This window comes from Streptomyces sp. NPDC015131, assembly GCF_043079975.1.
Lineage (GTDB): Bacteria > Actinomycetota > Actinomycetes > Streptomycetales > Streptomycetaceae > Streptomyces.
This window is the reverse complement of record NZ_JBIBVB010000004.1, coordinates 471833-528964: the sequence shown is the minus strand read 5'-3', so window position 1 is coordinate 528964 and position 57132 is coordinate 471833. Positions and strand designations below refer to the sequence as shown.

Here is a 57132-nt window from a genome sequence, read left to right as displayed (position 1 = left end):
GCCGGCCACCGGCACCGAGGCGCACTCGCAGCCGGGCAGCACCACCCCGGCGGCCCCGGCGACGGGCACCGCGAGCACCGGACGGCGCGGCAGCACCCGGCGGAACAGGGACGCCGGCACGAAGGTGCTGATGGCCGCCGAGACCAGCGTCCCGAACACCAGGAAGGGCAGCGCCTGCACCGTGACGGCCACGAACACCGTCCGCCAGGCGCGGAAGGCCGGGCTGTCGGCCCGGAACAGCAGGTCAGGCCCCACCACCATGGCGACCACGCCCAGCGGCACCAGCAGCAGCCCGCCGACGACCAGCACGGTCGCGCCGCGCAGCACCGCACGCACCAGCCCGGCCGGTTCCCTCTCCCCGGTCACCGTGTCCCTCACCGCACACCCCGTCCCACCCCTGCGAAGAGGCAAGGCTAGAGGAGGCGGTCCCGGCGCCCGCACGGACCCCGGCGGTACGCCCCCGGAGCCCCTCGCCCCCGGGGCCCCTCGCCCCCGGGGCCCCTCGCCCCCGGGGCCCCTCGCCCCCGGGGCCCCTCTCGCCGCGCGCGTGTACAGGCCCCGGCGGTACGCCCCCCGGGCCGCTCTCCACGCGCGCGTGCACAGGACTCCGGCGGTACGCCCCCCGGGCCGCTGCACCGCGCTACTCGCCGCCCCTGCCCAGGGCCCGTAGCGCCTTCTGCCGGTGGCTCAGTGCCAGGTCCGCCGACTCGGGGCGGCCGGTCCGGCGGAGGTGGTCGGCCGCCCGCTCGTTGACCGTGACCGCCTCCCCGTACCGGCCCATGTCGACGAGGAGCCCGCCGAGGACGAGCAGCGCCGAGCCCTCGCCCTCGGTGTCCCCGGTCTCCCGGCAGACGTCCAGGTAGCGCCGGAACGCCGGAAGGGCCTCCTCGTTCTGGCGGAGCTTCGAGGTGAGGAAGCCCAGCCGGAACAGCGCCTGGCCCTCGTACGTGAGGTTCCGGCGGGCGCGGAACAGGTCGGCCGCGCGGCGGTAGGCCGGGACGGCCTCGGCGGGACGGTCCAGCCGCTCCAGCAGAGCACCCAGGTGGAAGTGGAGCTGGGACTCCCGCTCCCGGTCGTCGGTGCGGGGGAAGACGGTGGCGGCCCGCCGGTAGACGGAGACTGCCTCCTCGTCCCGGCCCAGGGAGCGCAGGGCGCGGGCCAGGTTGAGGAGCGCCGACCCCTCCAGGTCGGGGTTGTCCACTTCCTTGAAGAGGGCGGCGGCGCGCCGACACGTGTCGACGGCCTCCGCGAACCGCTCCTCCTGCAGCAGCGTTTCGCCCTGCCGGTACAGGGCGAGGCCCTCGCCCAGGGCGTCACCCGCCTCGCGCGAGCGGCCGGCGGCCCGCCGCAGCACGGTGGCGGCCTCCGCCTCCCGGCCCGAGTCGGAGAGCGCGGCGGACAGGTGGCGCAGTGCCTCGGCCTCGCCCGGCCCGTCACCGACCGCGCGGAACAGCCCGGCGGCCTCCGTGCACGGGCCGACGGCCTCCCCCGGCTTCCCCTGACCGGTCAGGCCCCGGCCGACAAGGATGAGGGCGTACGCCTCCCGGGGGCGGTCGCCGGCCCGCCGGAACAGCTCCACCGCGTACCGGCCGGCCGCGACCGCCTCTCCGTACCGTTTCAACCGCAGCAGCACGGCGCTCAGTTCGCCGGACGCCGTCCCCTCACCGGCCGCGTCACCGGCCGCCCGGTACGCGGCGACGGCCCCCTCACGGGCGGCGGCCGACTGTTCGACGCGGCCCAGCTCCAGCAGAACGGAACCGAGACGGTTGAGCAGCTCCCCCTCGCCACCCCGGTCGCCGGCCTCCCGGCAGAGGGCGGCGCCCTGCTCGCAGACCGGCACGGCGTCCGCGTACCGGCCCTCGTACTCCAGCAGCAGCGACAGGGCGCGCAGGGGCGCCAGTTCACCGTCGCGGGCGCCGGTCTCCCGGCAGACCCGCAGCTCCCGCCGGTACGCGGCGATCGACTCCTCCGTGCGGTGCAGCTGGCACAGGGTGATGCCGAGGGTGTGCAGCACCGCGCGCTCACGCTCGTGGTTGCCCGCCTCGCGGTAGCGCGCGACGGCCTGCTCGCAGGCGGTGACCGCCTCCTCGTGCCGGCCCGCCCGGGTCAGGGCCGTGCCGCGAATGGCCAGCGCGTGGGCCTCGCGCTCCGGTTCACCGCTCTCGCGCAGCAGGGCGGCGGCCTTGCCGCCGGCGGTGGCGGCCTCCGCGTACCGTTCGGTCTCGGTGCACGCGCCGCCCAGGTGGATCAGCGCCCGGGCCTCCTCCGCCCGGTCGCCCAGCTCGCGGGAGACGGCGGCGGCCCCCCGGGTGGTGGTGACGGCCTCCTCGAAGCGCCCGGCGCGCAGCAGGGTGGCGCCGAGCCGGCCGAGCACCCGGGCCTCCTTGGCCCGGTCGCCGGTCTCCGAGAAGAGCGCCGCCGAGCGTTCGTACGCGCTGATCGCCTCGTCGAACCGGTCCGTCCGGGACAGGGCGTCGCCGAGGTTGCAGAGGGAGTCCGCCTCGCGGTGCGGCTTGCCCGCCTCCCGGTAGGCGGCCGCCGCCTCCCGGCTGGGGGCGATGGACTCCTCGTACCGCCCCTGACCGAGGAGCGCGTTGCCGAGGTTGTGGAGGGAGGCACCGTCCTGGCGGCCTCCCGGGGCAGGGGCGTCACCGTCGTCCTGTACGGCGCCGCCGGGATCGCCGCAGAGGGCGGCGGCCCGCCGGCTGATCTCCGCGGCCTCGTCGAACCGCTCCGCGGCCGTCAGCGCGTGGGCGAGGTTGTTGAGCGAGGCGATCGCGAACAGCCGCTCCCTGGCGTGCTGGAACAGCTCCACCGCCCGCTCGCAGGCGGCGACGGCCTCGTCGGCGCGGCCCGAGTCCGCCAGGGCGGGGCCGAGATTGACCAGTGCGGCACTCTCCAGATGCCGGTCCCCGGTACGGCGGAACTCCTCGGCCGACCGGCCGAACAGGACGGCGGCCTCCTCGGTGCGCCCGATGCCGAACAGGGCGTGTCCCGCGTCGAGGAGCAACTCGGCCGCACGGCGCCGGTCACTGTTCCCGATGTGGGCGTCCGCCGCCCGCACGGCTGCGGTGACCGCCTCCTCGTAGCGGCCGAGGCCGGCGAGGTCCTGCGCGACCCTGCCCAGCGACAGGGCCAGGTCGGTCAGTTCGGCGGGCGAGGACGCCTCGTCCAGCCGCCGGTACAGCCCGTTCGCCTCCCGGGTGGCGGCCAGCGCCTTCTCCCGGACCGCGCCCGGCGGTCGTGCCAGCCGGTCGCGGGCCTCGGCCTGCCCGGGAAACTCGACGGTGGGGTGAGCGGCCGACAGCCGCCGGTACAGCTCGTCGGCCTCCCGGGTGACCGCGAGGGCGCGCTCCTCGTGGCCCAGCGCGAGAAGCTGGGTGCCCAGGTCGTTGAGGACCTTGGCCAGATCGAGGCAGTGGGCGGCGAAGTCCTGCTCGGCCAGCTGCCGCTGGATCGCCACCGCCTCCTCCATCGGGGCGAGAGCCTCCTGCCGGCGGCCCAGGTCCGCGAGGAAGATCCCGAGGTTGACGAGCGCCGCCGTCAGATCGGGCTGGTGGGCGGCGGGGGTGGCGGCGGCCAGCTGCCGGTAGAGGTCGGTGGCCACCTCGGTCATCTCCAGGCCCTCCTCGGCGCGGCCCACCGCGCGCAGGGCGCCCCCCAGATTGGCGAGCGCCATCGCGAAGTGGTGCCGCTCGGCGTCGGGGTCGGCCTCGGCCAGCCGCCGGTAGAGGCCCACCGCCTCCTCGGCGGCGGCCAGGCCCTCCTCGGCGCGGCCCGCGTCGGCCAGCCGCAGCGCCAGGTTGTTGAGCAGCCCGGCGAGTTCGGGCAGGTGCACCGGGTTGGAGCCGGCCAGCCGCCGGCAGAGCCCGACGGCCTCGCTCGTGACGGCGAGGGCCTCCTCGGTCCGCCCGTGGCGCGACAGCCGGTTGCCGAGGCCGGTCAGTGACTCCGCGAGCCGGTCCTCGTGGGCGGCGGGGTCGGCCTCGGCCAGCCGGCGGCTGATCGCCACCGACTCCTCGGCCACGAACAGGGCCTCCTCCCAGCGGCCGGCCGCCGACAGCCGGTCCCCCAGCGCGCTCAGGGAGTTCGCCAGGTGCGGCAGGTTCCGGGGGTCCTTTCCGGCCAGCTCGCGATGCAGGCGTACGGCCTCCTCGGCGGGCGCGACCGCCTGGTCCCGGCGGCCCGCGCCGGCCCGGCGCCACGCCAGCGTCCCGTACAGCCAGGCGCGTCGGCCCAGATCGGTCGTCGAGGCCAGCCGGTGGGCGGTGAGCACCTCCACGACGGCGAGGATGCCGCCGTCGAGGTCCATGTGGCGGCCGGTGGGGAGCCGCGCCTCGACGGCTTCGAGCGCCGCGAGCAGCGACGGAGGGATGCCCCCTTTCGCGGCGGTCCCACCGCCACCGGCGCCACCGGCGCCCCCACCGCCACCGCCGCTTTCGCCGCCCCGGCCGGCCAGGGCGGCGAGCGCGGTCAGTGCCGGGCTGCCGGCGGCGAGCGCCACCTCGGGCGCGGCGCACAGCAGGGGGTGGAGCACCCGTTCCCCGACGTGCGGCCAGCGCTGGGCGGCCGACGCCAGGAACGTCACCGTCCGCGCGGCCAGCTCGGCCCCCCGCTCGCCGCCCAGCAGGACGGCCGGGACACCGCCCGCCCACGGGTCGGGGTCGTACGAGCTGACGGCGTGCCCCGGCGTGAGCAGCCCCAGGAAGTCCTCGGCCAGCCGGTCCGGGCCGAGCGGCTCCAGCACCAGCGCCCGGTCGGCGGGCGGGTAGCAGAACCGGTGGTCGAGGAGCAGCTCCTGCGGGTGGCCCGGCAGGTCCAGCGAGCGCAGCACCCGCGTGCCGGTGTCCTGGCTGACGGCGCCGGTGAGGACGGCCGTGAAGACCGTCCTGGCCATCACCGAGGGCCGGGTCCGGTAGTCGAGGCCCTGCCCGCCGGCGTCGAACAGTCGCTGCCATGCCCGGTATTCGCGGTCCAGGAGGTACGCCGACAGGTCGTGCGGCTCCATCGGGGACGGCCGCTCGCCGCGCGCGTGGGCGTCCACGGACACCAGGGCGGCCATGTGCAGGGTCAGCGTCAGCCCGAAGTCGTCCCGGCCGAGCGACCCGGGCGGGGCGACGGCCCCGGGGTCCGGCAGGGCGTACAGGTCGCTCGCCGCGAAGCGGTCCCGGGCGGCGGTGAACATGCGGACCCGGTCGGCGGCCAGGGACGGCAGGAGCAGGTCCCCGGCGGCGGCGCCCCGCTCGGCGAGGTCGGCGCGCAGGGACGCGAACCAGCGGACGGTGCGGCCGATCAGGAGGACCCGGGTGGGCCGCCGCTGGTGCAGGACCGGTTCGGACAGCAGGCGTTCCAGCTCGCTGTACGCCCAGCGGTCGGCGTAGTCGACGACCAGCAGCACACCGGCCTCACCGGCCTCCCCGGCCGGCGGGCCCCCTTCCACGGCACCCCCGTCGTCCGCGCCGGCCGGCGGCCCCGGGGCTCCGAGGTTCGCGTGCAGGACCTGCCAGCGCTCGGCCGCCGGCAGGTCCGGGTCCCGGGACCGCTCCGCGAACTCCAGGGCCAGCCGGGTCTTGCCCTGGCCGCCCGGGGCGTGCAGCAGCAGGACCGACAGGCGTGCGTCCCGCGCGTCCCGCCACCGCCGCAGCCGCTCCAGCTCGGCCTCCCGGCCGACGAAGGGCACGACCTGGCTGCGCGCGTCGAGGAGGCGGCTGGGCTGGGCCAGCAGCCACGCGGTGTCCGGGGCCGCCGGGTGCGGTAACGCGCCGATCGTGGGCAGCCGCGTCCCGTAGTAATGGTTGACGGTCGCGGAGGCGTACGGCCCCTGGGCCGCCACCGCGCCGGCCGAGACGCGCTGCTCGTAACGCGGCTCGCTCAAGACTCGGGGAGCGGCGGCCGGGCGGGCGAACCACCGGGCGCGTAGTGGTGGTTGGTCACGGTCACACTGGCTCCGGGCCCCTGGGCGCCCGCGCCGCCGTTCTGATTTATCTGGGTGTAGAAGCCGCCGGTGCCCGCGCCGCGCAGCGCCGCCCCGAGGGCCCGGATCTCGCCCTCGGCCCCGGGACGGCCGGCCATCAGCTCGCGCAGCAGGCCCTCGCACTCGGCCGACCGGCCGGCGCTCGCCTCCAGAGCCGCTCCCAGCCGGGCCGCCCAGTCGTCGTGCGCCGCGCCCAGGGCGGCCTCGTCACCCCGCTCGTAGGCGGCGAGGACCGTCTCCCGTGCCTGCTCCAGCTCCGCCTCGGCCGCGCTCGTACCGTCGTCGCCCGTACCGTCGCCGGCCCGGCCGAGCCCGATCAGGCGCGCGAACCCCCGCTTGCTGTGTGCCCACGCGTCCGTCGTCATCGCGCCGACGAGCGTGGTGGCGGCGGTGGCGGCGACAGCCGCGACGGCAGGATCCACGACGATCTCCCCCTCACGAGGCACAGCCTCACTCCGACAGCACAAGTGTGCCATCGCACCGCCCCGGACGGTCGCGTTCCCCACAAGTACGCACGCGCACCACCTCCGTGAGGGCCCGTCACCACAGCCGGGAGCGGGGAGCCGGGCCGCCGACGCCGCGACCCGGTGCGCACCGCTGCGCGGCGTCGGCGCCACCGAGCCGGGCCTGTCGGACCACCGGCTGCTGCGCGGGACGGCGTACACCGAGTAGGCCCGGGGGCGAGGAGTCAGGGGGCGTCCGCGGGGGCCGGGCGCTGGTAGATGTCGGGGATGCCGTCGTGGTCGTCGTCGCGGTTCTCCTCCTCGTACAGGCGCCGGTACACGTCGTTGCGGCGCTTGACGAGGAGGGCGGCCAGGGCGGCGGCGATCAGGGAGCCGACGAGGACGGCGGCCTTGACCCGCTCCGCCGCGGCCGGGTCGGGGAAGGCCAGTTCGCCGATGAGCAGCGCGACCGTGAAGCCGATCCCGGCCAGGACCGAGAGGGCGAGGACGTCGGCCCACGCCAGGTCGGGGTTGAGCTTCGCGCGGGTGAAGCGGGCGGCGAGGTACGTGCCGAGGAAGACGCCGAGGGTCTTGCCGGCGACCAGGCCGAGGACCACCCCGAGCGGTTCGGGCCGGGTGAACACCTGCCCCAGGGAGGCGGCGTCGACGGCTACACCGGAGGCGAACAGCGCGAAGAGGGGCACCGCGACACCGGCGGAGAACGGGTGCAGCAGGTGCGAGGTCCGCTCGCCGGGGGAGGCGGCCTCGTCCTTGTCGCGGGTGGTGCGCAGGATCAGGCCCATGGCCACACCGGCGACGGTGGCGTGGACGCCCCCGTGGTACATCAGCGCCCAGATGGTGACGCCCAGCGGGACGTACCACCACCAGCCGCGCACCCGGCGGCGCTGGAGCACGTAGAACAGCACCAGGCCGGCGAACGCGCCGCCCAGGGCGGCGAAGTCGAGGTTGTTGGTGAAGAAGACGGCGATGACGAGGATGCCGCCGAGGTCGTCGACCACTGCGAGGGTGAGCAGGAACGCCCGCAGGGCGGCGGGCAGATGGCTGCTGAGGACCGCGAGGACGGCGAGGGCGAACGCGATGTCGGTGGCCATCGGCACGGCCCAGCCGTGGAGGCTGCCCCCGCCCGCTCCGGCGGTGACGGCGTAGAAGGCGGCCGGTACGGCCATGCCGCAGACGGCGGCGATCACCGGCAGGGCGGCGGTGGCGGGGGTGCGCAGCTCGCCCACGACCAGCTCGCGCTTCAGCTCGATGCCCGCGACGAGGAAGAAGACGGTCAGCAGGCCGTCGGCGGTCCAGTGGCCGATCGAGAGGTCCAGCCCGAGGGCGGGTATACCGAAATGGAGGTCGCGGATGCGCTCGTAGGTGTCGCCCCAGGGGCTGTTGACCCACACCAGCGCCACCACCGCCGCCGCGAGGAGGACCAGTCCGCCGACCGTCTCCGTGCGGAGTGCCTGGACGACGGCGTTGCGCTCGGGGAGCGGGAGGAGCCCGAGGAACGGGGCACGACGGCGCGGGGAGACAGCCATGGGGAGGGACCTTCCGGGAACGGAGGAGGCTACGAGAGCTCCGAGAGACCCGGGGGCGCACGAGCCCCCAGGACGCCGACCAGACTTCCCGGCACACCGGCGCGCCCGGCACAGCCGCCACCGGCGGGTCCTTGACGCGTTGTTGACACCCTAACCCGTGGCCCGGGAGCGCACCAGACCCTGCCTGAACTGGGAAAACGCATTCTCGGGTGAGGAGTTGGGACACGGCGGGCAGGCCCGTCCACACCACGGCGCGAGGTGTGTACGGGCCTGCTCAGGAGCCGGGCCGCAGGGGCGGGTCAGACGGTGGTCTTCACCGGCTCCTGGTCGGTGTCACCGTCCTCGGTGACCTCACCGGCGTCACGGGCGCGGACGTACTCCAGGAAGGAGTTCAGCTCGCGCTTGACGACCGGGGCGAGGAGGTAGAGGCCGATGATGTTGATGACGGCGAGCATGAACAGCACCGCGTCGGCCATGTCGATCAGGGTCTGGAGCGTGAGCAGCGAACCGGCGACCACGAAGAGCGTGTAGAGGACCTTGAAGGTCAGCTCGCTGGCCCGGCTGCGGCCGAACAGGTGCGTCCACGCCTTGAGGCAGTAGTAGCCCCAGGTGAGCACCGTGGAGATGGCGAACAGCATCACCGCGACGGTGAGGATGTACGGGAACCAGGGCAGCACCGTGGCGAAGGCGTCCGAGGTGATGGTGACGCCGCCGATGGACTCGCCGGCGCGGGCCTCGCCCCAGCTCGCCGGGTTGGCGATGACGATGGTCAGCGCGGTCATCGTGCAGATGATGACGGTGTCGATGAACGGCTCCAGCAGGGCGACCAGGCCCTCGCTGGCGGGGTGCTTGGTCTTGACCGCGGAGTGGGCGATCGGGGCGGAGCCCAGACCGGCCTCGTTGGAGAACGCGGCCCGCTTGAAGCCGATGATCAGCGCGCCCAGGACACCGCCGGCGACACCCTCCGGGTTGAACGCGCCCTCGATGATGGTGACGAAGGCGGCCGGGACGGCGGAGATGTGGACCAGGATGACGATGAGGCAGGCCACGATGTAGATGCCGGCCATGGCCGGGACGAGCTTGCTGGTGACGTTGGCGATCGAGCGGATGCCGCCGAGCAGCACGATGCCGACCAGCGCGGCGATCAGCAGGCCGAAGAACACCGCGCCCGCGGAGGAGCCCATCAGGCCGTCCTCGCCGCCGGTGACGGAGACCAGCTGCGCGTAGGACTGGTTGACCTGGAAGAGGTTGCCGCCGAAGAGGCCGAAGAACAGCACGAAGAAGGAGGCGAGGACCGCGAGGATCTTGCCGAAGGTCTTGCCGTTCTTGCCGAAGCGCTCGGCCAGGCCCTTGGGCAGGTAGTGCATCGGGCCGCCGGAGACGGTGCCGTCGGCGTGCACCTCGCGGTACTTCACACCGAGGGTGACCTCGACGAACTTGGTGGCCATGCCCAGCAGGCCGCACAGGATCATCCAGAACGTGGCGCCGGGGCCACCGATGGAGACGGCGACGGCCACACCGGCGATGTTGCCGAGGCCGACGGTGCCGGAGACGGCCGCCGTCAGGGCCTGGAAGTGGTTGACCTCGCCGGTCGACCCCTTCTCGTCGTACTTGCCGCGCACCACGGCGAGGGCGAGCTTGAACTTCCGTATCTGGACCAGCCCGAACCAGGCGGTGAACACGAGGCCGGCGACGACGAGCCAGGCGACGATGAGCGGCAGTTCCGTACCCGCGACGGGGACGGAGTAGAAGACGACGTCGACGAGCCAGCTGGCTATGGGCTCGAAGAATCCGCTGACGGCTTCGTCGACGGACTTCGTGATGGAGTCGAGTGACACGGTGGCTACCTCGATGGCGCAGGACCGGCGCACGGGAGGTGGCGCCGGGAAGATGTGCGGTCTTTGAGCGAACGCCGTTGTCCGATCGGCGACCCGGGGCGGGCGCTCCGCGGACTCGGAACGTGATCACCCTGGTCGTGCGGTCGACACGTGTGCCGACACTCCGCCGGGTGGCGAGGGGTGGTGCCACCTGCGGAGTTGCGTAGTTCTACCACGACCTTTACGCCTTCTTTAGTGACGCACATCACAATGCGGTGCGTGACTTTCCAAAGTGCCAGTCACCGATGCACGACCGTTATTCGGCCACAGGGGCCCGATCACCGGACGCTCCTTACATCCCGGCCGCCGGCCCCCGATGCCGGGCGCCGACGGGCTGGGGTGGGCCGGGTGCCCCCGTCCGGCCGGGTGGGCCGCCGCCGGGCTGGGGTGGGCCGGGTGGGCCGCTCAGAACTCCCGCAGATGGTCCCGGAGCCGCCGGGCCGCCCGGGACATGAGCATGTCCGCGCCCGGCTGGGTGCCCGCCGGGACCAGCGACTCGGTCAGCACCGCGACGGCGAAGGCACGGCCGTCGTGGTGCTCGACGACCCCGATCTCGTGGCGGAGGTTGAGCAGGCTGCCTGTCTTGGACGCCCACCGGGTCGCGTCGGAGCTGAAATCGGGCGCCAGGCGGTGCCGGAGCACATTGTCGGCCATCAGGCCGCGCACCAGGGCGGCCGCGTCCGGATGCACCGCCGACGGGGTCCACAGGGCCTGGAGCAGGTCGACCCAGGCACGCGCGCTGCCGGTGTTGGCGCGGGTCGTGTCCAGCTGGGGCACCCGGTGGCCGCGTCCGCTGGTGCCGCCCTCGATGGCCAGGGCGTGCGCGAGATGGGCCTGGTCCGCCGGGAAGCGCTCCACCGGCGTCTCGGTCAGCTCCCGCATGCCGTGCCGGACCGTGATGCCGTGCAGCCCCAGCCGGTGCAGCGCCGCCGCCACCTCGGCGGGCGGCGTCAGACCGAACAGCGCGTCGGCGGCCGTACCGTCACTGACGCTGGTGCTCAGATAGAGCAGGTCGTCGATCGCCACCCGCGCCGGGTGCCGGAACCGGCTCAGGCCGGTGGGGCCGGGCGTCGTGACGCGCCCCGGACGCACCTCCAGCGGTGTCGCCCCGTCCAGCTCGCCCCGCTGGATGCGCTCCGCCGTCACCAGCGCCAGGGGCACCTTCACCAGCGACGCGGCGGGCAGCTGGTCGTCCGGCTCAATGCCCAGCTCCTCGCCCGTACGCAGGTCGCGCACCAGCAGGCAGCCGCGCAGCCCGCCCTCGCGCAGCTCCCGGCGTACGTCGAGCAGCAGCGCCGCGCCGTTCACCCCGCACCGCCCGGTGCCGGGGCGTGCAGGCCGGCCCCGAGACAGCGGGTGAGGGCGTCGCCCAGCCGCTCCTCGGCGACGTGCCGGGGCGTGTCCGCTGCGGTGGCGAGGGCGAAGCCCCGGCTGAGCGCCACGTCCCCCAACGGCCGCCACACCAGGCCCAGTTCCCCTGCCTGCGCCTCCGAGCAGACCAGCAGGTCCGCCGTGCCGAGCACCTCCGCCGCGGCGGACGTCAGATCGGCCGCCACGACCAGCTGGGCCGGCCGCAGTCCCGTCGCGTCCCGCAGCCGGGTCAGCGGGTCGCGGATGTGCGGCACGTCGTCCTCCGGCTGGAGCCAGATCCGCCGGAGCGGCCCGGCGTCACCCCGCCCGGCCCGCAGGGTGTCCAGGTGGACGCGCCGGCTCGCCGGAGCCGCCGCCCCGGCGAGGCCCAGCGGCACCGACCACCTCGCCCCGTCGCCCGCCACCGCGACCAGCGCGGCACGCACCTGCTGGGCGTGGACGAGCGACTCGCGCCGGGCCGGAGCGGCGACCCGGAGGTCCAGCGCCACCCCGCACGCCCGCACCTCGGCCACCAGACGGGCCAGCGCGGCGGTGGGGAAGATCCCGGGCACCGCCAGCCGCCAGGGCTTGCGCCTGGCCGCCTCCGCCTCGTGCAGCAGTGTGTCGGCCGCCTCCACGAGCCGCCGGGCCGCCGGCAGCACGTCCCTGCCGAACGGCGTCAGCACCACCTGCCGCGACGCCCGCGTCAGCAGCCGCTCGCCGAAGTGCTCCTCCAGCGCCGCCACCCGGCGGCTCGCCACCGGCTGGGACATCCGCGCCGCGGCGGCCCCGTCCGTGAAGCTGCCGCGCTCGGTGACGCTGACGAAGGCGCGGCACGCTGCCGTCAGATCCATACCCGCAGCCTATGCGCACACGGCATGGAACAGCACAGGAGCGTATTGGACCGCATACCGCCCCGGCGCAAGAGTGGGCTCATCCCCACCGCACCCGACTCGCGCGTCCGCGCGACCCCGGAGGTCCTCAGCATGCGGCACAACCGCACCCGGCGCGCCCTCCTCGGCGCCCTGGCCCTGCTCATCACCGTCCCCCTCGCGGCCTGCGGCCACGACACCCCCGCGGCGGCCCCCGCCACGACCGGGGCCACCGGCGCCGCCACCACCCCGGCCGCCGGCTCCGCCCCGTACACCGCCGAACTGAAACGGCTGGAGCGCACCTACGGCGCCCGGCTCGGGGTGTACGCCATCGACACCGGCACCGGACGGGAGATGACCCACAACGACGGCGAACGCTTCGCCTACGCCTCGACGATCAAGGCGTTCGCCGCCGCCGCGGTGCTCCGGAAGTACTCCCTGAGCGGCCTGGACCGAGTGGTCACCTACGCGAAGAGCGACCTGATCGACCATTCGCCGATCACCGGGAAGCACGTCACCACCGGGATGACCCTCCGGGCACTGTGCGACGCCGCCGTCCGGTACAGCGACAACACCGCCGCCAACCTCCTCTTCGACGCGCTCGGCGGCCCCCGGGGCCTGACCGCCGCCCTCCGCGAGGCCGGGGACGACACCACCCGGGTCGAACACATCGAACCGGAACTCAACCAGTGGGCACCCGGCGCCACCCGGGACACCACCACCCCCCGCGCCTTCGCCGCCGCCCTGCGGACGTACGTGCTCGGCGACACCCTCGGCAAGGACGAGCGCGCCCTGCTCACCCAGTGGCTCCGCACCAACACCACCGGAGCCGAACTCATCCGGGCCGGCCTGCCCAAGGACTGGGTCGTCGGCGACAAGACCGGCGGAGGCGGCGTCTACGCCGTGCGCAACGACATCGCCGTCGCCTGGCCCCCCGGGCGCGCGCCGATCGTCATGGCGATCATGTCGAACCGCGGCAGCGAGGACGCCGACTACGACAACAAGCTCATCGCGGATGCGGCATCCGTCGTCGCGAAGACACTCGGTCGGTAAAGCCGCGGACGACAACCCGTCCATGCACCAACGGGCATGGCCCACTGCCCATTTGCCTCTGGTGCCCGCCATTCTCCTCCACAGAATGAGAACAGGCAGAAAAAGCGTGCCGATGTCACACGGAGGGCTTTCCGAAACGATGGTGAGTACGATGACGGGCGAAGAGGCGCAATACCTCAGGGAACTGCTGGAGAATCCGGAACCGGACCTGGAGTACGCGGCCGGAATCCTCGACGAGTTCTTCGAGGACGAAAGGTGGCGCGAGCCCGGTGACGACCGCCTGGAGAAGATCGCCGGGCCGGCCGCGTACGAGTCCCGGGACGTCCTCGAATGGGCCGAGACACTGCGGGACCAGCGGTTCTCGTCGTACGTCCCGCTGACGGTCGAGGTCCACGGCGTCGACGGCTACGCCGGAATGTGGCAGTGCGCGGTCGGCGGCGAGACGTACTTCGCCTTCACCGGTTCGGACGAGCAGCCCGAGTACGCCGGTGCGCCCTGGACGAGTTGGGACCACGCGTACGCCGAGTGGGAGGCGAGCGACGCCGGCGACCCGGACGCCTGCCCTGAGCACCGGGCGGAGCACGAGGTGCACCCCGTCGACGGGTACGCCGGCCTGTGGCAGTGCACGGTCGACGGGGCGCAGTACTACGCGTTCACCGGCTCCGAGGACCGCCCCGACTACGCGGCCGCACCCTGGGCGGCGTGGGAGGAGGCGTACGGGGCCTGGGAGGCGGGCGGCGCGCGGCCGGCCACGCAGGAGGAACTGGCAGCCGCCGCCCAGGAGATCGCCGACGTCCTGGCGGGCTTCGACCACGGCGACTACGCCCAGGTGGCCCAGGCCGCCGGGCTGTCGGTCGACGAGGTGATGGAACTGCTCGCCGACGAGGAATTCGATGTGCACGAGCTGGCCGACGAGCTGGTGAACCAGCTTCAGAACGCGTAGGGGACTGAATCCGTTGTCACACGGCAAGGACAAGATCAAGAAGGTTGGCCAGGGCATCGCCAAGGTCTTCCGGCACCACCATCACGACAAGGTGGGCGTTCTGGCGAACGCCGATCCGGACGAGGTGAAGAAGGTGGTGGCGGAGGCGCTCTCGGGAAAGGTCTTCCTCCCGCAGGGCGGCAGTGTGGCCCGTGTCAGCGGCGGCAAGGTGGTCATGAACAGCGCGACCGCGACCAACACCGGCCAGAAGGGCAAGGACACGGACACCACCGTCATCACGAAACCCACGCTGAGGGAGATACCCCCCAGCGCGGAGACGTTCGACGTCACCGCCACCGAGATCTGGCTGGCCTTCACCCCCGGGCACGAGGAGGAGGCACTGGACCAGCACCTCACCAAGCTGGTGGTGAACAGGAGTCAGAAGTTCAACATCGAGGCGCGTCGGCTGGACTTCCAGACGACGGACCTCACCCTGGACGACATCCCCCGACCCGAGATCCATGTGCGGTGCGAGGTGGAGAAGGTCGGCGACGGAGAAGACCGGTACGAGACCATCACTCCCATCTTCGGGTACGCCAACATCGTCGTGTCCGGCCTCTCGCAGCTGGCGACCGCCGGTGTCGACGCGGCGGTGAACCTGAACCCCGTGCAGGATGCCGCCAAGACCATTACCGGGGCCATCGGGGACGCGGTCGACAAGGGCACCGCTCTGCGGCAGATGATCGGTAAGAAGTCCGCGGTCAAGCTGCACGTGCTGAAGTTCAGCTCCGTCGAGGGCGATCTGGTCGAGGGCGACTGGTGGAAGCCGATCGAGGACGACGCCAACAACGGGCACGAGGGCGGGTTCCTGATCAAGGACCGCCGCGGCGAGCTGCTCCGGATCATGAAGAGCCCCCAGGGCTGACGAGGGCGGCCCGGCGGTCGGGCGGTCGCGGGGCAACGGCCCGCCGGAGTCATCCGGCGGGCCGTTTCGGCGTGACCCCGGGGCCGAAGCGGGGGCCCCGGGGCCGATTCGGGGGCGCCGGAGCCGAATCGGTGGGTGCCGGGGCCGAGTCGGTGGGTGCCGGGGCCGATCCGGGGGCCCCCGGACCGATTCGGGGAGCGCCGGGCCGAGTCGGCGCGGGCCGGGGGGTCAGCCGATCAGGACCGTCGACTCCGCGACCACGCGTGCGGTGTCCGGCACGGCCGGGTCGTTGCAGGTGGTGGCGGCGTCGCCGTTGCGGGCGGCCGGGCGGCCACCGATGAACACCGACGTACTGCCCCGGGACACCGTGCCCCGGTTGTCGGGCGGCGTGCGGAAGACACCGGACGGCGGGACGTGCGGCGGGACGTTGACCGCCACGCTGCCCACGGTCGCGGCCGGCCGGCCGGCGACGAGCACACCGGCGCAGCAGCCTTCGGCCAGGGTGCCGGTGAAGGGCAGCGGGACGGGCGTCGGCACCGGGCCGGTGGCCGACGGCACCAGCACGATGTGCGTGTCGGTGCCGGCGACCCGGTCCCCGAGCGCGGCGGCGGGCTGATGCGGCACGGTCGTGTCTCCTGTCCCGTACGGAAGCGAGGGTGTTGTGTTCAGTGGCCGGCGACGAGCCGGCCGGAGAAGTAGGCGCCGGGCGTGCAGGTCCCCGCACCCGTGTCGCCCGTCTGGCCGGCGGGCTTGGCGCAGTGGACGGCCAGGACCACCTGCTCGCCGGGGCCGAACTCCAGCGGCTCGGTGAAGTGTTCGTCATGGTTGCGGTACGTGTCGAGAGCCAGCCGGCGCAGCACCGAGCCCCCGCGCTGCAGCCGGACCACACCGGTGTCGCCGGCCACGTTCTCGTAGACCACGTCGCTGACCAGCAGCGTCGCGTCCTTTGGTACCTCGTACACGGCGGTGGAGTCGAAGCCTGCCGAGGGCGCCGCGTCCGTGTCGATACGGAAGTCGACGGGCCGCCCGCCGTCCGCGTCGCCGTCCCCTCCGGCGTTCGCGCCGCCGGTCCCGCCTCCGGCCCCGGCGGGCGGCGGCGTGCCGGTGCCACCGCCCGCCGGCGGCGGGACCGGAACGCCCGGCACGGGAGCGCCCGCACCGCCCGGACCCGCGCCGCCCGGACCCGCGCCGCCCGGGCCGGGGCCACCCGCCGCCGCGCCGGAGGGGGACGGCCCCGGCCCCGGCGCCGTACCCGGGGGCGGCGGCGGGGGCGGCGCACCGCCACCGGGAGAGCCCGCGGGCGGGCCGCCCGCCGCACCGGGCGGCTGCTCCCGCGCCTCGGAACCGGCGTCGGGGCGCAGCACGAACAGCCACAGGGCGGCCAGCGCCGCGACGGCGGCGGCCACGGCGGCCACGAACTTCGCGGCGGCGGCCGAGACCACCGGGGCCTGCACCACCGCCCCGTCGGCCGTGCGTTCCTCCTCCTCACCGTCCCCGGACCGCCGCACCACCACGACCTGGAACGCCAGCGTCGTCGCGGCGCCGCGCCACCGCCGGGCGGCCGGGCGCACCCGGACCGGGACGACGGCACCCTTGCCGGGCGGCACCTCGACCCCGGGGTGGGCGAAACGGAAGGTGAGCGCGGCGTCGGCCTGGGCCGCGTACAGCTCGGCCTTCAGCGGGGCGTTGCCCCGGTTGTCCACCACCGCGTGGAAGCGGGTGCCGAGCCGGGTGCGCCGGGTCCTCGGGGTGAGCCCGACGCCGAAGTCGGTGTAGGGGCCGACGGTGACCGCCGCCTCCTCGACCACCGACCCCTCGATGTCCTCCTGGCACATCACCCGCAGCGCGAAGGGCACCTCCCCGGCGGGCACCGACGGCGACCGGGGCGGTGTGAACACCAGCTCGACGCCCGCCGACTGGTCGGGGAACACATTGATCCCGGCCGGTTCGACCCGGATCCACTCCTTGGCATCGCCGAGGACGTCCAGCTCGAACCGGTCCACCACGGAACCGGAGTTGCAGATCTGCGCGGTCCGCCGGGTCTCCTCCCCGGGCACGGCCGGGGCGTCGTCCTCCAGCAGCAATACGATGGCTCCCACCCGGCCATGATCACCACGCGCGCGGCGACGCCCCAGCGGCGCGAGGGCGACGGACCGGGCACCACCCACTGCCCCCGCCCCCGGCCCCCACGCCCGTTCGGGCACCCGTGCGGTCCGCTCAATTGCCCTGCCGGTAGCGCCCGTTCGGGCGACAGGTCATGCCCTCCGGCCCTCCCCGCCGGGCCCTGACCCGGCCGGACGCCCCTGCCACCATCACCCCCGACGGGGCGGTGCGCACGAGCCGCCCCGCGTGCCACCACACGACCCGGGGAGGGGCAGACACCATGGCGCCGGCGCTGCAGCGGGCCACACAGGGGTTCACGGCCGTCGCGGTGGCGGCCACGCTGGTGACGGTGGGAACGGCCGCGTACGAGCGCCGCAACCCGCCGCCACCACCCGCGTACACCGCCACCGGAACACAGGCGGTGCCCCGCCCCTTCACCGCGCCCTCTCTCCCGGCCACCCCACCGCCCGGGCCGTCACCGACCGGCGACCCCGGCGGGACACCACTGCCGGCCAATGTCCACCGCGCCTACCTCAACGCCGAGGCGGCGGTGGCCCGTTCGCAACCGGCCTGCCGGCTGCGCTGGCAGGTGCTGGCGGGCATCGGCCAGGTCGAGTCCGGCCAGGCCCACGGCGGCGCGCTCGCACCGGACGGCACCACGCTGGAACCCATCGTCGGACCCGTGCTCGACGGCAGCCACGGCTTCGCCGCCGTCCCCGACACCGACCGGGGCCGGCTGGACGGCGACAGCCGGTGGGACCGGGCCGTGGGACCCCTGCAGTTCCTCCCCGCCACCTGGGCCACCTGGGGCACCGACGGCAACGGCGACGGCACCGCCTCCCCGCACAACATGTACGACGCGGCCCTGACCGCCGGCCGCTATCTGTGCGCGGGCGACCGCGACCTCTCCGACCCGCGCCAACTGCGGGCGGCCATCCTCAGCTACAACCGGTCGGACGCCTACGCCGACACCGTGCTCCAGTGGATCGACCGGTACTCCGGCGTACCGGCGCCCGCTCCCACCGGCGGGCCACCGTCGCCGCCCACCCCGTCAACGCCACCCCCGCCGTCCCCGTCGTCCCCGGCGGGGCAGCCTCCGGCGCGGCGGCCGGACGACCCCCACCGGCCGAGCCGTACGCCGTCGTCCCCGAGTACCGGCAGCAGCCCGTCACCGACCGGGTCCCCGACCACCTCGCCGTCCCCGTCCCCCTCGCCCTCGGCGACGGAAACGGGGACGGGCACGGGGAGGGGGACAGCGTGACGAGCACACCGGACACCGTCCACGAAGGGATAAGGCGCGCGGTCGGCCACGCCGTCCAACGGGCGGGGGACACGGACCGGTTCACCCTGGCGGGCGGCCTCCGTGCGGACCTCGTCGCCCACACCGGGCTGCCGCTCTGCCCATCCCTCCGGGAGGTGCTCCAGCGCCATGGCCCGGTGCTCGCCGACCTGGTCGTACGGTACGCCGAACCCGACACGGGCAGTCGCCCAGACGCGGCCGGACGCGAGGCGGCGGCCCACGCGCTGCACACCGCCATGGCCGCACTCGCCCGGGACCTCGCCGCCACCGGACTGGTCACCCCGCCCGCCACCACCCCCCGGGAGCCCGGCCCCTACGCGTCGCCGTCCGTGCACCGGGCCGTCCACGACGTCCCGCACGTCGTCACCCCGGCCGGACGCCCCGCACCGGCCCCCCGGCCGACCGGGGACGACACCACCACGCCCGACCGGTCACCCGGAGCCGCCGCCCGCCGCCGCGCCCTGCGCACCCAGCACGCCCTGGAGCAGGCGCGGCGCACCGTCCGCGACACCGACTGGGCCGCCGCCGAGGAGGCCGGCCGGCAGGCGCTCGCCAGACTCCGCCCCCACCAGCGGCTGGCCGTCCTCTGGGTGGACGACCCCGGACGGCTCGTCGTCGGCCGGGCCAACCCCGCCCACGGCGCCCTGCACGCGCTCGCCGGCATCCCCGGGGCAGGCGTCTTCGCCGGCTCCCTCCAGTGCGGTGCCCGCTCCGGGCCGCTGCGCCGGACCCGTACCGCCCTGGTCTCCGGCCTGCCGGACGAGGCAGGCGAGCGCGTCGCCGCCGCGCTCGCCGCCCACGGCTTCCGTACGGCCGTCGCCCCCGCCTCGCGCTGGGAGTCCTCCTCACGACAGGAGCCCTCCTCATGACAGGAGTCCTCCTCATGACAGGAGTCCTCCTCACGACAGGAGTGAGAAGAACTCCAGCTCGGTGATGGCCACATCCTTCCCCCGGTCCGAGGGGTAGACGTCCGTGATCTCCACCCGCACGCTCTTGATGCCCGTCGCGCCCTCCAGCGGAAAGGTCTGCGGCTTGGGCGTGTCCTGGAGGTCCAGTCGGGTCTGCTTCTCGTTGGGATACGTCAGCACCAACTGGCGCGGCCGGCCGTGTCCGGCGAACGCGGGCCCCGCACCGGCCGTCACGATCAGCTGGTTGAGCGCCACGATCCGGTCGAAGGACACCTCGACGACGGCCTGGGCCGGTGCGCCCGCGGACGTCGCGGAGAGCGGAGCGGCCCAGTACGTCGCCGTGTTGAGGTCCACGAGCCGGCCGGGGTCGGCGCCCTTGGCCGAGTGGTCCGCCGTGACCCCGGCGGGGCGCACCGGGGAGTACTGGGCCCGCAGCACGCCGGTGGCCGAGTCCCGCACCGCCGCGACCCGGTCGTCCACGGCGTGGCGGAACGGCGCGTAAGTGGCGTAGAGCATGCCGGACAGGCAGATGACGAGCCCGGCGACGATCTTGACCTTGGTCCATACGGCGGCGAGCCGCCGCCCAGGCCCGGGCGTTCCGCCCTCGCCGGTGGCCCCGGCCGCGCCGCCCAGGGGCACCACGCGCGGGCCGCGCCTGCGGCGGAGCCGCCACCACCACGGGGTCCTGGCGACCTCGGCCTCCCGCAGCTCGGTCCCGCAGCGGGCGCAGAACCGGCGGTGCGGCGCGTTGCCCTGCCCGCAGTCCCCGCACACCAGGTCGCCGGGGCGGATGGTGTTGCTGCGGACGGTACGGCGCCGGCGGCGGGCCGGCCGCCGTTGCGGGGCCTGCGGCAGGACCGCGTCCGGCTCCTCGTCCAGCAGGTTCCCGTCGCCGTCCGCCGGGTCGGTGCGCGGCAGCGGGGCGATGAGCGCGGCGTCCCGGGCGCGGGCCGCCTCCTGCTCGGTGACGACCGGCTGCTCGACGGTGTCGTCGTGTGCGGACGGGGCCGCGGGTGCGGGCGGGGTTGTGGATGCGGCTGCGGATGCGGGGGGTGGCGGGGGAGGCGGGGGAGGCGGTGCGCCGGGACGGGAGCCGGGCGGTGGCGGGGGCGGCGGTGCCGTACGGCCCGAGGGGGGCGGTGGCGGGGGCGGCGGTGCCGTACGGCCCGAGGGGGGCGGTGGTGGCGGCGGTGCGGTACGGCCCGGGGGCGGCGGGGGAGCCGGCGCGGGCCGGCCCGGACGCGGCGGAGGCGGCGGTGCGGCCGGGCCCGGCGGGCGGCGGGGCGCGGGAGCCGGGGGAGCGGGGGCCGCCGACGAGGACCCCGAGCGGGGGCGCGGGGGCCCGCCGGGGCCGTTGTGCACCTGCACCGGCGCGCCCGTCGCCGGCGGGTTCGTCAGGCGCGCGGTGCCCTGGAGCACCCGCCGGAACAGCGGGACGCGCGGCGCGACCGCCGTCTGCTCCGCCTCCTCCCGTACCTCCTGGGCGACGTCCGGCGCGGCCCGCGTGCCCGACCACTCCAGAAACGCGCCGCAGGAGCCGCAGAAGGCGTCCGCGTCATGGCTGCGGCTGCCGCAGCGACGGCAGATGATCACCGGTGCACCACCTCGGCGCGGTACGGGACATGGGCCGGCAGGCACCGGCCCACCAGCGCCTCGACGTCCGCCGCACCCGCCTCCGTGCCGCCCCCGTCCCCGTTATTGCCGCTGTCCCTGGCGACGACCCGGACCACGACGGTGTCCGGCAGGTCCTCCGGGAAGGGCGCGTCGGGCGTACGGGAGGTGAACACGCCGCCGGAGTCGGCCAGTTCCACCTCGCACCCGGTGGCGAGGGCGACCTCCTCGCACACCCCGGCGACCGTGCCCCGCGTACGGTGACCGGTCAACGCGGCCCCGGTGGCCGCCCGTTTGCGGGCCACCGGCCACTTCTCGTCCAGGCGGGCGCCCAGCCGTTCGGCCAGCCACACCAGCAGGTCCTCCGGGGCCAGCCGGGGGTCCAGGTACGCGTCGAGGCAGTCCAGCGTGCCGATCACCGGCGCCACTACCTCGTCCCAGCCCGCCGTCAGCCGCACCGTGAACGGATCCTCCCGGTACACCTCGGGCAGCAGGTCTGCCAGGGAGTACGGGCTGCCCAGCCCGGGAACCCCCGCCCTCACCGGGCCTCCTCCACGCGCAGGTGGTGGTCGTAGGAGACCACCAGGCTGTTCGCCGGCAGGTCGATCCGCCGGCTCTCCTGCCCGCGCTCGCCCGTCACCGGGTTCGCGGCGAACAGCCTCACGTCGTCCACCAGGTCCACCCCCGGCACCCGCTGGAGCAGCGCGAAGATCTCGCCCACCTGCACGGGCCGTCCGAACGGCCAGCCGGTCCCCTGCGGCCCGCCGCCCGGCAGCGGGTCCAGGTACCGGTACAGCGCCGCCTCCGCGTCCCTGCGCACCCGGTCGCCGGTCGCCCGGGGATGGGCGGTCAGCCGGGCCACCACGGTCACCCCCCGGTACAGGGGCGGCTCGATCATCACCCGCGTCCCCACCAGGCGCGCCCGCTCCAGCCGGGCGGCCACCCGGTCGAGGGTCCGCCGCGCCGGCACCAGGTGCTCCAGCCGTACCCGCTCCCCGGCCGGCGCGGCGGGCACCACCAGCAGCCGTACGCCGCCGGGGTGTTCGCCCGCCAGCAGCCGTACCCGCGCCAGCTCCGGCGCGGCCTGGCGGGCCAGCGACTCGAAGTCGTCCGCCGTGACCGCCCGGCTCCCGGCGCGCAGCACCAGCGGGGCGCGCTCCACCGCCTCGGCCAGCGTCTCCCCGTCCGCCCCGTCACGCGCGGGCGCCCGGTTCTCCACCCCGGCGACGAACGGCAGCGACGAGAGCAGCGAACGCAAGGCCCCGGCCGGGACGTTGCCCCGCGCACCACCGCCCACCGCGAAGCGGCGCAGCCGGACGTGCGCCCCGTCGGGCGGTACCGCGCCGTACCGGCGCAGGCTCCCGTCGGGCTCCCGCACCGCCGGCCCGAGGCGCACCTCCCGCGCCACCGCGTCGAGCACGAAGTGCCGGTCCTCCGGCCCGCTCGCGGAGAAGTCCTCGACCCGGGTCCACCTCTCCCACCCGCTGTCGTCGCCGCGCGGGGTGATCTCAAGCACGGGGTCGCCGTACGGGGCGAGCACCGGACCGCGCGGCACGGTGAACCGCTGGCCGGGCACGCCCTCCGCGTCGTCCAGGTACTCCCGGTCGACCACCTCGACATGGGTCGCGGGCACGGTGACACCGACGGTCACGGCGCTCAGGGCGTGGACCACGGGGCTGGCGGTGTAGCCCGGCAGGCCGTCCGCCGGCTCGACCACCCGCGCCCGCAGCCAGGCCGCGGTCCGGCCGCCGAACACGGCCGTGTCGTGGGCGTCGGGCACATGGACCACGACGTTCCCGGCCCGGTTGAGGCCGCCGGTGCCGTCCTCCGACACCTCGCACGGCGACCAGCCGGAACCGTCCCACGCCTCCCACACCAGCGGCGGCGCCTCCGGGTCCACGCCCACCCCGTCGACGCGGCCGTCGAAACCGACGCGCACCGCGCACCCCGGCACGGCCCGCTCCAGCCCGAGCAGCAGCGCGTCCCCCGCCCGGGGCGGCGCGCCGAACGCGGGGAAGGGCGCCCCGGCCGCGGGCCCCGCCCCCGGCGGCCCGCCGCGCCGGTCCTGCGGCCCGTCGTCCTCGTGCCCCTGGGTGAGCACCTCGGCCAGCCGGCCCGGCACCATCGCGGCGTCCCGGTCGGTGCGGAAGACGACGGCCTCCTCGGTCTCGGTACGCAGGGTGGCCACCCGCGTGCCGCCCCGGACGAGCAGCGGTGCGTCCGTGACGGGCGAGGTGGACCAGAAGGTGACCGGAGCGCGGGCCGGGACGGGCGGCAGCATCCGCAGTCCGACGAGGTCCAGGAACTTCACGTACAGCCGGTCGGGAACCTGGTTCAGCCGGTGGATGACCTGGTCCGCCATCATGGCGAACGCCTCCAGCAGGGTGCTCCCGGGCTCGGAGGGGTTGTGGTCGGTCCACTCGGGGCAGCGCCGCGCGACCAGCCGGCGGGCCTCGTCCATCAGGTCGGCGAAGCGCCGGTCGTCGAGGTCGGGAGTGGGCAGCACGTCCTACCGCCCTTCCGCGTCCGGGCCCGCGCCTGCGCCGCGGTCCTGGCTCGGCCTTGGGTTCGGGTCCGGGCTCGGGTTCGGGCCCGGGTCGTCGGGGAGCGCGTAGAACGGGAACACCATGTTCCTGGGGTCGCCGCCGGTCTTGGGGAGGTACGAGATCACGATGTTCACCAGGGTGGGATTGCGGGGGTCGGGTTGGGCCCGTACGGCCCGGACGGTGACGCGCGGTTCGCACGCCGCGAGCGCCGCGGCCACCTCGCGGGCGAGGTCGTCGAGCGTGTCCGGGTCGGTACCGGCGAACACGTAGTCGCGCAACCGGCAGCCGAAGCCGGGGAGCATCGGGCGTTCGCCCGGGTACGTCGTCAGGACCAGCTTCATCGACTGCTCCAGCAGCGCGCGCCCGCGCACGGTGCGGACGCCGCCGCCGGGGCCCGCGCCCAGCGGGAACGCCCACCCCGAACCGGTGTGGTCGTCGTCGCCCATGCTCTCCCGCCTCCTTCGGCGTCGATCGAGTTCGTGAGTCGGTTTCGTGCGTTTTATTGGTCAGTTGAGCTCGATGGTCGAGCCCTTGATGGCGACGGGGCCGGAGCTCTCGATGCTGATGGACGACCGCGCGCGCATGCTGAGGCTGGCCCCGCCGTCGATGCTGACGTGGCCGCCCGCCCCCGCCGAGACGGCGACCGTGCCGCCGTCACCGCAGTCGATGTGCAGCCGCCCGGCGGACGCGCCGCCGCCCGCCGCCCCCGGCCGGCACGTCAGCGTCACCGTGCCCGCCACCTGGTCGACGGCCAGGCCCAGGCTCCCGTCGCCCGTGCCCAGCACCACCGAGGAGACTGACGGCGGCCCGGCCCGGCCGGGCGGCGCCTCGTCGTGGAAGGCGAGCATGTTGCCGGTGGGCGAGACGACACCCCGCCGTACGACGTCGGCGGTACGCCCCGTCGCCTCCACCGCCGGCCCGCCGGGCGCGTACGTACTCGCCTGCGACAGGACGCCGCCGACCACGTACGGGCGGCGCGGATCGCCCAGTTCGAAGCCGAGCAGCACCTGGTCGCCGACCTCCGGCAGCAGCATCGCCCCGGCCCGGCGGCCCCCGCCGGCCTGGACCACCGGGGCCCAGTCCGTCTCGTGGTCGGGCGCCAGCCAGGGCAGCACCACCCGCACCCGGCCCCTGCCCGCCGGGTCGTTGACGTCCGTCACCACCCCGCACGCCAGCCCCGGCACCCGGGGCGCCGTCCGCGCCCCGCCGGCCGGAGCGGTCAGGGAGAGCAGCGTACGGTCGGCCGGCGTGCCCAGCTCCAGATGTGTCCGGTACCCGCCCTCCAGCCGGTCGAAGACGTGCCGCGCGGCGGTGACCGCCCACGTCCCCGCGAAGGGCCGGGGCGGGCCCGTGACCCGGACCGTCACCCCCGCGCGGAGCGCCGGGTCGCCCCAGGCGACGGCCTGCGCCTCGGCGAGGCTGCCCGCCAGCCGCCCGGCCGGGCCCCGCAGCGCCTCCTGGGACGCGGCGGTGACCGCGGCGCCGGTGGCCGGGGAGGTGCCCGTCACCAGGTGCGCGCCGGCGCCCGGGGCGGGGCCCAGCGGTGACCCCGGGTCCGCCGCCGGGACGGGCCGGGACGGACCGCGCAGCGCGTCCAGCGCGGAGGCGGCGTCCACCCCGTCCGGCTCCACGGCCGGATCGGTGGCGTCCGCCCGGGTGGCCACGGCCCGGGCGCCCAGCGGGTCCCACACCCGCATCTCCACCTCGGGCACCAGGGCGGCGGCGCTCACGCGGGGCCTGAACGCCCGCAGATTGCGCTGGAGTTCCAGCGGTACGGGCGCGGAGCCGCCGGAGCCGCCGGTCCCGCCGGTCCGGTCGCCCGAGCGGAAGTAGAAGCCGTCCTCGTCGACACCGAACTCGTACCCGGTCTCCCGGCACCGCCAGGCCAGAAAGTCCCAGTCGGTCTGGTTCATCTGGCCCAGGTGCGTGTGGGACGTCCGTGTCGCGTCGATCCGGCCCACCGGCAGGCCGGCCTCCCGGGCGATGCTCCGCGCGATGTCGGAGTCGGTCATGTTGGTGAACGTCCGCACTCGGGAGCCGCGTTGGAGCCGGTGGCTCGGATCGTAGGCGCGCACGGTGGTGATCAGGGACAGGTCGACGTAGTCCCCTTCGAGCGCGGTGACCTCACCCGCCCCGGCCAGGACGGGCCGGGCGGCTCCGGAGGGCAGGCACCACACCTCGATACGGCTGCCGATCCCCAGGCCCGCCCGCTCCAGCACGTCGGCCTCGTCGTCGCGGAACGTCACCTCGATCATCGTCGGGGTGTTGCGCCGGTGGTCCACCACCGCGCGCAGCACGCGGCGCTGGAGGTCGTCGGGCAGGGCACGGACGGCCGTGCCGCCCACACGGACGGACGCCACGGGCGACGGGGGCGACGGGGGCGATGGGGGCGATGCGGTCGGCGGGGCGTTCACCGGGCACCCCGGCCGAGCAGCGTGCGGGTGGGGTCGGCGTTGGGATCCGCCCCCGCGCCGGCCGGCAGCCCCGCCGGACCGCCGCCGGGCACCGCCGGCGCGGTGCTGCCCGTGCCGGCGGACGCCGGAGTGGGCCCGGTGTGGCTCAGCACATGCAGGGTGAGGTTGCGGACCTCGGCCCGGATGGGCCGCCCGTCCCGCGCGAAACGGGTGTACGTGCAGTCGAAGCGCATCAGCTCGACCTCGTAGTCGAGCCCGGAGCCCTTGGTGCCCCACTGGAAGCCGAGCCGCTGCCGTTTGCCCTTCTCCGTCGTGCCGTCGGGCCGCGTCACCGTCTCCTCGGTCACCCAGCCCAGCAGCAGGGCGACGTCGTTCTGTATCCCGTCGCCGACGAAGGTGAGCGTCGAGAGGATCAGCCGGGTCGAGCCCCGGGTGGCGATGGACGACACCAGGCTCTGGTCGTTGCGCCCGTCGTCCTGCCCCACGGGGTCGGACAGACCCTCGGCGTTGTGCGACAGGCTGATCTGCACGGGGTTGAACGCGAAGGTGACCTTCCGGCCGGCCGGGTCCCGCAACACGGCCTTGCGGACGGCGCGTTGCAGCGAGGTGCCGGTCGCCGGGGTGCTCACCGGACCACCCCCGGGCCCGCGCCCGCGTCGTACCGCAGGAACCCCTGGTGCTCGAAGGACAGCTTCTCGATCGCGACCGAGGCCCCGCGTGCGTCCAGGTCCGGCCCGACCCACTGCTTGGGCACCGCGTTCCTGAGCACCCACTCGGTGACCAGTTTGCCCTGGTGGTCCCAGAGCTGGATCGTCATGTGCTGGCCCTCGTAGGCGCCGCTCCCGCCGTCGTACTCGTAGCCGGTCCACCGGGCCGCCACCTGCGCGAGCCACGCCTGGAGCCTGGGGGAGTCGGCCTGGGTCATCATCCGTTCGAGGGTGACGGTGCTGTACGACAACTGCTCGGGCAGCAGCGCCCGTTCGCAGTACTCACCGCCCTCGGCGATTTCCTTGGACGCGAACTGGACCTGGAGCCCACGGCAGGCCGACCACTTGCCGAGGTCGGTTCCCGACTCCTCCAGCCGTACCTGGAACCGCATCGCCAGACCGGCGAGCGGATACGAGCTGGGGGACCGGGTGGACCGGATGACCGCCGGGGCGCCGGGTGCTCCGGACGGCCCGGACGGCCCGGGGGAGCGGGGCGGCGGGGAGGGGGTCATACGGATGCCTTCGGGGTGTGCGGGGTGTGCGGGGTCTTCCGGGTGATCGCAGTGACCGGAGCGGGCGGGGCGCCGGGCGGCGGGCCGGCCGGGCTGCCGGGGCCACCCGCGGCGCCCGGGTTGCCCGGGGCGAAGTCGTCGTTGAGGAAGCCGGTGTGCACCAGCTCCAGGGTCTCCAGGGCCACACCGCCCCTCGCCGAGTCGAACGCCTCGATGCCCCAGGCGGCCGGGAAGAACTCCCGCAGCTCCCAGGTGACGGTGCGCTCGCCCTGCCAGTCGACGAGGGAGATCGCCCCCGTCAGCGGCTCGTTGCGCATCGACGTCTCGGTCAGCCAGTCCTGCACGATCTGCGAGTCCTCGCACGCCGCCCGCGTCAGCCGGATCTTCTCGTACTGCGCGACGCCGGGAAACACGAACCGGTGGTTCCAGCTGTCGCCGCCCCGGTACTCGATGACCTGCCAGGACACATGCAGGCCGGAGGCGGTGGCCCAGGCGCCCAGTTCGTACCGGGACCGGTCGATGGCGACGGTGAAGTTGTGGGCCATGTTGACGGTGCCGACGAAGGTGTCGTCGTTCACGCCCAGACCGCCCTTGCCCGGGGACGGGGCCATGGTTTCCCTCCTGTGGGGTCGGTTCGACTGCTGGTTGTCGTGGGGTGCGTTGGTCGCGTGTGTTTCGTTGTTTCGTCAGGTCGGGGGGACCAGCAGGCCGCCTCGCTCGCGGTCCACGACCAGCTCCCTGCGGAGCCGCGCCATCACCCGGTCGTGCAGCCGGCCGGCCAGGGCGTCCAGGAACGCCGGGTCGTCCAGGTACGCCAACGGGTGTGGCGTACGGCCGGAGGGTTCTCCGCGGCCATCGGCGTCTGCCGACCCGTCGAAGCCGTATCGGGGTCCGGGTCCGGGGCCGTCGCTGAAGCCGTGGCCGGGTCGGGGGCCGTCACCGGGGCCTCCGCCGGCCGGGGGCGGCGGCGCGCCACCGAAGGTGAACTCGGCTGTCGGGTACGGCATACGAGGGGGTACGCCCGGTCCGGTCTCGTCACCGGCGACGAGGCGGTGCTCCTCCGTGCGTACCGCTCGGGCACTGTACGCGCCGGCCACCGCCGCGCCGAACCACCGCTGTTCGGCCCGCCGGCGGGCACCGCCGTACCGAGCATTGCCGTACAGGCCGGCACCGCCGTACCGGTCGGTACCGGCGTACTGCTCGGCACCGTACCGGTCGGTGTCCGCGCCCACCGGGGACGACCGTGCCGCTTCCGGCCCGCATGGGTCGCTCTCCTGGGCGTCGCCGTCGCCGCCCTCGGCCACGCCCCCGGTACGGGCGCCCTCACCGCGGCTCCCGGACAGCCGCAGGCTCCAGGCGGCCTCCCAGCCGGGCGGGTGCGCCGCCGGCGAGGGGCCGGGCGGGGGCGCGGGCGGGGCGGGAGGCGCCGGGGGCGCGGGCCGGACCGGCGCGGAGGCGTGCTCGTACCCCTGCGGGTGCCGTCGCTGGCGGCGCGGCACGGGTGCCGGGGGTTCGGGCACTGCGGCCCGCCCGGCGGGCACCGGCGCGGGGGCCGGCCGCCCCGGAGCGCCGGGCCGCCTCCGCTCCGGGGCCGCGCCCCGGCGCGCGAGTACGTAGGACGGTACGTCGTCCTCGGCACCGAGCCGGTCGAGGAGCCAGTCCGGGCGGAACGCGTCCAGCCTGCGGTCGAAGTCCGAGCGCGTACGCACCGGCGGTGGCACGACCGGCCGGGGGGCGCCCACGCGGTCGTCGGTCGCACGGGTGAGGTCCGCCGGGCGCCCGCCGCTCACCGGCCCGCCGTCCGCCACGGCGATCCGCCGCGGAGACGCCACCGGCTGCGGCGCGTCGTCCACCTCCTCACGTACCGGTGCGGCGACGGCCGGTCTGGGCCGCGGGCCCGGTCCACCGGGCGGCTGCGGCGGTGCCGACACCAGGGCGTCGGCGCGGCCCACCGGGGTGCTGGGGAGCCCGGCGCCCGCGGAGGGGGTGCGGGCGCCGGGCCGCAGGGGGGAGGCCGCCCGGGCCGGGTGGACCAGCGGCCGGGTGCCCGCGCCGGCGACCGAGGTGCCGCCCAGCGCGGCCACCGTCCACGGCTCGGGGGAGACCGTCGTACGCAGGACGGGCAGCCGTCGCCACGCCCCGGCCTCGGGCCCACCCACGTCGGCCGCGGCGGCTTCGGCGGCTTCGGCGGCTTCGGCGGCGGCGGCCGGGTCCGTCGCGGGCGGCGCCGGGCGCCACCACCGCCGGGCCCACCGGCCCCGTGCCCCGGGGCGGGGGTCTCGGCGCCTCCATGACCACTGCACGAGCCGCCTCCTTTCAGGCTTGCGGTCGGGTTCCGGACGGGCGGCTCAGCCGTCCGGTTCGTCGTCGGATGCGGAGATCCGTTCGTTGATCCGGCCGATCTCCTCGATCACCCGCTGTCGTACCGGGTGCTCCAGGCCGAGGACGGAATCGGCGGACCAGTGGAGGTAGTAGGCGACGTAGACGACCTCCTCCCAGAGACGGTCGGCCGTGTACGTCAGGATTCCCCCGGCGTCTCACCCGCCACGTCCACCACGAACCGGTGCTCGCAGGAGGGGCAGCACACCTCCGCCTCGGTGCGGCCCTCCTGGTTGATCCGCCGGTAGAGGTCCTGGAGGAACGCCAGGTCGGAGGCGAAGAGGTTCTCGATGGTCCCGGTGGTCACCTCGGGCACCGAGCCGAGCCGGGTGACGGTCCGGCCGAGCAGCAGCACGGTCAGGTAGGCCGGGTTCTGCCGGACGGCCGGGTCGGTCTGGGGCGCGATCTCGTCCCGGGCCGTGGCCAGCCTCATCGTGCCCTCGCGGTGCAGCCCGCCCTGCGCGTCGACATAGCCGCGGGGCAGGACGAAGGGGTACTCCGTCCGTATCGTGCGCCCCGTGACGGCCTCCGGGTGCTCCGGCCATTCGGGACCGCTCACAGCGCCTTGACCTCTTCGCACGTGAAGGTGACCGTCTCCAGGACGATCTCGGACGCGCCCGCCTTGAGGTTGCCCACCTCCACCTTGCTCGGCCAGGCGTTGAAGAGGCGGTACGTCATCTGCGTCGCCCCGGCCGCGTCCTGGAGCTCCAGCGTGCCGGTCATCTTGGCCGCCGGGTTGCCCTCGCGGACCATCGCGTGCCACGCGAAGAGGAATCCGGTGCCGTCGACACCGCGCTTGAGCGTGACCGTGGGCGGCTTGGTCTTGCCGAACTGCTTGGTGTGCACGACCCGGCCGGACCGCGAGTGCGACGCGATGTACTCCGTGGGCTCCACCTCGCTGGTGATACCGCTCAGTTCGGAGAAGTACGACGGGGCGGACTGGTCGAAGCTCACCACGAACCGTGCGGCGGTGATGGCCTGGGGGGCGTCCTGCATGGGGGAGAAGGGCATGGTCTCTGCTTCCTGCTGCTACGGGCCCGAGGGGCTGCTGCTCCTGCTGGCGTGCTGGCGTGCTGGCGTGCTGGCGTGCTGGTGGCGGTGTGGCTGCGTGGCTGCTACTGGTCGCCGTGCTCAGCACCGGGGGTGTACTGGGAGAGGCGGAAGACCACGAACTCGGCCGGCTTGACCGGGGCGACACCGATGTCGATGGTCAGCACCCCCGCGTCCCGGTTCTCCGGCGGGTTGTTCTCCTCGTCGCAGCGGACGAAGAACGCCTCCGCCGGGCTGCGGCCGAACAGCGCCCCGCTGCGCCACACGCGGGTGAGGAAGGCCGTGACCGTACGGCTGACGCCTTCCCAGAGGTAGCGGTCGTTGGGTTCGAAGACGACCCAGTTGGTGCCGTCCAGGATCGACTTCTCGATGTAGTTGAACAGCCGGCGGACGTTGAGGTACCGCCACTCCGGGTCGCTGGAGAGGGTACGGGCGCCCCAGACGCGGACGCCCTGTCCCGGGAAGGTCCGCAGGCAGTTGACCCCGATCGGGTTGAGTACGCCCTGCTCGCCCCTGGTCACCGCCAGCGCGGGGGCCAGGACGCCGCGCATCACCTCGTTGGCGGGCGCCTTGTGCACCCCGCGCGTGGCGTCGCTGCGGGCCCATACGCCCGCGACGTGGCCGCTGGGCGGGATGGTCTCGGCCCGTCGCTCGACGGGGTCCATGACCTGCACCCAGGGCCAGTAGAGGCTGGCGTACTTGGAGTCGAAGCCGGCGTACTCCTGGCGCCAGTCGCGCACCTGCTGGGCGTTGAGCCCGGGGAGCGGGTCGAGGATGGCGACCCGGTCGCCCATCGTCTCGCAGTGCGCCACCAGGGCCAGTTGCACCGCCTTGACGCCCTCGCCGTCGATGGCGCCCGCGCGGTAGGCCGACATCAGGTCCGGGGCCGCGACCATGGTGATGTCGTCCAGTGCCTCCAGGCCCGCGAGGCCGGTGCGGGCGGCGGTGTCCCCGATGTAACGCCCCGGGTCCAGACGGACGTCGGGCGCGGTGGCGAGCGCGGAGGGAACGGCGGGCGCGGAGGGAGCGGCGGGCGGCTCGGCCGGTACGAGCGTCGCCCTGGCCCCGGCGGCGGGGCGGCCCGGCGGGGCGCCCTTGGTCTCCGCCAGGGTGATCAGGGACGACTTCTTCAGTGCCGTACCGACGAAGGACGGCCCCCGTCCGGCCGACACGTTGTCGTAGTCCTCCACCGTCCGGTCGCCCCGGCGTACCACGAGCCGGAAGGACTGGTCGTCGCCGGGCGCGGTGGCGTCCCGTGCCTCCACGACGACCGGGCCGTCGCCGGGCGGGGCGTCCGCCGCCAGCGCCACGGTCAGCGCGGGCCGTCCCTCCGGCCCGGCCAGCTCGGCCCGGGCGCGCGGCGCCGGCCGCTGTGCCGGCGGTACCGGCTGCGGAGGCTCCTCGGCGGCCGGGGCGGGCGCGCCGGTGCCCAGGCTGACGACGTACGCGTTGCCGCCGCCGTTGACGAAGTAGCCGTAGACGCTGTGGGGGAGGTACGCGTCCGCCGTGAACTCGCCGAACACGGACGTGTAGTGCGTCCAGCTCGACACCAGCACCGCTTCGTTGACGGGACCCTTCTCGGTGAAGCCGATGAACGCGGCGGTCGCGGTCCCGACTCCCTGGATCGGCCGGATGCCCGAGGACGTCTCCTCCACGAAGACGCCCGGGGTCAGATAGTTCGGCACTCGCTCCTCACTTTCCTGCGGGAGCCTCATCGTTGCCCCCGCCCGCGCCGGGGTGAGGGGGCGGAGGGCCATGCGCCCGGACAGGCGGGCCCGCCCCATCGGGCAGCCGTCCGGCGGTGCCCCGGCGACGGCACCGGCCCCACGATGGAGCGATGTTGGAAGCGGTGACCCTCTCGCTGGAGGCATGGCTCCGCCGGTGCGTCCCCCGGGCCGTGTTGTGCTTCGACGAACCGGAGCGCGAGCCGGCGGCGGCGGTGGCCGGTGCGCCCCTCCTGCGGGTGTGGCTGTACGACGTGCGCGAGGAGGACCGCGGCCGGGGCGGCGGCGTGTACGTGCGCGACGCCGCGAACCGTTCCGCCGCCGCCCGGGCCGAACCGCTGCGGGTCCTGCGCCACTCGTACCGGCTCACCGCGTACGGCGAGGGGTGGCGGGAGCGGTACCGCCTGCTGGAGGACGTCGTCCGGGCGGGGGCGGCCGTCGCCTGCCTGCCCGACGACCTCGTGCACCCGGTGTTCCACGGCTTCGGGACCGGCGCGCTGCCCCTGGTCGTCGCCCCGGCGTCCCCCGTGCCCCTCCCGGTGGCCGCGGCCCCCGCGCCGCCCTGCGCGCCCGCGCTGTACGTCGCCGTGCCGGCGCCCCTCCGGCCGCCCGCCGACCGGTCCGTGGAGCGCGCCCCGGAACGGATCGACCTCGGCACGCACCGCCCCGGCGCCCCGGGCGACGGCCCCCCGGCCGCCCTGGGCAGACGCCGCACGGTGCCACGCCAGGGGCGCCGCGTCCAGGAGTAGACCCCCGCCCCGAGGCCCCCGGCCCGAGGCCCCCGACGCGCCCCCGGCCCCGTACCCCTCAGATCAACCCCTCGCGGATGGCGAAGGCCACCGCGTGCGACCGGTTGCGCAGGTGGAACCGGTGGGTGACGTCGTGCAGGACGTTCTTCACGGTCCGTTCCGAGTACGCCAGTTCATGGGCGATCTCCCGGGTGTCCAGACCGGCCGCGACCAGCCGCAGGACGTCGCTCTCGCGGTCGGTGAGGCCGTTCAGCCGCAGGCCGCGCGGGGCCAGTACCTGCTGCTGCACCTGGGACACCTGCTTCAGCAGCCGGCCCAGCAGGTCCGGCGGTACGACGCCCGCACCGCGGTGGACGGACGCGATGACCTGCGCCAGCCGGTCGGCGGTGGCCTCCCGCCGCCGTACGAGCCCCGCCACCCCGAACTCCACCGCCCGCATCAGCCCGGCGTCGTCCAGCTCCGACACGACCGCCACGGCCTGCCGCATGCCCCGCCCCCGTACCGTGCGCAGCAGGCGCTGGGCCTGGTCGTCCATCTCGTCGGCGACGATCACGGCGACCGTCGCGGGGGTGGCCGCGGCGCCGTCCGCGACCCAGATCTCCCCCCGTGTCTTCAGCGCCGCCACGATCCCGGCCTCCGAGATCGGGTCCGACGCCTCCACGTGGACGAATATGCGGTCCGATGTCATGGGTGTGCTCCTCGTAGGGGGTGCCCGCCCGCGCGTGCCGAGCGGGCGGGCCGTTCCCGGCGGGCAGGTCCGCCGTACGCGCCAAACTAGACCGGGCCGCGTTAACGCCGTTCCTGCGCAGAGTTGGACCGCCTCCGTGCCGGCGCGGGCACCGCGCCAGGCTCTCATCGAGGCATCAGCCGCTCTTAACCTGGGTTCAACCCCCGTACAACACACCACTGTTACGGTGATCCGAGGCGATTTCCGCCCGTCCCGGACCACCATCCCCCCTGCTTCGGAAAGCTCCTCGTGCAGACCAGCCCCCACGACCACCGGGGCACCCTCGCGGCTCCTCTGGCTTACGAGGCGTTCCTTGCCCTCCACCGCCCGCACTACCTCGCCTACGCCCGCGCCCGCCTCGGTCCCACCGGTGCGGACGCGGCCGTCACCGGCGCGTTCGCCGCACTGCTGTGCCGGTGGCCCGGTGTCATCAGCTCGTGCAGCCCGGCCGCCCAGGCGTGGCAGATCCTCAGCCGGCGGGTCCGGGCGCACGCCGGCGAGCCGCCCGGGAGGACGGCCGAGGACGTCCTGGCCGAGGACGTGAGGGTGCTGATGTCCCTCGGTTACGACGCGGAGCACAGCGCCGGTCTCACCGGCGTACCGGTGGGCACCGTGCACTCGCTCCTCCGCCGCCCCTGACCGTGCCCGACCCTCCGTATCCCGGCGGTTCACGCCGTTCCCGCCGCACCCCGCCGGTTCCGCGTCAACCTCGCGGCAAGGCGGGCGCAACCGTGCGCCAACACGGGGGCTGGCAGCCTGGTGGGACGCGGCGCCACGCCCGCGTGGCACCCGCCCGGCAGGAGGAACTTCGCCATGCCCATACGCCGCCCCCGTACGGCGGGGACCCTGCTCGTCGCGGCGGTCGCCGCCCTCACCGTGTCCTGCGGACCGCACGCCACCTCCCCGGGCGCGGCCGGCGGGAGCACCCCGGCGCCTCCGCCCGCCTCCGGCCCCTCGGGCCGGCCGTCCGGGACGGCGGACCCCTCGCCCACCCCGACGCCCGGCGCGGAGATCCAGCACGCCGTGGAGGGGACCGGCCGGGTGGTGGCCCTCACCTTCGACGACGGCCCGGACCCGGAGTGGACGCCGAAGGTCCTCCGCCTGCTCGAACAGCACCACGCCAAGGCGACCTTCTGCATGATCGGACGGAACGCCGCCCGCCACCCGGACCTGGTGCGCCAGGTCGTCGCGGCCGGACACCGGCTGTGCGACCACTCCATGCACCACAACGAGCGCCAGAGCCGGCAGTCCGAGGGGTACAACCGGCACGAGATCGTCGACGCCCAGCAGCTCATCCAGAAGGCGGCCGGGCCGGGCGGCAGGGTCTGGTACTACCGGGCGCCCGGCGGGGACTTCACCCCGGTGATCCGCCGGCTCGCGGCGGTGCACGGCCTGCGGCCCCTGGGCTGGGAAGTGGACGCCCAGGACTGGCGGCGCCCCGGCGTGGACACGATCCTCGGCAACATCCACGCCTCGCTCGCCCCGGGAAAGGTGCTGCTCATGCACGACGGCGGCGGCGACCGTTCGCAGAGCGTCGCCGCGCTCGGGCGACTCCTGGACGAGCTGGACTCCCGCTCGTACCACTACGCCTTCCCGCGCTGGTAGCCGGGCGACGGCGGCCGGCGCGACGGCGGCGCACCGCGCCCGGCGGACGGCCAGCGCGGTGCGCCGCGCTCACGGTGGGGGCCCGGCCCCCCACCCGGTGGCCCCGGCCGGCAGGTACCCGAGGTGCTCCTCCCACACGAGCGCGATCACTCCCGGCTCGACGCGCGGCACCATGGGCAGGCCCCGGTCCGCCACGAGCCCGGCGAAAATGGGGGTGTCGCTGAAACCGCCGGTGGTCCGGCGATGCCGTCCGGGCCCGTGCGCCGGGCCGGGGCCCGTGCCGTAACCAGGCTCGCTGACATAGCCGTTGAGGGTGTGCGGTGGGGTGATCCAGTGCGGTGACACGGGACTTCCTCCTCAGTGGGGGTGCGGGGACGTACGCCGGCGTTCGTTCGGGGGCCGCTCAGCGCACCACGCTTCCGGTACGGCCGCCGCCGGGCCGTTCCGGGCGGGGGAGCGGGCGGTCGGCACCGAGGGCGGACCACATCGCGGCGGCCCGCCGGGTGTCCGGGACGACCCGGTTGGGGTCGGCCGGGTCGGGCGACACGGGAAGGGTGACGGTGGCCAGGCGGCGGGTGTCCACGTCCTTCACCCGCCGCGCCAGGCCCACCAGTTGCTGCACGGAACCCAGTGTTTCGTCGGTGGTGATGTTGCGGGTGGTGATGTCGGCCAGCCGGTACAGCTCGCTCGGGTTGGACAGCGCGCCGGACGAACGCGCCTGCCGCGACAGGGCCTTGAGGAACGACTGCTGCACCTCGATGCGGCCGAGGTCGCTGCCGTCGCCGACGCCGTGCCGGGTCCGCACCAGACCCAGCGCCTTCTCCCCGTCCAGGTGGTGCGAACCGGCCGGCAGGTCCAGATGGCTGTACGGGTCGTGGATGGGCCGTGTCGTGGTGATGTCGACCCCGCCGAGGACGTCGATGACCTGGGTGAACCCATGGAAGTCGATCTCCACGAAGTGGTCCATGCGGACGCTGGACATCGCCTCCACGGTCTTCACGGCGCACGCGGGCCCACCGGTCGAGAGAGCCTCGTTGAACATGCCGCGCCGGGCGGGGGCGGTGGTGCCGTCGGACTGCCGGCAGGCCGGCCGGTCGACCATCGTGTCGCGCGGGACGCTGACGACGTCGGCTCGGGTCCGGTCCTTCGAGAGGTGCACCACCATGGCGGTGTCCGACCGGCTCCCGCCGTGGTCGCGGCCGTACCGCCCATTGCTCCCCGCCCGTGAGTCGGAGCCCAGCACCAGGATGTTCAGGGCCCCGTCGGGCCCGGCGGCCGGGCGGTCCGAACCGAGCGCGGAGTCGATGTCGACCGTCTCGAGGTTCCCGTCGAGACGGTGGAGCAGCCACCCGGCCGCGGCGACGACGGACAGCAGCGCCACCACGGCGACGGCCACCACCCGCCGCCGGGCCCCGGGGCGCCGTCGTGCCCTCGGCCGGCGGTGACGGCCGATGCGCCACCCCGCTCCCGCCGAGTCGTCGGTGCGGCGGGTGCCCGGGGGCTGTGCTCGGTGCATGTCGGTGTGTCTCTCGTCTGCGGCCGTCTGCGTGGGTCGTCGCAGACCGGCGGAGGAGTGGGTACGCGGGGGAGCACAGGGGCTCGAAAGGCCGAGGGGCAGCCGACTGCCCAGGCGGCCGAGCAGCCGAGCGGCCGGGCGCGTGGGCCCTCCGGCGGCTGTGTGACGTGACGTCAGGTGACGTCGTCGTGGGCACCGCCCCGCCACGCCTCGCGGCCGGTGGCGGGGGCGGCGCCCGCACCGGTCGTGCCGCCGGCGGCCGGGCCGGACGGCGTGGTGCTCCGCTCCGGTACGTCCGGGGCGCACACCTCGGCGAGGGTGCGGCCCGCCGCCTCGCACTCGGCCCGCGCGGCCCGGGCCGCCTCCAGCAGCTCGGCCCGTCCGGCTTCCGCCGCGTACCGCCGCCACTCCTCCGAGACATCCGCCTGCGCCCGTGCCGACAGGCTCCGGACCGTCCCGACGAAGGACCTCACCTCCCGCACGACGCCCGGCACTTTCGCCGGGTCGAGGACGAGGAGGGCGACCACCGCGAGAATCAGCAGGCTGCCCCATCCGATACCGAGGAACAACGAAACCCCCAGGCTCGACGCGTCATTTCCCCACCCGTCCACCGTCGCAGCCCGACCCTTAAGGCACGGCGAAGGCAGGGACAAGGCAACATTGCCGCCGCCCGGAATCCCCGGAGTGGTCCGGCCGGATGTCGGCCGACCGGGGGACACGGCATCCCCCGCCGTGTCGTCCGGCGGCACGACAGTGCCCGGCCGAAACGTCACGGAGACTTGAATCGGCCTTAACGGAAACCCGCGACCCGAAACCCGCAGCGAAGGGGCAAGGATTCAGATGAACCGCGTGCTTGTGATCGAATCGGATTCCGCCGCGCGGGACCAGCTCGTCGACTCGCTGCGCAGGATGCGGCACGACGTCTCGGCGGAGAGCACGGGAGCCGCCGGGCTCAGCGCCCTGTCCCAGTCGGCCGTCGACATCCTGGTGCTCCACGCGGAGCTGCCGGACTTCGACAGCTGCCAGATGCTCCGCATGCTGCGGTCGATGACCGACACCCCGGTCATCTACACCCTCACGTCCCGCAACGAGGGACGGGCCGTGCGGGCGCTCGACGTGGGCGCGGACAGCTGCATCTTCCGCCCCTGCTCCCCGGAGTTGCTGCACGCGCAGATCCGGGCCACGGTGCGCCGGTCCCACGGCGAACGGCAGCAGAGACACGTCCTCGGGGACCTGGTGGTCGACATCGACAAGCACCTGGCCACGCTGCGCGGACGGGCGCTGGACCTCAGACCGAGGGAGTTCGAGGTGCTCGCCTATCTCGTCGGCGCCGAGGAACGGGTGGTGAGCAAGGCCGAGCTGCTGCGGGAGATCTGGAACAACGTCTTCGGGGTGTCCGAGAAGACGATCGACGTCCATCTCTCCTGGCTGCGGAAGAAGCTCGGCGAGAGCGCCGTGAAGCCCCGCTACATCCGCACCGTGCGCGGTGTGGGCATCAAAGTCGTCAATCCCCGCACCGCGGGACCCCCCGGACCGTGACCCGAGGCGGACGCCCGAGAACGGTCCCGGAGTGAAAGAGTGTGCAATGTACGGGAAAAGTTCCGGAAAAATCGTGCTCGCCGTCTCGGCGATGGCGACGCTGCTCATCGGAGTGTTCTGGATGGTCGTCTACATCGCCACCGACGCGTCCTTTCCCCTCGGGCACCAGAACGTCACCAATGTGGTCATCGCGTTCCTGCTGGTCTCGCTGTCCCTGGCGATGATCGCCTACGTGTGGGTGGCCGGGGAGCCGCGGGAGCACCGGTCCTCCCGGCCGTACCGGGGCGCGGGCGAGGAGCTGCCCCGGCCCGGTACCGGGGTCAGTCGATCAGGCCGCGCCTGAGCGCCTCCGCGACGGCGGCGGCCCGGTCGGACACGTCCAGCTTCTCGTACAGCCGTTGCGCGTACGTCTTGACGGTGCTCGGCCCGAGGAACAGCTCCTCGGCGGTCCTGGGGATGCTGAGCCCCCGGGCGAAGGCCCCGAGCACCTGGCGCTCCCGCTCCGACAGCACGGGCGCCGACCGCGCGCTCCGCATCCGGATCTCGGAGGCCAGCCCTCCCGCGAGGCCGGGCGGGATGACCACCGCGCCCTTGGACACCTTCAGCACGGCGTCCACGATCTCGGCCCGCCGGGCGTCCTTGGGGAGGTATCCCGCCGCGCCCTCCTCGATGGCGCGGAAGACCACGGAGCTGTCGGTGGTGGCCGACAGCAGGAGGACCCGCGTCGGCAGCCGCTCACCGCTCACGGCCCGGGCGACCGCCACACCGTCGAGGTCGGGGAGCCGGTAGTCGACGACGGCCACGTCCGGCCGCTCGCGCCGGACGGCGTCGAGCGCCTGGCGGCCGTTCTCCGCCTCCGCCACCACGTCGACGTGTCCGCTGAGCAGAAGCCCGCGCGCCACTCCCTCCCGGAACACCGGGTGGTCGTCCACCACGACGACACGTATCCGATTCGCACCACTGGTCATTCCGGGGAGACTACCGGAACGGGCATTTCGAGCCCATAAGCTTCTCCCGGGCGCGCAGTTCCCGGGAATGCGGCGGCTCCGGAAGCACAGGATCGCGAGATAAGGTGGGGGGAAATCGGCTCCCGGGAGGAGCCGCGGGGGCGAAGGCCGACCGGAATGACGGATGCGGTGGAGCCGCGTACCGGGCGACGGTCGCGCATGGGAATCGTACGACCTGACGTACGGGCAGAGGGATGACCGTCGGCGGACCGTCGGCGAGGGAAATCCTGACGCCCGGAGGTGAAATCGACATGGAATCTGGACCCGTTCCCGGGCCTGTTCCCGAACCCGGACCGGTTTCCGAACCCGGACCTGTTGGCGGGCGCGGCACGGGTGCCGAGCCTCGGCCCGGCTCCGGGAGAGGCGTGCTCGCCCGCTGCCGGGACCTCGCGCGCTCCACGCGCTTCGGCCGCTTCGCCCCCTTCGTACGGGACGACATTGGCGTCGTGGCGGTCCGCAGGAGCGCGGACGAGGCGGTGGCCGCCAACGAGGCGATGCACCGGCTGCGGGCCCTCCGTGCCCAGGGCGTCATGCGGCTGTTCATCGTCGCCGCGCTCTGCGTCAACCTCTACGCCTTCCCGCCGCTCCAGCACCCGGCGGCCTCCCTCGCCATCACGGCCGGCTACGGCGCCTGGAGCCTGGTGGTGCTGGTGATGTCGTGGTCGACCCGGACCCCCGCGTTCAAGGTGTGGTGGCCGCTGGTCGTCGACCTCGCGGCCATCACCGCGCTGATCGCCCTCTCGGGGAACTTCTCGGACCCGGACTGGTCGTCGCCGCTCACCGAGGACGCCTTCTTCCTGCTGCCGCTGCTGGCCGCGTTCCTCCTGCAACCCGCCATCACGGCCGTGGCGGGCGTCTGCGCGGCCTGCGCGTACGTCGCGGGCGTCGCCATCGGGCACCGGGGGGACAACCCGTACTGGCACTCCTCGCTGCTGCACGCCTTCCTGATCCTGGTGGTGGCCGCCGGAGGGGTGCTGCTGTCGCACATCCAGCAGTCGCGCGTCCGCCTGATCCTCACCCTGGCCGGCCACCGGTCCCGCCTCCTCGCCCAGGTGATGTCGGCCGAGGAGCGCGAGCGCAACGAACTGGCCGAGGCCCTCCACGACGGTGCCGTGCAGACCGTGCTGGCGGCCCGGCACGAGATGGAGGAGGGCGCCGGCGCCGACCCCCACCCGGCCTTCGTCCGGGCCGACCGCCTGCTCCAGGAGGCCACCGGCCAGCTGCGCTCGTCCATCAAGGTGCTGCACTCGGAGGTGCTGGAGACCTCGGGCCTGGCCCGCGCGCTGGACGCGCTGGCCCAGCAGACGGCGGCACGCGGCGGACTGGCCGTGGACGTGGAGTGCGGGATCGACTCGGCCGGCCCCGCCGACCGGCTCCTCTACCGGGCGGCCAGGGAGCTGCTGTCCAACGTCGTCAAGCACGCCGGTGCCACCAGGGCCACGGTCACCCTGGACGTCGTGGGCCCCGGCACGGTACGGCTCGTGGTGGCCGACGACGGCGGGGGCATCGTGCCGGAGGAGCTGTACGCGAAGGTGCGCGCCGGCCACATCGGGCTCGCCTCGCAGCGCATCTGCGTCGAGAGCGCCGGGGGCACCCTGTCGATCACCCCCGGCGCGCCGCGCGGCACCCGGGTCACCGTGCTGCTCCCCGCCCTCCCGGCCCCCGAGCCGGTGGACGGGGCGCGGACGGCGGCCGCACCGTCACCCCCGGCCTGACCCCTGGCCCTCCTGGGCCCTGGCCTGGGTCTGGGTCCGGGCCTGGCCCTGGATCGGGCCGGGGTCCTGGCTCGGGCCCTCCTGCGCCGTGGCGTCGGCGGTCCGCACGACAGGCGCCGGCGCACCGGCCTCGTCCTTGCTCAGGGCCCGCGTCTCGCTTTTCAGAATGCGCATCGATTTCCCGAGCGAACGGGCCGCGTCGGGAAGTCGTTTGGAGCCGAACAACAGCACCACGGCGGTCACCAGTATCACCAGGTGCCAGGGTTCCATCGCATTGCGCAACACGGGTACTCACCGACCTTCACGGGATTTCGGATCTGCGGGACTTCCCGTCATCGTAAGGCCGTTCACACCCCCGGCCGCCGGAATACGGGCCGTGCAATGCCCTGCGCAACACAACGCTGAGGAGCCGTTAACCCGGGCCGCTCTACGTTGGGCCGACGGCAGCGGCGCCCGACGAGCGAGGGCCCGCTCTCCACCCGAGTGAACGGGACTCTCCGTTGCGTTTTCCCCCACCCCCCTCCCAGAAGCCGGGTCCGGAACAGCCCCGCCGGGCGACACCCCGGGCCGCGACGCGCCGGTCCGGCCCCGCCCGGGTCGCACTGCGCCGGGCGGCGCTGACCCGGACCCGGGCCCGCCGGGCCGTCGCACGCGGGGCCGGGCGGTTCCGCGCCGCGCTCCGCGCCGTGCTGCGGCAGGCCGTACCGCGCGGGAGCGGCCTCCGCGTACCCGTACGCATGGCGATCGTGCTGAGCGTGCCGCTCCTGGCCGCCCTGGCGCTCGCCGGGCTGCGCGTCGACGACGCCCTCGCCACCGCCGACACGTACCGCGACCTGCGCCGTGTCGCCGACACCGCCCGCTCGGGCTCCGCCCTCATCCGCACCCTCGCCGACGAGCGCGACCGGGCCGTCGACCCGCGTGCCGGCCACAGCGCGCGGGACGTCGCCGAGGCGCGGCGCCGCACCGACCGGGACGCGCGGATCTTCACCGGCAAGCTGGACGCGCTGCCCGCCGGGGCGGGCCTGAACGGACACCGGGACGCCGTGACGGCCGCGCTGCGCCGCCTCGGGGCGCTGCGCGCGGCCCAGAACCACCACGCCCCGCCGCACACCGTGGAATCGGGCTTCGGGGCGGTCATCCTGACCGTCGCCGGGGTGCACAACCAGGTCGGAAGCGCCGCGGGCGACCTCCAGTCGGCCGGCTGGACGCTCTACAACCTGGCCCTCGACACGGCCATGCTCAGCGGCCAGCGGGCCAACCTCTCCCTCGCCGTCGCGCGGCGGACGATGAGCCCCGGCAGCCGGGGCACCTACCTGGCCGCCCAGCTCGTCCGGGACACCACCGGCCGCGAGTTCGGCTACTTCGCCGACCCCGCCGAGGCGGCGCGCTTCCGGCGGATCAACGGCTCGGCGCAGGCCCGGCGGATCGCGTCGGTCGCGTCCACCGTCGAGACCGCCGGGGACGGGGCGTTCCTGGCCGCCCGGCTGCCCGGGGACTGGTACGCGTCGATGACCGCGGTCGGCCGTGAACTGACCGCCCTCCAGGACGAGGTGGAGGCCCATGTGGTCCGGGCGGCCGAGGAGCAGCGCGCACGGGCCCGCCGCGCCGTGGTCACCGACTGCCTGGTGGCCGCCGCGATCCTGCTGGCCGCCACCCTCATCGCCCACCGCGCCTCGCGCGGCCTGGTGCGGGGGCTGGGGCGCCTCAGCGCGTCGGCCACCGAGGTGGCGGAGCGGCGGCTGCCCGAGGTCACCCGGCACCTCTCGGAGGGCACACCCCTCCCGGCGGAGCCGGCGGGCGGGGCGCTCGACGTGCGGTCGCGCGACGAACTCGGCGACGTCGCCCGGGCGTTCGACCACGTCTACCGGGAGGCGGTCCGGCTCGGCCGGGAGCAGGCGCGGCTGCGCGAGGACGTCAACACCGCCTTCCGCAACCTGTCGTGGCGCAACACCACCCTCGTACGGCGGCAACTCGCCGTGATCAGCGACCTGGAGGACGACGAGCTGGACCCGGACCGCCTGGCGAGCCTGTTCCGGGTGGACCACCTGGCCACCCGCATCCGGCGCAACAGCGAGAACCTGCTGGTGATCGCCGGCGCCGACACCGGTTCCCGCCGGACGGCGCCCATGGACCTGCTCTCGGTGCTGCGGGCCGCCGTGAGCGCCATCGAGCAGTACGAGCGCGTCGCCTTCGGCCCCCTGCCGGGGGTGGACCTGGCCGGGTACGCCACGCACGACGTGGTCCACCTGATGTCGGAACTCCTCGACAACGCCGCCTCCTTCTCCAGCCCCCTCGCCCCGGTCGACGTCTGCGGCGCCCGCCTCCCCGACGGCCGGCTGCTCCTGGAGGTCCGCGACCAGGGCATCGGGCTGGGCGATGCCGAGCTGCGCAGGGCCACCACGCTGCTCGACGGCTCCGGCGCCACTCCGGCCGACGCCGCGAGAACGATGGGCCTCTACGTGGCCGGCGCCCTGGCGCGCAAGCACGGCATCGGCGTACGCCTCCGGCCGGGAGAGCCCACCGGCACCGTCGCCGCCGTCCTCGTACCGGCGGAGCTGCTCGTCACCGGTGCGGAGCTGCCGGCAGGGCGCCGGAGCGGCCCCTCCTGAGCAGGTGGCCCGGCTCGACCCGCCGCGCGCGGGTGATCACCACCACCGCGGCGTCGTCGTCGAGGTGCCCGCCGACATGGGCGTCCAGGTCGGTACGGAGGTGGTGCAGCAGCGCCTCCGGACCGCTGTCGGTCCACCGTCCGGCACGCTCGGCGAGCGGGTAGAACCGGCCGTCGGGCGAGCGGGCCTCGACTACCCCGTCGGTGTGCAGCAGCAGGGTGTCGTCGTCCCCGAAGCGGAACGTCCCGACGGCGGGCCGGGGTCTGGGCAGGTCGCACAGGCCCAGCGGCGGCTCGGAGTGGAGCGGCGCCAGGGCGGTCACCCCGTGCCGGTTCAGCAGCAGCGGCGGGGGATGGCCGCAATTGATCATCTGGGTCAGGGGATCGTCGTCGGGGATGTCGAGCATCAGCGCGGTGACGAAGTGCTCGTCCAGGTGCTCGGCGTCGAGGTGCGGTGTCTGCTCCGCGAGGTGCCGGCAGATGCTCTCCTCCAGGGTGAACGCCAGCTCGGCCAGCGTGCCGGCCCGGTGGGCGGCCTCCCGGAACGACCCCATGATCACGGAGGCGTCGCTGATGGCGGTCAGCCCCTTGCCCCGAACGTCACCGATGAGGACACGCGTGCCGTGCGCGGTGCGGGTCGCCGCGTACAGGTCCCCGCCGATCTGCGCCTCGTCGTCGGCCGCTTGGTAGGCGGAGGCGATCCGCAACGGGCCCAGCCGGTGCGGCAGCGGGCGCAGTACCACCCGCTGTGTGGCCTCGGCGACCGACCGTACCCGGTCGAGCTGGCGCGTACGGCGCTCGCGCTGCCGGCTGAAGACCACGATGACCAGCGAGAGCAGTGCCAGGGCGCCGATCTGCACCTGGTGGTTGGTGGAGAACAGCTCGTCCCGGTCGCGCAGGACCGCGATGACCGCCTGCGCCGCCACGGCGAGGGCGCCGACCAGACCGGTCAGCAGGGGGCCGGCGAACGCGGGGGTGATCGCGGGCGCGACGATCAGCAGCGGCCCCAGATGGATGTCCCCGGGGGCCAGGACGTCCACCACGGCGATCACGACGATCAGCGCGAGCGGGACGACCAGCAGCGCGTGGCCCGGTCGCCAGGGCTGCCAGAGGTCCGCGAGGCGGCGCCGGAGACTCATACCCCCCACTCTGCACCTGCCGCGACCCGGTCGCAGGACGGTCCCGGCCCCTGGCCCGGGGAGGGGATCGCTCCGGCGGCACCCGCCATGGGATAGTTCCCCATAAGGGACAAACCCGGCGAGGTGTGTCATGGCGAGGCAAAGCGACCGGCGGGCGGGCGGGGAGCCGGACCTCCCCGGCCCCGGTGAGCCGGTCGGTCCCGGGCCCGGCGATCCGGGAGGCCCCGGCCGGCGCCAGGGGCGCGACGAGACCGCCGAGGAACGCGCGGACCGGATGTGGGCGGACCTGCTGCAGGAGCTGCGCGTGGCCCAGACCGGCATACAGATCCTCTTCGGCGTCCTGCTGATCGCCGTCTTCCAGCCCGCCTTCAGCGGCCTAGGCGACACCGACCGCGCCCTCTACGTCACCGCGGTCACCACCGGGGCCGCCAGCGTCGGCGCCCTCATCGGCCCGGTCTCCCTGCACCGGATCGTCACCGGCCGGCACATCAAGCCCCAGACGGTCGTGCTCGCCGCCCGTATGGCCAGGACCGGGCTGGTCCTGCTCGCCGCGACCACCGTCGTCACCCTGCTCCTCCTGCTGCGGGTGGCCCTCGACGACACCCTCGCCGCCGTCCTCACCGGCGTCCTCGCCGCCTGGCTGCTCACCATCTGGTTCGTCCTGCCCGCCTGGGCCCGCCACCACTACAACGCCCCACCGCGCGACCGCGGCCGCCCGGGGAACGGGTAGACCGGCCGGACAGAGGCGACCAGCATGCGGAGTCGGCCCCGGGCGCACCACACCAGTCGCTAGTCTCGGGTCCCTCGCAGGGCGCGCGGAGCCGAGGAGACCCATGCCGACGAAAATCCTTCCCCGGGGGGCCGTGCTGTGCCTCGCCCTTCTCACCGGCTGCGGCGGCGCGGCCGACGGGCAGAGCGGCAAGGCGGCGCCGCCCCCGGCTCCGGCCGTCACGACGCCCACCACACCCGCGCCGCCCCCGGCGCCGGGCGCGGCGACACCGGCCGCCACCCCGGGCGCACCGGCGCGCAAGGCCGGGACCTGCACCGCCCGGCCGGGCCCCCAGGACGCCACACGGCAGTACACCGAAGGCACCTACCGGGTCCCGGAGGACATCTGTCCCGGCCTGTACTCGACCCTCGGGGCGATCGTCGCGTCGGAGGGCCGGTGCAGCATGGACAACAAGTCGTCGGACATCCACCACACCGTGAAGTCCGTGAACACGCCCATCGGCGAGATGGCGACCTTCCAGGTGGAACTCGCCGACGAGCTGATCGTCGTTTCCGACAACTGCGAGCCCTGGCTGCGCGTCGAATAGACCGCCCGTACGGGCAGGCCGGCGGCCCCCGCCCGTGAGCGGGGGCCGCCGTGCGGTGCTCAGGCGCCGTCCTCCCGGAGGGGGCGCAGCCGCGTCCGGGACTCCTCGTGCCCGTCGGTGCCCGACCGGATGCCGGCGATCCGGTCCATCTCCGACCAGCCGGTCCCGCGCTCGGCGTTCATCTGCTCGCGGAGGCCGTCGAGCCCGAAGCACGCCGACAGCCGCTCCTCGTCCGCCACGGACAGCACCTCCCGCCCCTGGACGTCCACCCGCGCCGCGGCCTCCACGGCCGCCACCGGGAAGGGGACCTCCACACGGTCGCCGGCGTGCACCGCCTCCCGCAGGGGGACGAACACCTCGCCCGGACCGGGCGGCACGGCGCGTACCCGCGCCCACTCCGCCTTGCCGGTGGTGTCGTCCAGCAGGACGCCCACCACGTCCCCGATCTTGACCCCGTCCGTGGAGAAGACGGGCTGGCGGGCGAGACTCGCGAGCTGCTCCTGGGTGATCACCGTTGCTCCTCAACTGCCCTGCCGCGCGACCTGTCCCGGCCCTTCTTACCCGCACCCCCGCGGGCAAACGAACCCCCACGGGCCCCCACGGGCAGACGAACCGCCCGCATCGGGAGCCCAAGGCCGGGTAGACGAGCGGCGTTCCGACGGATTCGCGGACGCGACGGAAAGGATTCCCGCCATGTCATCCTCGCTCGTCGAAACGGTCGACGTGAAGGCTCCCGTCTCCCTCGTCTGGGAGCTGTGGAGCGATGTGACACGGTGGCCCCGCTTCCTCACCCATGTGCAGCGGGTCGACCGGCTCGACGACGGCCGGTTCACCTGGTGGCTGGCGCTGCCGGGAACCGACAAGTACTTCACCGCCGAGCTGACCGAGGTCGTGCCCGAGCAGCGCATCGCCTGGAAGGTGACCGCCGGGACCCGGCACGCCGGTGTGGTCACCTTCCACCGGCTGAGCGACACCACCAGCCGGGTCACCCTCCAGATCGAGTACGAGCCCGAGGGCCTGGTCGAGCACCTCGGAGCGCTCACCAACCTCGACAGGACGGTGGCCAACTACGACCTGGGGCAGTTCCAGCACATGGCCGAGGAGCTGGCCTCCCCGTCCTGACCGGCCCCGCCGGGACACGCGCCGGCCCCGCCGGGACACGCGCCGGCCCCGCCGGGACACGCGCCGGGGCCGGGCGGTGGCGCCGGCGAACCGGTCAGGAATCGAGAAGCGGGGACGTACGGGCGGTCCTAGATTGAGGGCCATGGACATCACCATTCACACCAGCTTCCTCCCGCACGACGATCCGGACGCCTCGGTGGCCTTCTACCGCGACGTCCTCGGCTTCGAGGTCCGCAGCGACGTCGGCCGGGGCCAAATGCGGTGGATCACCGTCGGACCGCCCGGGCAGCCCGACACCTCCATCCTGCTGGCGCCGCCCGCCGTCGACCCCGGGATCACCGAGGACGAGCGCCGCACCATCGCCGAGATGATGGCCAAGGGCACCTACGGCTGGATCCTGCTGGCCACCCGGGACCTGGACGCGACCTTCGAGAAGGTGCAGTCCGGCGACACCGAGGTGGTCCAGGAGCCCACCGAGCAGCCCTACGGCATCCGGGACTGCGCGTTCCGTGACCCCGCGGGCAACCTGGTCCGCATCCAGGAGCTGCGCTGACCGATGTGCGGGCCGCAGTGGAGCAGGGCGCGCGTCGAGGCGCAGCGGCTGGGCGACCTCGCCCGGCTGCGGCGGGTCCGCGACCGCATCGACCGGGAGTACGCGCGACCGCTGGACGTGGAGGCCCTCGCACGGGGCGCGAACATGTCCGCCGGCCACCTGAGCCGGCAGTTCCGGGCCGCGTACGGCGAGTCCCCGTACGCGTACCTGATGACGCGCCGGATCGAGCGCGCGGCGGCGCTGCTGCGGCGGGGCGACCTCAGTGTCACCGAGGTCTGCTTCGCCGTCGGGTGCGCGTCCCTGGGCACCTTCACCACACGCTTCACCGAACTGGTCGGCATGCCCCCGGGGGCCTACCGCCGCCGGGCCGCGGCGGCCGGTGAGGACGACGCGGCGATCACCGTCGAGGGGATGCCGGCCTGTGTGGCGAAGCAGGTCACCCGGCCGGTCAGGAAGCGCGAGGCCCCGCCGGCGGGCCGGCCCACGGTGTGAGCCGGCCGGGCCCGGGCGTCAGGCCGGGCGGTGGGACGACACCACACGGAAGAGCCGGGGCTGCACATCGGTGGCGATCTTCGCCGCCTGGTCCATGTGCACCCGGGCGTCGGGGTTGTCGAGCATCGCCCGGTAGTGCCCCTCGCTCTCCCACTGCGCGTAGTTGATGACGCGCTCGCCGTCCTCGCTGGCGTGGAAGTTGGCGCAGATGAAGCCCGCCTGGTGCTTCATCGTCTCCTCGGTGGCGCGGGCCAGCAGGTCGACCAGCTCGTACTGCCGGTCCGGCGCCACGGTGAAGACGTTGATGAGGGTGGCGACGGTGCGGTCGGAGTCAATGCTCGCGGTAACGGTCATGCGTCCATCCCTCCCCGTTACGCCGAAGGGGGCGCCGCTCCGGGGCGCCGGTTTCCCCCGATCCGGTGTCGTCCTGTTGGCCCTCGCCCGGGGGGCCCCGCAGCGCCCGGGCCCCGGAGCGCCCGGGGTCAGCCGCGCGACAGGTGGCGGGGCATTTCGGCGAGCGTCCGCTCCAGGCGCTCCCCGTCCACACCGCCGCCCTGGGCCAGCTCGGGCGAGCCGCCGCCCCGGCCGTCCAGCAGCCGCTTGACCAGGTCGGCCGCGCTCAGACCTGCCGCCAGCGCCGCCTTGTTGAGGGCGACCACCACCACCCCGGCCGGGGTGCCCACCGCGACGGCGCCGGCCCGGGCGCCGGGCAGCCGGTCGCGTACGGCGGTCGCCAGGGCCCGGGCCTCCCCGGCCGCGCCCTCCGTAGTGGCCGTCACCAGCAGCGTGCCGTCCACCTCGGTGGCCCCGCCGGCCAGCGCGGCGGCGCGCCCCAGCGTGGCCTGCTGCTTCAGGCGCGCGTTCTCCCGGTCCGCCGCCTTCAGCCGGTCCAGCAGGCCCGCGATCCGGTCCGGCAGCTCGGCGCGCGGAGCCCCGAGCTGCTCGGCGATCCGCCCCACCAGGTCCCGCTCCCGGGCCAGATAGGCGAAGCCCTCGTAGCCGACGGCCGCCTCCAGCCGGCGCATCCCGGCGCCCACGGAACCCTCCGACGTCAGGGCGACGGTGCCGATCTGCGAGGCGTGCTCGACATGGGTGCCGCCGCACAGCTCCCGCGACCAGGGCCCGCCGATCTCGACGACCCGGACCTGCTCCCCGTACGTCTCGTCGAACAGGGCCAGGGCGCCCAGCTCCTTCGCCTCCGGCAGGGTCATCCACCGCACGCCCACCGGCAGATCGCGGCGCAGCGCCCGGTTGGCGGCCTCCTCCACCTCGCTCCGGGTGGCCGGGGAGAGGGCGCCGCGCCAGGGGAAGTCCAGGCGGAGGTGGCCGGGGCGGTTGTACGAGCCGGACTGGAGCGCGTCCGGGCCGAGGACCTCGCGCAGCGCGGCGTGCAGGACGTGGGTCCCGGAGTGGGCCTGGCGCGCGCCGAGCCGCCACTCGGGGTCGACGGCCGCGTGCACCGTGTCCCCCTGCGCCAGCTCACCGGCGGTGACCCTGACCTGGTGGACGACGAGCCCCGGGAGTGGGCGCTGCACGTCCAGCACCTCGGCCTCCGCCGACGCCGCGGACAGCCGCCCGGCGTCGCTGTCCTGGCCGCCGGACTCGGCGTAGAAGGGGGTGCGGTCCAGGACGACGCCGACGATGTCACCGGTCCCCGCCACCGGGACCGGGCCGTCCGCCCCGAGCAGCGCGAGGACCCGGGACTCGGTGGTCAGGGTCTCCCAGGCGCGCCAGTCGGTGGGCCCGTGCGCGTCCAGGACGCCGCGCAGGGCGCTGGTGTCGAGCGCGCCGCCGGACTTGCGGGCCCGGGCGTCGGCGCGGGCCCGCTCGCGCTGGGCGTTCATCAGGGCGGTGAAGCCCTCGCGGTCGACCTCGACGCCCTGTTCGGCGGCCATCTCCAGGGTGAGGTCGATGGGGAAGCCGTAGGTGTCGTGCAGCAGGAACGCCTGGGCGCCCGGCAGCGAGCGGTCACCGGCCGCCTTGACCTTGGCGACGGCGGTGTCCAGGACGGTGGTGCCCTGCTTGAGCGTGGCGCGGAAGGCGTCCTCCTCGCCGTACGCCTGGCCGGAGATCCGGGAGAAGGAGTCCACGACCTCCGGGTAGCTGGGCGCCATGCAGTCCCGGGCGACGGGCAGCAGTTCGGCCAGGGCCGGGTCGTGGAATCCGAGCTGGCGCATGGAGCGGACGGAGCGCCGCAGGATGCGCCGCAGGACGTAGCCCCGGCCCTCGTTGCCCGGGACGGTGCCGTCGGCCAGCAGCATCAGCGCGGTGCGGACGTGGTCGGCCACGACGCGCAGCCGCACGTCGGCCTGCGGGTCGGCGCCGTAGCGGACGCCGGCGAGCGCGGCGGCGCGGTCGAGGACCGGGCGGGTCTCGTCGATCTCGTACAGGTTGTCCACGCCCTGGAGCAGGGTGGCCATGCGCTCCAGGCCCATGCCGGTGTCGATGTTGCGCCGGGGGAGTTCGCCCAGGATCGGGTAGCCGGACTTGCCGGGGCCCTCGCCGCGCTCGTACTGCATGAAGACGAGGTTCCAGAACTCCATGTACCGGTCCTCGTCCACCTCCGGCCCGCCCTCGCGGCCGAGCGCCGGCCCCCGGTCGTAGTACAGCTCCGAGCAGGGCCCGCAGGGGCCGGGCACGCCCATGGACCAGAAGTTGTCCTCGTCGCCGCGCGTCACGATCCGCTCGTCGGGCAGCCCGGCCACCCGGCGCCAGATGCCCCGGGACTCGGTGTCCGAGTGGTGCACGGTGACCCAGATCCTGTCGGGGTCGAGACCGTACCCGCCGTCCGCCGGGGAGCCGGTGGACAGCTCCCAGGCGTAGGCGATGGCCTCCTCCTTGAAGTAGTCCCCGAAGGAGAAGTTGCCGTTCATCTGGAAGAACGAGCCGTGCCGGGTGGTCTTGCCGACCTCCTCGATGTCCAGGGTGCGCACGCACTTCTGCACACTGGTGGCCCGGTCCCACTCCGGTGCCGCCTCGCCGGTGAAGTACGGCTTGAAGGGCACCATGCCCGCGTTGACGAACAGCAGCGTCGGGTCCGGCGTCGGCAGCGGCGCGCTGGGCACGACGGTGTGGCCGCGGGCGGCGAAGTGGTCGAGGAAACGCTGGCGGATGTCGGCGGTGCGCACGATGTGCTCCGGGGTGTGGTCGGGGGAACGGAGAAGTCTTTGGGACGGGGACGGTGACGGGGGCGGGGAGGGGGCGGGAGGCGGGAGACGGGCGGCGTACGGGCCCGCCCCGTTACGCCGCGGTCCCCGCCGGAGCCGGAGCGGAAGCCGGGACCGGGGCCGGGGCCGCGGCGACGGGGTGCAGCGCGGCGTACTCCAGCGGTGCCGACGGGTCGATGGAGACGTCCAGCGGCGCCGGTTCGGCGCCCGTCCGCACGAGCAGGTCCCCGACGGCGGCGATCATCGCGCCGTTGTCGGTGCACAGGGTCATCGGCGGCACCCGCAGCTCGATGCCGGCCGCCGCGCACCGCTCCTCCGCGAGGGCCCGGACCCGGGAGTTGGCGGCGACACCGCCGACCACGACCAGCGTGCCCACCCCGTGGTCGCGGCAGGCGGCGACCGCCTTGCGGGTGAGGACGTCGGCCACCGCCTCCTGGAGGGAGGCCGCCCCGTCGGCCACCGGCAGGGGCGTGTCCCGGTGCTGCTCGGCCCAGCGGGCGGCGGCCGTCTTGAGCCCGGAGAAGGAGAAGGCGTACGGCTGGTCGCGCGAGCCGGTGAGCGGCCGGGGGAAGGCGACCGCCCGGGGGTCGCCCTCGCGGGCCGCCCGGTCGACGGCCGGCCCGCCCGGGTAGGGGAGCCCGAAGACCCGTGCCACCTTGTCGAAGCACTCGCCGGCCGCGTCGTCGACGGTGTCGCCGAGGTGGACGATCGGGTCGCGGACCAGGTCGCGCACCAGCAGCAGGGAGGTGTGCCCGCCCGAGACGATCAGCACCACGCAGGGGTCGGGCAGCGATCCGTGGGCCAGGGTGTCGGCGGCCACGTGCCCGGCGAGGTGGTGGACGCCGTACAGCGGCACACCGATCGCGTACGCCAGGGCCTTGGCGCCCGCGAGGCCGACCTGGAGCGCGCCGGACAGGCCGGGGCCGGTGGTCACCGCGACGGCGTCGATCTGCCCCGGCCGCAGACCGGCCTGGCCCAGCGCTTCCCGTACCACCGGGTCGAAGGAGTGGAGGTGGGCGCGGGCGGCGATCTCCGGCACGACACCGCCGAAGCGCGCGTGCTCGTCCATGCTCGACGCCACCACGTGCGCGAGCAGCCGGCCACCGCTGACGATGCCGGCCCCCGTCTCGTCGCACGAGGACTCGATGCCCAGCACGATCGGCTCCGCTGCCATGACCTGACCTCCTGTACCCGTACTGCACCCCCATCGTAGTTGCAAGCAGTGTGCAACAAGGACGAGGGGCGGACGGCGGGAGGAACGGGCGAGGCCCCGCACGCCATGGGCCGGGGCCGGGAACGGGCGAGGCCCCGGCACGCCGTGTGCCGGGGCCCGCCCGCCTCTGGGGACCCGGTGCGTCAGGAGGCCGCCGACGCGGACAGCACCCACATGCGGTGGTCCCAGCCGATGTCCGCGCAGGAGCGCACCGTGAGCCCGGCGCGGGTGGCCAGGGCCGCCAGGGCGTCGGCGTCGCGGACCCCGGAGCCGAAGGCGCACTTCAGGCGCAGGTGGTGCAGGACCGAGTCCTCGTCCGCCTCCGCGGCCGTGACCTGCTCCACCAGGAACAGGGCGTCGTCCGCGCCCAGTGCGGCACCCGCCTCCGCGAGGACCTGCACGGCGTCCTCGTCGGGCAGCCACTCCAGCTGACGGGACATCAGGCGCGGGCCGCCGCCGGGCGGGACGGCACCCGTGTGCGGGACCAGCTCCACCAGGGGCACCGTGTCGGTGTCGAGGATCTCCTCCCGCAGCACCCGCAGGACGGAGGGCAGGGCGGCGATGCGCGCCCGCAGCGCGGGGAACTCCTTGACCAGGGCGTTCACCACGGTCGCCGCGCCCTGGCCGGTGGCCGTCAGCGACTCCACGGACGACCAGTCGAAGGCGCGGACCACATTGGGGGCGATCCACCGGGCCTCGTCCTCGACCGCCGCGCGGGCGGTGCCCGCCAGCCGGCTGTCGCCCTCCATCGCGGCGGTGAGCGTCTCACCGCTCCAGGTGCGGTAGCCGGCCTCGCCGGTGCGCAGGGTGTGCAGCAGGCCGCTCAGCGAGGCGTCGAAGGCGGCCTGAGCACCCGTCAGGTCGTACTCCTCGGCGGAGTGGTCGTCCTCGACCAGCTCCTCGCCGACCGCCGTGAGCCGGTAGCCGGAGGTGCCGTCGCCCGCCAGCACGTCGAGGGAGACCAGGTAGTCGAGCAGCGCGGACAGCACCGACCGGTCGGCGCCGGTGCGTTCGGCCAGCGCGCCCGCGTCGCGCACGCCGCCGTCCACCAGCTCGAAGACCCCGAGGGTGACGGCCGCGCGGATGGCGTAGCCGGGGGCCAGGTCGGTCAGCTGGTGCAGCCGCTCGTGGGCGTCGTCGGAGTCGGTCTCCTCGGCCTCCGCGGTGGCGCCGGCCGCCGCGACGGGCTCGGTGCGGCGCCAGTAGCCGGTGATGTGGGTGTGCTCGCGCGGCACCTGCCGCTCGGTGGCGAGGTGGCGGCGGATGCCCTTGAGCGCGACGGCCTCGCCCGCGACCCAGGCGAAGACCGTGCCGGGCAGCCAGTCCATCGCCCGGACGGCCTGTTCCAGCAGGTCGGTGGTGCCGGCCGGGGCGCCCTCCCGGGACAGCCAGGTGATCTCGGCGTCGGCGCGAGTCGGCAGCTCCTGGCGGTGGCTGTCGTCGCCGATCTCGATGAACACCCGGGCCTTGGTGCCCTCCGGCATCTCGGCGAGCCAGCGGCCGATGGCGGGCAGCGCCGTCTCGTCGCCGACGACCAGCAGCCAGTCGGCGCCCTCGGGGTGGCTGTGGGACATCTTCGGGCCGGCGATCCACGCGCTCTCACCGGGCTTGACGCGCTCCGCCCAGGACGAGGCCACCCCGCCCTCGTGCCGGACGAAGTCGAAGTCGATCTCGCCGGCCTCGGGGTCGAAGCGGACCGGGGTGTAGTCCTTGGCGACCGGCCGGCCGTCGGCGGGCCAGTCCAGGCTGCTGACGTTCTGCCGGGGCAGGACCAGCCGGCCCTCCTCGTCCTCGAAGAAGAACTTCACATGGTCGTCGAAGCCGTCGGTGCGCAGGGCGGGCAGGTCCAGGCCGTCACGGCTGAAGGCGCGGAGCTGGTCGCCGCCGAGGGTGAGGCGCCGCATGCCGGGGGTGATGTTCTCGGCGCGCAGCACGGTCAGCTCCCTCAGCACGATGGGGAAGGTGACGAGCGAACGGGGGCTGCGGGTGGGCATGCGGGGCTCCTTCGTACTCAGGAGGCGTCCCGTCTCCCGCGCGGCGGCGGGAGACGGGAGGACGGGGGAGAGTGGGTGGTGCGGGCGCGGGGCGCGGGCCGGTCACCGGGCGGACGGCACCCGGTGACCGGCCCGCGGCCGGGCGTCACTTGCCGGCGACGGCCTTGGCCAGGATCGGCGTCAGCTTCTCGACGACCCAGGGGGAGCTGAGCGCGTCCGGGTAGGCGAGGGCGGAGGCGAGGTTGTTGTCCGAGGGGACGACCGCGTAGTGCTTGCCCTTGACGACATTGAGGGACTGGAACAGCTTGTTGCTCTCCAGCTCGGAGGCGCTGAGCAGGCCGTTGTCACCGAAGGGGTACGTCATCAGCAGGACGTCCGCCTCCAGCTCGTCCAGGTTCTCCAGGCTGACGGCGTTCTTCTCGGCCGTGTAGTTCTTGGCCTTGTCCGTCTTGGTGAAGCCGAGCTGCTCGAAGACGCCCGCGTCCTGGTCGGCGTAGGACATGAAGGTGATCTGCTCGGGGTGGACGACCGCGTAGGTGTACTTCTTGCCCGTGAACTCGGGGTGCGCGGCCGCCGCGTCCTTGGTGGCCTTCTCGTTGGCGGCGATGACCTTCTCGGCCTCCGCGCTCATCCCGAGGGCCTTGGCCGCGGTCTTCAGCCGCTCCTGCCAGGTGAGGGTGTCGGCGTGCTTCTTGTCCGTGTACGTGACGACGGGGGCGATCGGCGCCAGCTTGGCGTAGTCGGTGTCCATCGACCAGGTGTTCATGCCGAGGATGATGTCCGGCTGCTCGGCGGCGATGGCCTCGAAGTCGGTGCCGTCGGTGTCGTCGTACGTCTTGAGCTTCTTGCCGCCGAGCTTGTCGATGGCGCGCTGCTTGTACTCGGGCACCGGACCGCCGTCCTCGGCGTCGGGCGTGATGACGGGCACCAGGCCGAGCGCGAGGGCGATGTCGGTGTCGCCGTCGGAGACGGTCGCGACCTTCAGGGGCTTCTCGGCGACCTCGGTCTTGCCCCAGGCGTTGGTGAGCGAGACCGGGAAGGACTCGGCGCCGGCGGCGGCGCCCGCGGCCGGCTTGTCCGCGGACTTCTTGTCCTCCGAGCCGCCGCAGCCGGCGACCAGGGCGACGCAGGCGGTTGCGGCGACCAGGACGCGGGCGGTGGCGCGGCGGCGCGCGGCGGGTCTTGCGAGGCGGTTCATGTGTCAGTTCTCCTGCGAGTGGTGGCGCCGGCCCAGAGGGAAGATCTGCGGTCGGTCGGTACGGGGATGGGGTACGACGACACAGTCCAGGCCGAACACCTCGGCCACGGTCCGTTCGTCGAGCACCTCGTGGGGCGGGCCCTGCCGGACGATCTTCCCGTCGCGCATGGCGACGATCGTCGAGGCGTACAGGGCGGCCTGGTTGAGGTCGTGGGAGACGAGCACGATGGTCTTGCCGAACTGCTCGTTCAGGTCGGCGAGGAGGTCCATCACCTCGATCTGGTGCGCGATGTCCAGATACGTGGTGGGCTCGTCCAGCAAGAGGGTCGGCGTGTCCTGGGCGAGCGCCAGGGCGATCCACACCCGCTGCCGCTGCCCGCCGGACAGCTGGTCCACCGGGCGGTCGACCAGCTCGGCGGTGCCGGTGGCCATCAGCGCGTCGGCGATGACGGCGTCGTCGGCCTCCGTGCGGCGCTGGCCGAACTGGCGGTGCGGGTGGCGGCCGCGCCACACCAGGTCGCCGACCGTGATGGACTCGGGTGCGATCGGGGACTGCGGCAGGATGCCGAGCCGGCGCGCCACCTGACGCGTCGGCAGGGCGTGGATGTCCGACCCCTCCAGCAGGACCGACCCGGCCGCCAGCGGCAGCAGCCGGGCGATCGACTTCAGCAGGGTCGACTTGCCGCAGGCGTTGGGGCCGACCAGGGCGGTGATCCGCCCGGCGGGTATCCGCACGGACAGGCCGTCGATGATGAGGGACTTGCCGTATCCGGCGCTGATGTCCCGGGCTTCGAGTTGATGAGTCACGAGGCTCCCTGCCTGCGCCGAAGGATCAGCCAGACGAAGTAGGGCGCGCCCAGCAGCGCGGTGAGGACCCCGGTGGGCACCGGGCTGATCAGAGGGGCGTTCTGTGCGAGGACGTCGGCCCCGACGACGATGACGCCGCCGACGAGCGGTGCCAGTGCCGTGGCGTGCGCCGCCCCGGCCAGCCGTACCGCGATGGGACCGCTGATGAGCGACACGAAGCCGATGGGCCCGACGACGCTGGTGGCCAGGGCGGCCGCCGCGGCGCCCAGCAGCAGGGCGGCGACCCGGGCGGCGGTCACCCGGGTGCCGAGGCCGGTGGCGAGCTGGTCGCCGAGGGTGAGGCTGCCGAGGGACCGGTCGAGCACGGCCGTGGCGGCCAGGCAGAATGCCAGACCCACGGCGAGCGTGGTGACACCGTCCCAGTCGGCGGCGTTGGTGCTGCCGACCG

54 protein-coding genes (2 of these 54 only partly in view) are annotated in these 57132 nt (G+C 74.6%); 17 read left to right on the top strand and 37 right to left on the bottom strand.

Features of this window, described 5'->3' with window-relative positions; genetic code table 11:
* The 7 genes from ACF08D_RS18225 to ACF08D_RS18195 all read right to left on the bottom strand — a co-directional run.
* Positions 1-261, bottom strand: partial view of a permease gene (locus ACF08D_RS18225; protein ID WP_392224096.1) — the beginning only. The gene continues 723 nt to the left of window position 1, outside the view; 261 of the gene's 984 nt are visible here — the first part of the coding sequence; the start codon lies at positions 259-261; its stop codon lies beyond the left edge, outside the window.
* 379 nt (positions 262-640) lie between these two features.
* The gene (locus ACF08D_RS18220; protein ID WP_392223682.1) at positions 641-5875 is read right to left on the bottom strand and encodes a tetratricopeptide repeat protein; all 5235 of its coding nucleotides are present in this window, start codon (positions 5873-5875) and stop codon (positions 641-643) included.
* Positions 5872-6396 (bottom strand): hypothetical protein, encoded by a 525-nt coding sequence (locus ACF08D_RS18215; protein ID WP_392223680.1) that lies wholly within the window; start codon positions 6394-6396, stop codon positions 5872-5874. Before ACF08D_RS18215 ends, ACF08D_RS18220 begins: the two co-directional genes overlap by 4 nt.
* A 266-nt stretch (positions 6397-6662) precedes the next feature.
* Positions 6663-7964 carry a Na+/H+ antiporter NhaA gene (gene nhaA / locus ACF08D_RS18210; protein WP_392223678.1) on the bottom strand — a complete coding sequence of 434 codons (1302 nt, stop codon included), beginning with the start codon at positions 7962-7964 and terminating at the stop codon, positions 6663-6665.
* A 299-nt stretch (positions 7965-8263) separates the two neighbouring features.
* On the bottom strand, positions 8264-9802 hold the full coding sequence (locus ACF08D_RS18205) for an alanine/glycine:cation symporter family protein (protein ID WP_392223676.1): 1539 nt from the start codon (positions 9800-9802) through the stop codon (positions 8264-8266).
* Between the two features lie 444 nt (positions 9803-10246).
* A complete protein-coding gene (locus ACF08D_RS18200; protein ID WP_392223674.1) occupies positions 10247-11149 on the bottom strand; it encodes a serine hydrolase in 903 nt (300 codons plus the stop codon).
* Positions 11146-12045, bottom strand: a complete 900-nt coding sequence (locus ACF08D_RS18195; protein ID WP_392223672.1) for a LysR family transcriptional regulator — start codon at positions 12043-12045, stop codon at positions 11146-11148. Before ACF08D_RS18195 ends, ACF08D_RS18200 begins: the two co-directional genes overlap by 4 nt.
* Before the next feature lie 132 nt (positions 12046-12177).
* Here ACF08D_RS18195 and bla point away from each other — a divergent pair, with 132 nt between their 5' ends.
* The 3 genes from bla (at position 12178) to ACF08D_RS18180 (ending at position 14963) form a co-directional block, all read left to right on the top strand.
* Positions 12178-13116, top strand: coding sequence for a class A beta-lactamase (gene bla, locus ACF08D_RS18190; protein WP_392223670.1), 939 nt, complete (start codon positions 12178-12180; stop codon positions 13114-13116).
* Between the two features lie 151 nt (positions 13117-13267).
* A complete protein-coding gene (locus ACF08D_RS18185) occupies positions 13268-14059 on the top strand; it encodes a hypothetical protein (protein ID WP_392223668.1) in 792 nt (263 codons plus the stop codon).
* A gap of 13 nt (positions 14060-14072) precedes the next feature.
* The gene (locus ACF08D_RS18180) at positions 14073-14963 is read left to right on the top strand and encodes a hypothetical protein (protein WP_392223666.1); all 891 of its coding nucleotides are present in this window, start codon (positions 14073-14075) and stop codon (positions 14961-14963) included.
* Between the two features lie 228 nt (positions 14964-15191).
* Here the strand turns inward: ACF08D_RS18180 and ACF08D_RS18175 are convergent, their stop codons facing one another.
* Both ACF08D_RS18175 and ACF08D_RS18170 read right to left on the bottom strand, forming a co-directional pair.
* On the bottom strand, positions 15192-15587 hold the full coding sequence (locus ACF08D_RS18175) for a PAAR domain-containing protein (protein WP_392223664.1): 396 nt from the start codon (positions 15585-15587) through the stop codon (positions 15192-15194).
* 41 nt (positions 15588-15628) lie between these two features.
* A complete protein-coding gene (locus ACF08D_RS18170; protein ID WP_392223663.1) occupies positions 15629-17062 on the bottom strand; it encodes a hypothetical protein in 1434 nt (477 codons plus the stop codon).
* Between the two features lie 284 nt (positions 17063-17346).
* Between ACF08D_RS18170 and ACF08D_RS18165 the strand changes: the two genes are divergently transcribed.
* Entirely contained in the window at positions 17347-18327 is a 981-nt protein-coding gene (locus ACF08D_RS18165; protein WP_392223661.1) for a lytic transglycosylase domain-containing protein, read from the top strand.
* On the top strand, positions 18324-19235 hold the full coding sequence (locus tag ACF08D_RS18160) for a hypothetical protein (protein WP_392223659.1): 912 nt from the start codon (positions 18324-18326) through the stop codon (positions 19233-19235). The genes ACF08D_RS18165 and ACF08D_RS18160 overlap by 4 nt, the downstream gene beginning before the upstream one ends.
* 30 nt (positions 19236-19265) lie before the next feature.
* Here the strand turns inward: ACF08D_RS18160 and ACF08D_RS18155 are convergent, their stop codons facing one another.
* The 13 genes from ACF08D_RS18155 to ACF08D_RS18095 form a co-directional block, all read right to left on the bottom strand.
* On the bottom strand, positions 19266-20867 hold the full coding sequence (locus tag ACF08D_RS18155; protein WP_392223657.1) for an NADase-type glycan-binding domain-containing protein: 1602 nt from the start codon (positions 20865-20867) through the stop codon (positions 19266-19268).
* Positions 20864-21427: a phage tail protein gene (locus tag ACF08D_RS18150; RefSeq protein ID WP_392223656.1), complete on the bottom strand. Its 564-nt coding sequence runs from the start codon at positions 21425-21427 to the stop codon at positions 20864-20866. The genes ACF08D_RS18155 and ACF08D_RS18150 overlap by 4 nt, the downstream gene beginning before the upstream one ends.
* Positions 21424-23391: a putative baseplate assembly protein gene (locus ACF08D_RS18145; RefSeq protein ID WP_392223655.1), complete on the bottom strand. Its 1968-nt coding sequence runs from the start codon at positions 23389-23391 to the stop codon at positions 21424-21426. The genes ACF08D_RS18150 and ACF08D_RS18145 overlap by 4 nt, the downstream gene beginning before the upstream one ends.
* A gap of 3 nt (positions 23392-23394) precedes the next feature.
* Positions 23395-23877 (bottom strand): GPW/gp25 family protein, encoded by a 483-nt coding sequence (locus tag ACF08D_RS18140; protein ID WP_392223654.1) that lies wholly within the window; start codon positions 23875-23877, stop codon positions 23395-23397.
* A 60-nt stretch (positions 23878-23937) separates the two neighbouring features.
* Positions 23938-25791 carry a VgrG-related protein gene (locus ACF08D_RS18135; RefSeq protein ID WP_392223653.1) on the bottom strand — a complete coding sequence of 618 codons (1854 nt, stop codon included), beginning with the start codon at positions 25789-25791 and terminating at the stop codon, positions 23938-23940.
* A 50-nt stretch (positions 25792-25841) separates the two neighbouring features.
* The gene (locus ACF08D_RS18130; RefSeq protein WP_392223652.1) at positions 25842-26474 is read right to left on the bottom strand and encodes a hypothetical protein; all 633 of its coding nucleotides are present in this window, start codon (positions 26472-26474) and stop codon (positions 25842-25844) included.
* On the bottom strand, positions 26471-27064 hold the full coding sequence (locus ACF08D_RS18125) for a phage tail protein (protein ID WP_392223651.1): 594 nt from the start codon (positions 27062-27064) through the stop codon (positions 26471-26473). Before ACF08D_RS18125 ends, ACF08D_RS18130 begins: the two co-directional genes overlap by 4 nt.
* Positions 27061-27675, bottom strand: a complete 615-nt coding sequence (locus ACF08D_RS18120; protein WP_392223650.1) for a phage tail protein — start codon at positions 27673-27675, stop codon at positions 27061-27063. The genes ACF08D_RS18125 and ACF08D_RS18120 overlap by 4 nt, the downstream gene beginning before the upstream one ends.
* 75 nt (positions 27676-27750) lie before the next feature.
* Complete coding sequence (locus ACF08D_RS18115) at positions 27751-29367, bottom strand: hypothetical protein (protein WP_392223649.1); 1617 nt, start codon at positions 29365-29367, stop codon at positions 27751-27753.
* A gap of 45 nt (positions 29368-29412) precedes the next feature.
* Positions 29413-29586 carry a DUF6760 family protein gene (locus ACF08D_RS18110; RefSeq protein ID WP_392224095.1) on the bottom strand — a complete coding sequence of 58 codons (174 nt, stop codon included), beginning with the start codon at positions 29584-29586 and terminating at the stop codon, positions 29413-29415.
* The gene (locus ACF08D_RS18105; RefSeq protein ID WP_392223647.1) at positions 29583-30002 is read right to left on the bottom strand and encodes a hypothetical protein; all 420 of its coding nucleotides are present in this window, start codon (positions 30000-30002) and stop codon (positions 29583-29585) included. Before ACF08D_RS18105 ends, ACF08D_RS18110 begins: the two co-directional genes overlap by 4 nt.
* Positions 29999-30454, bottom strand: coding sequence for a phage tail protein (locus tag ACF08D_RS18100; protein ID WP_392223646.1), 456 nt, complete (start codon positions 30452-30454; stop codon positions 29999-30001). Before ACF08D_RS18100 ends, ACF08D_RS18105 begins: the two co-directional genes overlap by 4 nt.
* A gap of 104 nt (positions 30455-30558) precedes the next feature.
* Entirely contained in the window at positions 30559-32178 is a 1620-nt protein-coding gene (locus tag ACF08D_RS18095) for a phage tail sheath family protein (RefSeq protein WP_392223645.1), read from the bottom strand.
* A gap of 152 nt (positions 32179-32330) precedes the next feature.
* On the opposite strand from ACF08D_RS18095, the gene ACF08D_RS18090 reads away from it, so the two are divergent.
* Positions 32331-32966 (top strand): hypothetical protein, encoded by a 636-nt coding sequence (locus ACF08D_RS18090; RefSeq protein WP_392223644.1) that lies wholly within the window; start codon positions 32331-32333, stop codon positions 32964-32966.
* Positions 32967-33024: 58 nt separating this feature from the next.
* Here ACF08D_RS18090 and ACF08D_RS18085 read toward each other — a convergent pair whose 3' ends face one another.
* Positions 33025-33654: a response regulator transcription factor gene (locus ACF08D_RS18085; RefSeq protein WP_392223642.1), complete on the bottom strand. Its 630-nt coding sequence runs from the start codon at positions 33652-33654 to the stop codon at positions 33025-33027.
* A 288-nt stretch (positions 33655-33942) separates the two neighbouring features.
* On the opposite strand from ACF08D_RS18085, the gene ACF08D_RS18080 reads away from it, so the two are divergent.
* Both ACF08D_RS18080 and ACF08D_RS18075 read left to right on the top strand, forming a co-directional pair.
* Positions 33943-34332 carry a hypothetical protein gene (locus ACF08D_RS18080; protein ID WP_392223641.1) on the top strand — a complete coding sequence of 130 codons (390 nt, stop codon included), beginning with the start codon at positions 33943-33945 and terminating at the stop codon, positions 34330-34332.
* Between the two features lie 174 nt (positions 34333-34506).
* On the top strand, positions 34507-35298 hold the full coding sequence (locus ACF08D_RS18075) for a polysaccharide deacetylase family protein (RefSeq protein WP_392223639.1): 792 nt from the start codon (positions 34507-34509) through the stop codon (positions 35296-35298).
* A gap of 69 nt (positions 35299-35367) precedes the next feature.
* On the opposite strand, the gene ACF08D_RS18070 is transcribed toward ACF08D_RS18075, so the two are convergent.
* The 3 genes from ACF08D_RS18070 to ACF08D_RS18060 form a co-directional block, all read right to left on the bottom strand.
* Positions 35368-35643, bottom strand: a complete 276-nt coding sequence (locus tag ACF08D_RS18070; protein WP_392223638.1) for a hypothetical protein — start codon at positions 35641-35643, stop codon at positions 35368-35370.
* A gap of 58 nt (positions 35644-35701) precedes the next feature.
* Positions 35702-36814, bottom strand: a complete 1113-nt coding sequence (locus ACF08D_RS18065) for an LCP family protein (protein ID WP_392223637.1) — start codon at positions 36812-36814, stop codon at positions 35702-35704.
* Between the two features lie 173 nt (positions 36815-36987).
* Positions 36988-37383, bottom strand: coding sequence for a hypothetical protein (locus ACF08D_RS18060; RefSeq protein WP_392223636.1), 396 nt, complete (start codon positions 37381-37383; stop codon positions 36988-36990).
* 271 nt (positions 37384-37654) lie between these two features.
* Between ACF08D_RS18060 and ACF08D_RS18055 the strand changes: the two genes are divergently transcribed.
* Positions 37655-38353 carry a response regulator transcription factor gene (locus ACF08D_RS18055; RefSeq protein ID WP_392223635.1) on the top strand — a complete coding sequence of 233 codons (699 nt, stop codon included), beginning with the start codon at positions 37655-37657 and terminating at the stop codon, positions 38351-38353.
* A 46-nt stretch (positions 38354-38399) separates the two neighbouring features.
* Positions 38400-38696: a hypothetical protein gene (locus tag ACF08D_RS18050; RefSeq protein WP_392223634.1), complete on the top strand. Its 297-nt coding sequence runs from the start codon at positions 38400-38402 to the stop codon at positions 38694-38696.
* On the opposite strand, the gene ACF08D_RS18045 is transcribed toward ACF08D_RS18050, so the two are convergent.
* Positions 38674-39321 carry a response regulator gene (locus ACF08D_RS18045; RefSeq protein WP_392223632.1) on the bottom strand — a complete coding sequence of 216 codons (648 nt, stop codon included), beginning with the start codon at positions 39319-39321 and terminating at the stop codon, positions 38674-38676. The genes ACF08D_RS18050 and ACF08D_RS18045 overlap by 23 nt on opposite strands.
* 404 nt (positions 39322-39725) lie before the next feature.
* Here ACF08D_RS18045 and ACF08D_RS18040 point away from each other — a divergent pair, with 404 nt between their 5' ends.
* On the top strand, positions 39726-41075 hold the full coding sequence (locus ACF08D_RS18040; protein WP_392223630.1) for a sensor histidine kinase: 1350 nt from the start codon (positions 39726-39728) through the stop codon (positions 41073-41075).
* Here the strand turns inward: ACF08D_RS18040 and tatA are convergent.
* Complete coding sequence (gene tatA / locus ACF08D_RS18035; protein WP_392223629.1) at positions 41061-41360, bottom strand: Sec-independent protein translocase subunit TatA; 300 nt, start codon at positions 41358-41360, stop codon at positions 41061-41063. The two genes, ACF08D_RS18040 and tatA, sit on opposite strands and share 15 nt — an antisense overlap.
* 452 nt (positions 41361-41812) lie before the next feature.
* On the opposite strand from tatA, the gene ACF08D_RS18030 reads away from it, so the two are divergent.
* Positions 41813-43684: a nitrate- and nitrite sensing domain-containing protein gene (locus ACF08D_RS18030; protein ID WP_392223627.1), complete on the top strand. Its 1872-nt coding sequence runs from the start codon at positions 41813-41815 to the stop codon at positions 43682-43684.
* Here ACF08D_RS18030 and ACF08D_RS18025 read toward each other — a convergent pair.
* Positions 43638-44822, bottom strand: coding sequence for a PP2C family protein-serine/threonine phosphatase (locus tag ACF08D_RS18025; RefSeq protein ID WP_392223626.1), 1185 nt, complete (start codon positions 44820-44822; stop codon positions 43638-43640). The two genes, ACF08D_RS18030 and ACF08D_RS18025, sit on opposite strands and share 47 nt — an antisense overlap.
* 130 nt (positions 44823-44952) lie before the next feature.
* Here ACF08D_RS18025 and ACF08D_RS18020 point away from each other — a divergent pair, with 130 nt between their 5' ends.
* Together ACF08D_RS18020 and ACF08D_RS18015 are read left to right on the top strand one after the other, a co-directional pair.
* A complete protein-coding gene (locus ACF08D_RS18020) occupies positions 44953-45552 on the top strand; it encodes a DUF6328 family protein (protein WP_392223625.1) in 600 nt (199 codons plus the stop codon).
* 103 nt (positions 45553-45655) lie between these two features.
* Positions 45656-46138: a hypothetical protein gene (locus ACF08D_RS18015; RefSeq protein WP_392223624.1), complete on the top strand. Its 483-nt coding sequence runs from the start codon at positions 45656-45658 to the stop codon at positions 46136-46138.
* Between the two features lie 59 nt (positions 46139-46197).
* Here ACF08D_RS18015 and ACF08D_RS18010 read toward each other — a convergent pair whose 3' ends face one another.
* The gene (locus tag ACF08D_RS18010) at positions 46198-46650 is read right to left on the bottom strand and encodes a PRC-barrel domain-containing protein (RefSeq protein WP_392223622.1); all 453 of its coding nucleotides are present in this window, start codon (positions 46648-46650) and stop codon (positions 46198-46200) included.
* Positions 46651-46831: 181 nt separating this feature from the next.
* On the opposite strand from ACF08D_RS18010, the gene ACF08D_RS18005 reads away from it, so the two are divergent.
* The 3 genes from ACF08D_RS18005 to ACF08D_RS17995 all read left to right on the top strand — a co-directional run bounded on the left by ACF08D_RS18005 (position 46832) and on the right by ACF08D_RS17995 (position 48305).
* On the top strand, positions 46832-47260 hold the full coding sequence (locus ACF08D_RS18005; RefSeq protein WP_392223620.1) for an SRPBCC family protein: 429 nt from the start codon (positions 46832-46834) through the stop codon (positions 47258-47260).
* 142 nt (positions 47261-47402) lie between these two features.
* Positions 47403-47813: a VOC family protein gene (locus tag ACF08D_RS18000; protein WP_392223619.1), complete on the top strand. Its 411-nt coding sequence runs from the start codon at positions 47403-47405 to the stop codon at positions 47811-47813.
* Positions 47814-47816: 3 nt separating this feature from the next.
* Positions 47817-48305, top strand: coding sequence for a helix-turn-helix transcriptional regulator (locus ACF08D_RS17995; protein WP_392223618.1), 489 nt, complete (start codon positions 47817-47819; stop codon positions 48303-48305).
* 18 nt (positions 48306-48323) lie between these two features.
* On the opposite strand, the gene ACF08D_RS17990 is transcribed toward ACF08D_RS17995, so the two are convergent.
* The 7 genes from ACF08D_RS17990 to ACF08D_RS17960 form a co-directional block, all read right to left on the bottom strand.
* Complete coding sequence (locus ACF08D_RS17990; protein ID WP_392223617.1) at positions 48324-48659, bottom strand: antibiotic biosynthesis monooxygenase family protein; 336 nt, start codon at positions 48657-48659, stop codon at positions 48324-48326.
* Between the two features lie 128 nt (positions 48660-48787).
* A complete protein-coding gene (gene alaS / locus ACF08D_RS17985; protein ID WP_392223616.1) occupies positions 48788-51433 on the bottom strand; it encodes an alanine--tRNA ligase in 2646 nt (881 codons plus the stop codon).
* A gap of 112 nt (positions 51434-51545) precedes the next feature.
* A complete protein-coding gene (gene tsaD / locus ACF08D_RS17980) occupies positions 51546-52646 on the bottom strand; it encodes a tRNA (adenosine(37)-N6)-threonylcarbamoyltransferase complex transferase subunit TsaD (protein WP_392223615.1) in 1101 nt (366 codons plus the stop codon).
* A 182-nt stretch (positions 52647-52828) separates the two neighbouring features.
* Positions 52829-54679 carry an SIP domain-containing protein gene (locus ACF08D_RS17975; protein WP_392223614.1) on the bottom strand — a complete coding sequence of 617 codons (1851 nt, stop codon included), beginning with the start codon at positions 54677-54679 and terminating at the stop codon, positions 52829-52831.
* 145 nt (positions 54680-54824) lie between these two features.
* On the bottom strand, positions 54825-55877 hold the full coding sequence (locus ACF08D_RS17970; protein ID WP_392223612.1) for an ABC transporter substrate-binding protein: 1053 nt from the start codon (positions 55875-55877) through the stop codon (positions 54825-54827).
* Between the two features lie 3 nt (positions 55878-55880).
* Positions 55881-56684, bottom strand: coding sequence for an ABC transporter ATP-binding protein (locus ACF08D_RS17965; protein ID WP_392223610.1), 804 nt, complete (start codon positions 56682-56684; stop codon positions 55881-55883).
* Positions 56681-57132, bottom strand: the final stretch of a protein-coding gene (locus tag ACF08D_RS17960; protein ID WP_392223609.1) for a FecCD family ABC transporter permease. It continues 622 nt past the right edge of the window; 452 of the gene's 1074 nt are visible here — the last part of the coding sequence; its start codon lies off the right edge, out of view — the gene reads right to left on this strand; it ends in the stop codon at positions 56681-56683. Before ACF08D_RS17960 ends, ACF08D_RS17965 begins: the two co-directional genes overlap by 4 nt.

Coding starts and splice junctions, on each gene's coding strand:
- ACF08D_RS18000 (WP_392223619.1), top strand. CDS start 47,403: ATGGACATCACCATTCACACCAGCTTCCTCCCGCACGACGATCCGGAC.
- nhaA (WP_392223678.1), bottom strand. CDS start 7,964: ATGGCTGTCTCCCCGCGCCGTCGTGCCCCGTTCCTCGGGCTCCTCCCG.
- ACF08D_RS18195 (WP_392223672.1), bottom strand. CDS start 12,045: ATGGATCTGACGGCAGCGTGCCGCGCCTTCGTCAGCGTCACCGAGCGC.
- ACF08D_RS18020 (WP_392223625.1), top strand. CDS start 44,953: ATGGCGAGGCAAAGCGACCGGCGGGCGGGCGGGGAGCCGGACCTCCCC.
- ACF08D_RS18125 (WP_392223651.1), bottom strand. CDS start 27,064: ATGACCCCCTCCCCGCCGCCCCGCTCCCCCGGGCCGTCCGGGCCGTCC.
- ACF08D_RS18055 (WP_392223635.1), top strand. CDS start 37,655: ATGAACCGCGTGCTTGTGATCGAATCGGATTCCGCCGCGCGGGACCAG.
- ACF08D_RS18015 (WP_392223624.1), top strand. CDS start 45,656: ATGCCGACGAAAATCCTTCCCCGGGGGGCCGTGCTGTGCCTCGCCCTT.
- ACF08D_RS18090 (WP_392223644.1), top strand. CDS start 32,331: ATGTTGGAAGCGGTGACCCTCTCGCTGGAGGCATGGCTCCGCCGGTGC.
- ACF08D_RS18025 (WP_392223626.1), bottom strand. CDS start 44,822: ATGAGTCTCCGGCGCCGCCTCGCGGACCTCTGGCAGCCCTGGCGACCG.
- ACF08D_RS18075 (WP_392223639.1), top strand. CDS start 34,507: ATGCCCATACGCCGCCCCCGTACGGCGGGGACCCTGCTCGTCGCGGCG.
- ACF08D_RS18085 (WP_392223642.1), bottom strand. CDS start 33,654: ATGACATCGGACCGCATATTCGTCCACGTGGAGGCGTCGGACCCGATC.
- ACF08D_RS17995 (WP_392223618.1), top strand. CDS start 47,817: ATGTGCGGGCCGCAGTGGAGCAGGGCGCGCGTCGAGGCGCAGCGGCTG.
- ACF08D_RS18030 (WP_392223627.1), top strand. CDS start 41,813: ATGGCGATCGTGCTGAGCGTGCCGCTCCTGGCCGCCCTGGCGCTCGCC.
- ACF08D_RS18045 (WP_392223632.1), bottom strand. CDS start 39,321: ATGACCAGTGGTGCGAATCGGATACGTGTCGTCGTGGTGGACGACCAC.
- ACF08D_RS18140 (WP_392223654.1), bottom strand. CDS start 23,877: ATGGGCGACGACGACCACACCGGTTCGGGGTGGGCGTTCCCGCTGGGC.
- ACF08D_RS18065 (WP_392223637.1), bottom strand. CDS start 36,814: ATGCACCGAGCACAGCCCCCGGGCACCCGCCGCACCGACGACTCGGCG.
- bla (WP_392223670.1), top strand. CDS start 12,178: ATGCGGCACAACCGCACCCGGCGCGCCCTCCTCGGCGCCCTGGCCCTG.
- ACF08D_RS18005 (WP_392223620.1), top strand. CDS start 46,832: ATGTCATCCTCGCTCGTCGAAACGGTCGACGTGAAGGCTCCCGTCTCC.
- tsaD (WP_392223615.1), bottom strand. CDS start 52,646: ATGGCAGCGGAGCCGATCGTGCTGGGCATCGAGTCCTCGTGCGACGAG.
- ACF08D_RS17990 (WP_392223617.1), bottom strand. CDS start 48,659: ATGACCGTTACCGCGAGCATTGACTCCGACCGCACCGTCGCCACCCTC.
- ACF08D_RS17970 (WP_392223612.1), bottom strand. CDS start 55,877: ATGAACCGCCTCGCAAGACCCGCCGCGCGCCGCCGCGCCACCGCCCGC.
- ACF08D_RS18100 (WP_392223646.1), bottom strand. CDS start 30,454: ATGCCCTTCTCCCCCATGCAGGACGCCCCCCAGGCCATCACCGCCGCA.
- ACF08D_RS18185 (WP_392223668.1), top strand. CDS start 13,268: ATGACGGGCGAAGAGGCGCAATACCTCAGGGAACTGCTGGAGAATCCG.
- ACF08D_RS18165 (WP_392223661.1), top strand. CDS start 17,347: ATGGCGCCGGCGCTGCAGCGGGCCACACAGGGGTTCACGGCCGTCGCG.
- ACF08D_RS18050 (WP_392223634.1), top strand. CDS start 38,400: ATGTACGGGAAAAGTTCCGGAAAAATCGTGCTCGCCGTCTCGGCGATG.
- ACF08D_RS17975 (WP_392223614.1), bottom strand. CDS start 54,679: ATGCCCACCCGCAGCCCCCGTTCGCTCGTCACCTTCCCCATCGTGCTG.
- ACF08D_RS18120 (WP_392223650.1), bottom strand. CDS start 27,675: ATGGCCCCGTCCCCGGGCAAGGGCGGTCTGGGCGTGAACGACGACACC.